The organism is Mesorhizobium sp. NFR06 (assembly GCF_900115245.1).
GTDB lineage: Bacteria > Pseudomonadota > Alphaproteobacteria > Rhizobiales > Rhizobiaceae > Mesorhizobium.
Genome location: NZ_FOVT01000009.1, coordinates 111,863 through 167,439, shown reverse-complemented (window position 1 = coordinate 167,439; position 55,577 = coordinate 111,863). Strand labels below are relative to the sequence as shown.

56 protein-coding genes, 2 pseudogenes and 1 riboswitch (2 of these 59 running past the window's edge) are annotated in these 55,577 nt (G+C 64.3%); of the genes and pseudogenes, 20 read left to right on the top strand and 38 right to left on the bottom strand.

Annotated elements, in window-relative coordinates; all coding sequences use genetic code 11:
- On the top strand, positions 1–761 hold the 3' portion of the coding sequence (locus F3H96_RS17740) for an EAL domain-containing protein (RefSeq protein WP_188131440.1). The gene continues 2,128 nt to the left of window position 1, outside the view; only the last 761 of its 2,889 coding nucleotides appear in the window; the start codon falls outside the window, past its left edge; the stop codon is at positions 759–761.
- Positions 762–872: 111 nt separating this feature from the next.
- Here the strand turns inward: F3H96_RS17740 and F3H96_RS17735 are convergent, their stop codons facing one another.
- A complete protein-coding gene (locus F3H96_RS17735; RefSeq protein ID WP_149803018.1) occupies positions 873–1,481 on the bottom strand; it encodes a YqgE/AlgH family protein in 609 nt (202 codons plus the stop codon).
- 126 nt (positions 1,482–1,607) lie between these two features.
- Between F3H96_RS17735 and F3H96_RS17730 the strand changes: the two genes are divergently transcribed.
- The 3 genes from F3H96_RS17730 to F3H96_RS17720 all read left to right on the top strand — a co-directional run bounded on the left by F3H96_RS17730 (position 1,608) and on the right by F3H96_RS17720 (position 3,456).
- The gene (locus F3H96_RS17730; protein WP_149803017.1) at positions 1,608–2,414 is read left to right on the top strand and encodes a protein-disulfide reductase DsbD domain-containing protein; all 807 of its coding nucleotides are present in this window, start codon (positions 1,608–1,610) and stop codon (positions 2,412–2,414) included.
- 83 nt (positions 2,415–2,497) lie between these two features.
- Positions 2,498–2,980, top strand: a complete 483-nt coding sequence (locus tag F3H96_RS17725) for a peroxiredoxin (protein ID WP_149803016.1) — start codon at positions 2,498–2,500, stop codon at positions 2,978–2,980.
- Positions 2,980–3,456 (top strand): DUF2938 domain-containing protein, encoded by a 477-nt coding sequence (locus tag F3H96_RS17720; RefSeq protein WP_149803015.1) that lies wholly within the window; start codon positions 2,980–2,982, stop codon positions 3,454–3,456. The genes F3H96_RS17725 and F3H96_RS17720 overlap by 1 nt, the downstream gene beginning before the upstream one ends.
- A gap of 21 nt (positions 3,457–3,477) precedes the next feature.
- Here F3H96_RS17720 and rnhA read toward each other — a convergent pair whose 3' ends face one another.
- From rnhA to coxB, 11 genes are all read right to left on the bottom strand, one after another.
- On the bottom strand, positions 3,478–4,011 hold the full coding sequence (gene rnhA, locus F3H96_RS17715; protein ID WP_149803014.1) for a ribonuclease HI: 534 nt from the start codon (positions 4,009–4,011) through the stop codon (positions 3,478–3,480).
- Positions 4,008–4,970, bottom strand: a complete 963-nt coding sequence (locus F3H96_RS17710; protein WP_149803013.1) for a homoserine kinase — start codon at positions 4,968–4,970, stop codon at positions 4,008–4,010. The genes rnhA and F3H96_RS17710 overlap by 4 nt, the downstream gene beginning before the upstream one ends.
- A 6-nt stretch (positions 4,971–4,976) precedes the next feature.
- Complete coding sequence (gene ispH, locus F3H96_RS17705; protein WP_149803012.1) at positions 4,977–5,981, bottom strand: 4-hydroxy-3-methylbut-2-enyl diphosphate reductase; 1,005 nt, start codon at positions 5,979–5,981, stop codon at positions 4,977–4,979.
- A 137-nt stretch (positions 5,982–6,118) separates the two neighbouring features.
- Positions 6,119–6,865 (bottom strand): SURF1 family protein, encoded by a 747-nt coding sequence (locus F3H96_RS17700; protein WP_188131445.1) that lies wholly within the window; start codon positions 6,863–6,865, stop codon positions 6,119–6,121.
- A 5-nt stretch (positions 6,866–6,870) separates the two neighbouring features.
- Positions 6,871–7,257 carry a DUF983 domain-containing protein gene (locus F3H96_RS17695; protein ID WP_149803011.1) on the bottom strand — a complete coding sequence of 129 codons (387 nt, stop codon included), beginning with the start codon at positions 7,255–7,257 and terminating at the stop codon, positions 6,871–6,873.
- Positions 7,258–7,341: 84 nt separating this feature from the next.
- On the bottom strand, positions 7,342–8,223 hold the full coding sequence (locus F3H96_RS17690; protein ID WP_149803010.1) for a cytochrome c oxidase subunit 3: 882 nt from the start codon (positions 8,221–8,223) through the stop codon (positions 7,342–7,344).
- Position 8,224: 1 nt separating this feature from the next.
- The gene (locus tag F3H96_RS17685) at positions 8,225–8,854 is read right to left on the bottom strand and encodes a cytochrome c oxidase assembly protein (RefSeq protein ID WP_149803009.1); all 630 of its coding nucleotides are present in this window, start codon (positions 8,852–8,854) and stop codon (positions 8,225–8,227) included.
- Positions 8,854–9,045, bottom strand: coding sequence for a hypothetical protein (locus tag F3H96_RS17680; RefSeq protein ID WP_149803008.1), 192 nt, complete (start codon positions 9,043–9,045; stop codon positions 8,854–8,856). The genes F3H96_RS17685 and F3H96_RS17680 overlap by 1 nt, the downstream gene beginning before the upstream one ends.
- Positions 9,042–9,986: a heme o synthase gene (locus tag F3H96_RS17675; protein WP_149803007.1), complete on the bottom strand. Its 945-nt coding sequence runs from the start codon at positions 9,984–9,986 to the stop codon at positions 9,042–9,044. Before F3H96_RS17675 ends, F3H96_RS17680 begins: the two co-directional genes overlap by 4 nt.
- Before the next feature lie 74 nt (positions 9,987–10,060).
- On the bottom strand, positions 10,061–11,710 hold the full coding sequence (ctaD, locus tag F3H96_RS17670) for a cytochrome c oxidase subunit I (protein WP_149803006.1): 1,650 nt from the start codon (positions 11,708–11,710) through the stop codon (positions 10,061–10,063).
- A 38-nt stretch (positions 11,711–11,748) separates the two neighbouring features.
- On the bottom strand, positions 11,749–12,633 hold the full coding sequence (gene coxB / locus F3H96_RS17665) for a cytochrome c oxidase subunit II (RefSeq protein WP_149803005.1): 885 nt from the start codon (positions 12,631–12,633) through the stop codon (positions 11,749–11,751).
- A 326-nt stretch (positions 12,634–12,959) separates the two neighbouring features.
- Here coxB and F3H96_RS17660 point away from each other — a divergent pair, with 326 nt between their 5' ends.
- From F3H96_RS17660 to F3H96_RS17635, 6 genes are all read left to right on the top strand, one after another.
- Positions 12,960–13,499: an invasion associated locus B family protein gene (locus tag F3H96_RS17660; RefSeq protein ID WP_149803004.1), complete on the top strand. Its 540-nt coding sequence runs from the start codon at positions 12,960–12,962 to the stop codon at positions 13,497–13,499.
- A gap of 78 nt (positions 13,500–13,577) precedes the next feature.
- Complete coding sequence (locus F3H96_RS17655; RefSeq protein ID WP_149803003.1) at positions 13,578–14,045, top strand: YbjN domain-containing protein; 468 nt, start codon at positions 13,578–13,580, stop codon at positions 14,043–14,045.
- Between the two features lie 98 nt (positions 14,046–14,143).
- The gene (tldD, locus tag F3H96_RS17650; protein ID WP_149803002.1) at positions 14,144–15,556 is read left to right on the top strand and encodes a metalloprotease TldD; all 1,413 of its coding nucleotides are present in this window, start codon (positions 14,144–14,146) and stop codon (positions 15,554–15,556) included.
- A 110-nt stretch (positions 15,557–15,666) separates the two neighbouring features.
- Positions 15,667–15,942, top strand: coding sequence for an AbrB/MazE/SpoVT family DNA-binding domain-containing protein (locus tag F3H96_RS17645; RefSeq protein WP_149803001.1), 276 nt, complete (start codon positions 15,667–15,669; stop codon positions 15,940–15,942).
- Positions 15,929–16,318, top strand: coding sequence for a type II toxin-antitoxin system VapC family toxin (locus F3H96_RS17640; RefSeq protein WP_149803078.1), 390 nt, complete (start codon positions 15,929–15,931; stop codon positions 16,316–16,318). Before F3H96_RS17645 ends, F3H96_RS17640 begins: the two co-directional genes overlap by 14 nt.
- 42 nt (positions 16,319–16,360) lie before the next feature.
- Entirely contained in the window at positions 16,361–17,098 is a 738-nt protein-coding gene (locus tag F3H96_RS17635; RefSeq protein WP_348530066.1) for a transglutaminase-like cysteine peptidase, read from the top strand.
- 132 nt (positions 17,099–17,230) lie between these two features.
- Here the strand turns inward: F3H96_RS17635 and F3H96_RS17630 are convergent, their stop codons facing one another.
- From F3H96_RS17630 to F3H96_RS17620, 3 genes are all read right to left on the bottom strand, one after another.
- Positions 17,231–19,945 (bottom strand): caspase family protein, encoded by a 2,715-nt coding sequence (locus F3H96_RS17630; RefSeq protein WP_149803000.1) that lies wholly within the window; start codon positions 19,943–19,945, stop codon positions 17,231–17,233.
- Between the two features lie 155 nt (positions 19,946–20,100).
- On the bottom strand, positions 20,101–21,342 hold the full coding sequence (locus F3H96_RS17625) for a class I SAM-dependent RNA methyltransferase (RefSeq protein WP_149802999.1): 1,242 nt from the start codon (positions 21,340–21,342) through the stop codon (positions 20,101–20,103).
- The gene (locus tag F3H96_RS17620; protein WP_149802998.1) at positions 21,339–22,112 is read right to left on the bottom strand and encodes a TlyA family RNA methyltransferase; all 774 of its coding nucleotides are present in this window, start codon (positions 22,110–22,112) and stop codon (positions 21,339–21,341) included. Before F3H96_RS17620 ends, F3H96_RS17625 begins: the two co-directional genes overlap by 4 nt.
- Positions 22,113–22,224: 112 nt before the next feature.
- Between F3H96_RS17620 and F3H96_RS17615 the strand changes: the two genes are divergently transcribed.
- Positions 22,225–22,626, top strand: a complete 402-nt coding sequence (locus F3H96_RS17615; RefSeq protein WP_149802997.1) for a GFA family protein — start codon at positions 22,225–22,227, stop codon at positions 22,624–22,626.
- Here the strand turns inward: F3H96_RS17615 and F3H96_RS17610 are convergent.
- The 6 genes from F3H96_RS17610 to F3H96_RS17585 form a co-directional block, all read right to left on the bottom strand.
- Entirely contained in the window at positions 22,623–22,910 is a 288-nt protein-coding gene (locus tag F3H96_RS17610) for a hypothetical protein (protein ID WP_149802996.1), read from the bottom strand. The genes F3H96_RS17615 and F3H96_RS17610 overlap by 4 nt on opposite strands.
- A 149-nt stretch (positions 22,911–23,059) precedes the next feature.
- Complete coding sequence (gene dxs / locus F3H96_RS17605) at positions 23,060–24,973, bottom strand: 1-deoxy-D-xylulose-5-phosphate synthase (protein ID WP_149802995.1); 1,914 nt, start codon at positions 24,971–24,973, stop codon at positions 23,060–23,062.
- Between the two features lie 169 nt (positions 24,974–25,142).
- Positions 25,143–26,063: a pirin family protein gene (locus F3H96_RS17600; RefSeq protein ID WP_149802994.1), complete on the bottom strand. Its 921-nt coding sequence runs from the start codon at positions 26,061–26,063 to the stop codon at positions 25,143–25,145.
- A gap of 9 nt (positions 26,064–26,072) precedes the next feature.
- The gene (locus F3H96_RS17595; protein ID WP_149802993.1) at positions 26,073–26,339 is read right to left on the bottom strand and encodes a DUF2277 family protein; all 267 of its coding nucleotides are present in this window, start codon (positions 26,337–26,339) and stop codon (positions 26,073–26,075) included.
- A gap of 75 nt (positions 26,340–26,414) precedes the next feature.
- Positions 26,415–26,666, bottom strand: coding sequence for an exodeoxyribonuclease VII small subunit (locus tag F3H96_RS17590; RefSeq protein ID WP_140681802.1), 252 nt, complete (start codon positions 26,664–26,666; stop codon positions 26,415–26,417).
- 3 nt (positions 26,667–26,669) lie between these two features.
- Complete coding sequence (locus F3H96_RS17585) at positions 26,670–27,596, bottom strand: histone deacetylase family protein (protein ID WP_149802992.1); 927 nt, start codon at positions 27,594–27,596, stop codon at positions 26,670–26,672.
- Between the two features lie 115 nt (positions 27,597–27,711).
- Positions 27,712–27,889: riboswitch (cobalamin riboswitch) on the top strand.
- A 42-nt stretch (positions 27,890–27,931) separates the two neighbouring features.
- On the opposite strand from F3H96_RS17585, the gene bluB reads away from it, so the two are divergent.
- Positions 27,932–28,660 (top strand): 5,6-dimethylbenzimidazole synthase, encoded by a 729-nt coding sequence (gene bluB / locus F3H96_RS17580; RefSeq protein WP_149802991.1) that lies wholly within the window; start codon positions 27,932–27,934, stop codon positions 28,658–28,660.
- Positions 28,661–28,685: 25 nt separating this feature from the next.
- Here the strand turns inward: bluB and F3H96_RS17575 are convergent.
- A pseudogene (locus F3H96_RS17575) lies at positions 28,686–29,670 on the bottom strand (hypothetical protein).
- 129 nt (positions 29,671–29,799) lie between these two features.
- On the bottom strand, positions 29,800–30,393 hold the full coding sequence (locus F3H96_RS17570) for a TetR/AcrR family transcriptional regulator (protein WP_149802990.1): 594 nt from the start codon (positions 30,391–30,393) through the stop codon (positions 29,800–29,802).
- Between the two features lie 121 nt (positions 30,394–30,514).
- Here F3H96_RS17570 and F3H96_RS17565 point away from each other — a divergent pair, with 121 nt between their 5' ends.
- Positions 30,515–31,735: an MFS transporter gene (locus F3H96_RS17565; RefSeq protein ID WP_149802989.1), complete on the top strand. Its 1,221-nt coding sequence runs from the start codon at positions 30,515–30,517 to the stop codon at positions 31,733–31,735.
- Positions 31,736–32,059: 324 nt separating this feature from the next.
- Here F3H96_RS17565 and ribB read toward each other — a convergent pair whose 3' ends face one another.
- Both ribB and aroC read right to left on the bottom strand, forming a co-directional pair.
- On the bottom strand, positions 32,060–33,160 hold the full coding sequence (gene ribB / locus F3H96_RS17560) for a 3,4-dihydroxy-2-butanone-4-phosphate synthase (protein WP_149802988.1): 1,101 nt from the start codon (positions 33,158–33,160) through the stop codon (positions 32,060–32,062).
- Positions 33,161–33,247: 87 nt separating this feature from the next.
- The gene (aroC, locus tag F3H96_RS17555) at positions 33,248–34,363 is read right to left on the bottom strand and encodes a chorismate synthase (RefSeq protein ID WP_149802987.1); all 1,116 of its coding nucleotides are present in this window, start codon (positions 34,361–34,363) and stop codon (positions 33,248–33,250) included.
- A 246-nt stretch (positions 34,364–34,609) separates the two neighbouring features.
- Here aroC and F3H96_RS17550 point away from each other — a divergent pair, with 246 nt between their 5' ends.
- Positions 34,610–34,873 (top strand): DUF1344 domain-containing protein, encoded by a 264-nt coding sequence (locus F3H96_RS17550; RefSeq protein ID WP_149802986.1) that lies wholly within the window; start codon positions 34,610–34,612, stop codon positions 34,871–34,873.
- A 150-nt stretch (positions 34,874–35,023) separates the two neighbouring features.
- On the opposite strand, the gene F3H96_RS17545 is transcribed toward F3H96_RS17550, so the two are convergent.
- The 4 genes from F3H96_RS17545 to F3H96_RS17530 all read right to left on the bottom strand — a co-directional run bounded on the left by F3H96_RS17545 (position 35,024) and on the right by F3H96_RS17530 (position 38,186).
- The gene (locus F3H96_RS17545; protein WP_149802985.1) at positions 35,024–35,611 is read right to left on the bottom strand and encodes a histidine phosphatase family protein; all 588 of its coding nucleotides are present in this window, start codon (positions 35,609–35,611) and stop codon (positions 35,024–35,026) included.
- A gap of 52 nt (positions 35,612–35,663) precedes the next feature.
- Positions 35,664–36,482 carry an enoyl-ACP reductase FabI gene (gene fabI / locus F3H96_RS17540; protein ID WP_149802984.1) on the bottom strand — a complete coding sequence of 273 codons (819 nt, stop codon included), beginning with the start codon at positions 36,480–36,482 and terminating at the stop codon, positions 35,664–35,666.
- A 108-nt stretch (positions 36,483–36,590) separates the two neighbouring features.
- Positions 36,591–37,517 (bottom strand): J domain-containing protein, encoded by a 927-nt coding sequence (locus F3H96_RS17535; protein WP_149802983.1) that lies wholly within the window; start codon positions 37,515–37,517, stop codon positions 36,591–36,593.
- Between the two features lie 204 nt (positions 37,518–37,721).
- Positions 37,722–38,186, bottom strand: a complete 465-nt coding sequence (locus F3H96_RS17530) for an RT0821/Lpp0805 family surface protein (protein WP_149802982.1) — start codon at positions 38,184–38,186, stop codon at positions 37,722–37,724.
- Positions 38,187–38,226: 40 nt separating this feature from the next.
- On the opposite strand from F3H96_RS17530, the gene pdxH reads away from it, so the two are divergent.
- Entirely contained in the window at positions 38,227–38,844 is a 618-nt protein-coding gene (gene pdxH, locus F3H96_RS17525; RefSeq protein WP_149802981.1) for a pyridoxamine 5'-phosphate oxidase, read from the top strand.
- A 21-nt stretch (positions 38,845–38,865) separates the two neighbouring features.
- On the opposite strand, the gene F3H96_RS17520 is transcribed toward pdxH, so the two are convergent.
- Both F3H96_RS17520 and F3H96_RS17515 read right to left on the bottom strand, forming a co-directional pair.
- A complete protein-coding gene (locus tag F3H96_RS17520; RefSeq protein WP_149802980.1) occupies positions 38,866–39,618 on the bottom strand; it encodes a crotonase/enoyl-CoA hydratase family protein in 753 nt (250 codons plus the stop codon).
- A 26-nt stretch (positions 39,619–39,644) separates the two neighbouring features.
- Entirely contained in the window at positions 39,645–41,414 is a 1,770-nt protein-coding gene (locus F3H96_RS17515; protein ID WP_149802979.1) for an acyl-CoA dehydrogenase family protein, read from the bottom strand.
- Positions 41,415–41,833: 419 nt separating this feature from the next.
- Here F3H96_RS17515 and F3H96_RS31140 point away from each other — a divergent pair.
- A pseudogene (locus tag F3H96_RS31140) lies at positions 41,834–42,063 on the top strand (hypothetical protein).
- A gap of 16 nt (positions 42,064–42,079) precedes the next feature.
- On the opposite strand, the gene F3H96_RS17505 reads toward F3H96_RS31140, so the two are convergent.
- From F3H96_RS17505 to F3H96_RS17480, 6 genes are all read right to left on the bottom strand, one after another.
- On the bottom strand, positions 42,080–43,687 hold the full coding sequence (locus tag F3H96_RS17505; RefSeq protein WP_149802978.1) for an FGGY-family carbohydrate kinase: 1,608 nt from the start codon (positions 43,685–43,687) through the stop codon (positions 42,080–42,082).
- Positions 43,688–43,798: 111 nt separating this feature from the next.
- Entirely contained in the window at positions 43,799–44,527 is a 729-nt protein-coding gene (locus F3H96_RS17500; RefSeq protein ID WP_149802977.1) for an SDR family oxidoreductase, read from the bottom strand.
- 22 nt (positions 44,528–44,549) lie between these two features.
- Positions 44,550–45,803 carry a sugar ABC transporter permease gene (locus F3H96_RS17495; protein WP_149802976.1) on the bottom strand — a complete coding sequence of 418 codons (1,254 nt, stop codon included), beginning with the start codon at positions 45,801–45,803 and terminating at the stop codon, positions 44,550–44,552.
- Positions 45,800–46,636: an ATP-binding cassette domain-containing protein gene (locus tag F3H96_RS17490; RefSeq protein WP_149802975.1), complete on the bottom strand. Its 837-nt coding sequence runs from the start codon at positions 46,634–46,636 to the stop codon at positions 45,800–45,802. The genes F3H96_RS17495 and F3H96_RS17490 overlap by 4 nt, the downstream gene beginning before the upstream one ends.
- Before the next feature lie 77 nt (positions 46,637–46,713).
- Complete coding sequence (locus F3H96_RS17485; protein WP_149802974.1) at positions 46,714–47,796, bottom strand: sugar ABC transporter substrate-binding protein; 1,083 nt, start codon at positions 47,794–47,796, stop codon at positions 46,714–46,716.
- 305 nt (positions 47,797–48,101) lie between these two features.
- Complete coding sequence (locus tag F3H96_RS17480) at positions 48,102–48,986, bottom strand: AraC family transcriptional regulator (protein ID WP_149803076.1); 885 nt, start codon at positions 48,984–48,986, stop codon at positions 48,102–48,104.
- A gap of 268 nt (positions 48,987–49,254) precedes the next feature.
- Between F3H96_RS17480 and F3H96_RS17475 the strand changes: the two genes are divergently transcribed.
- Positions 49,255–50,418 (top strand): glycoside hydrolase family 25 protein, encoded by a 1,164-nt coding sequence (locus F3H96_RS17475; protein WP_149802973.1) that lies wholly within the window; start codon positions 49,255–49,257, stop codon positions 50,416–50,418.
- Positions 50,419–50,565: 147 nt separating this feature from the next.
- Here the strand turns inward: F3H96_RS17475 and F3H96_RS17470 are convergent, their stop codons facing one another.
- Positions 50,566–51,408 (bottom strand): AraC family transcriptional regulator, encoded by an 843-nt coding sequence (locus F3H96_RS17470; RefSeq protein WP_149802972.1) that lies wholly within the window; start codon positions 51,406–51,408, stop codon positions 50,566–50,568.
- 243 nt (positions 51,409–51,651) lie between these two features.
- Here F3H96_RS17470 and F3H96_RS17465 point away from each other — a divergent pair, with 243 nt between their 5' ends.
- The 3 genes from F3H96_RS17465 to F3H96_RS17455 all read left to right on the top strand — a co-directional run.
- On the top strand, positions 51,652–53,118 hold the full coding sequence (locus F3H96_RS17465; protein WP_149802971.1) for an alpha-glucosidase/alpha-galactosidase: 1,467 nt from the start codon (positions 51,652–51,654) through the stop codon (positions 53,116–53,118).
- A gap of 104 nt (positions 53,119–53,222) precedes the next feature.
- A complete protein-coding gene (locus tag F3H96_RS17460) occupies positions 53,223–55,304 on the top strand; it encodes an ABC transporter substrate-binding protein (RefSeq protein ID WP_149802970.1) in 2,082 nt (693 codons plus the stop codon).
- 107 nt (positions 55,305–55,411) lie between these two features.
- A protein-coding gene (locus tag F3H96_RS17455) for an ABC transporter permease (RefSeq protein ID WP_149802969.1) crosses the window boundary here: on the top strand, positions 55,412–55,577 show its 5' end (the start). 842 nt of this gene lie beyond the right edge of the window; 166 of the gene's 1,008 nt are visible here — the first part of the coding sequence; it begins with the start codon at positions 55,412–55,414; the stop codon falls past the right edge of the window.

Genomic DNA, 55,577 nt, shown 5'->3' with positions numbered 1-55,577 from the left:
ACCTTCGCCGCGCCATCGAGCGGCGCGAATTCTCGCTTGCCTACCAGCCGATCGTGCGGCTGGAGGACGGCAGCGTCGCCGGTTTCGAGGCGCTGCTTCGGTGGGACCATCCGCGGCGCGGCATGATTCCGCCGGGAGACTTCATTCCGGTGGCCGAGAATTGCGGGCTGATCGTGCAGCTCGGCCTGTTCGCCATGCAGCAGGCGGCAGAGGACCTGGCGAGTTGGCAGAAGCAGATCGGCGACGCGCCGCTGTCGGTCTCGGTCAATCTGTCGAGCCGCCAGCTCATCCGCCGCGATCTGGTCAGCGACGTCCGCTCCGTTATCGCGCGCGCCAATCTGAAGCCGCGCTGCTTCCGGCTCGAGCTCACCGAATCCCTCGTCATGGACAATCCCGAGCAGACCGCGCATGTGCTGACCAAGCTGAAGCAGCTCGGCATCGGGCTATCGCTCGACGATTTCGGCACCGGCTATTCCTCGCTGTCCTATCTGACGCGCTTCCCCTTCGACACGATCAAGATCGACAAGAGCTTCGTCGACGACGCAACGCCGAAGCGCGCCGTGCTGCTCAAATCCATGGTCAACATGGCGCATGAGCTGGGGCTGTCCGTCGTCGCGGAAGGCATCTCGGACGAGAGCGACGCGCTGGAACTGCGCCAGATGGGCTGTGAATATGTGCAGAGCTTCATGTTCGGCGCGCCGATGCCGGGCGACCAGGTGCTGAAGACGCTGAAGGAGCAGTATCCGCTCACGCAGGCTTAATTGGCAGCTGTGTCCGAGCCTCTCAACCTCGTCATCCCAGGGCGAAGCAGGAGCGCAGCTCCCTGTTTGCGACCGGCCAACGCCACGGAATCAGAGCCTTGTGGCGGCCGCCTAAGCGTGCCCCGCAGCCGCGCTCAAATGGGCGAGGTCGATGCCGATCGAGGCCAGGATGCGATCGTATTTGCGCTCGATATCGGTGTCGAAGAGAAGCTCTGGCGTCGCCGGGCAGGTGAGCCAGCCGTTCTCGGCAATCTCGTTTTCGAGCTGGCCGGCGCCCCAGCCGGAATAGCCGAGCGCCATCAGCGCATGGCGCGGGCCGCGGCCGGTGGAGATGGCGCGCAATATGTCGACCGTAGCGGTCAGGCAGATATCATCGGAAACGCTGAGCGAAGATTCCACGCGATAGTCGCCGGAATGCAGGACGAAGCCGCGGCTGCGGTCGACCGGCCCGCCATTGCGCACGACGAAATCGCGCGTATGCGCCGGCAGGCGGATCGCTTCCTGTTCGTTCATGATGCCGAGTTGGACTAGCAAGTCCGGAAACAGCATCTGCTGCGTCTGGTTGATGATGAGGCCCATGGCGCCCTCGTCGCTGTGGGCGCAGATATAGATGACGGAGCGCGCGAAGCGGTCGTCCTTCATGCCAGGCATGGCAATCAGGAACTGGTCGTCGAGGAAACCGCGTCCGGCGGACGCCTTCTTGTGGCGCAGCAAGTCCATGGGGTAAGCGTAACGCGTTTCGGCAGCGCCGAAAAGATGGCGCCAGTCCCCGATGTAACGCAAATTTGATACCTCGAGCATCATGAAGTCATTGCGCGGCCAAGAACGGACGATCAAATCACCGCCATGCGATACGTGAAGATACTGGTTCTCGGCGTCGTTTTCGGGTGGGCTACGGGCTTGCCGGCCGAGGCGTCCTCCTCGATCTGGTACAAATCGGAAGGCGGCAAGGTTCGGCTGGTGACCACCGGCAAGCCCGACGAGGCCGGCAAGATTCACGGCGTGCTCGACATCATGTTGAAGCCTGGCTGGAAGACCTATTGGCGCGATCCGGGCGATACCGGTGTGCCGCCGCAACTCAACATATCGGGCAGCACCAATGTCGCCGACGCCAAGCTGTCCTTCCCGCCGCCGCAACGGCATGACGACGGCTACGGCAAATGGGCAGGCTACGATCGCCCGGTGTCGCTGCCGGTGACCTTCACCCTCTCGGCGCCCGACCAGCCGGCGACCATCGATGCCAACGTCTCCCTCGGCATTTGCGAGACGATCTGCATTCCGGTGCAGACCAGGCTCAGCGTCGATCCCGGTTCCGATCCCGACAACGCGACCGACGCGGCGCTGGTGAAAACCGCGCTTGCGACGCTGCCCTCCCCGGCCCGGTCCGATTTCGGTGTCAGCGTGGTGTCCGGCGATCACAAGACCCTTGTCGTCCAGGCGCAGTCGCCCGCCGATCCGGCGTCGGTCGACTTCTTCATCGACTGCGGGCGCGATTACATCTTCGGCGCGCCGGTGCGCAGCGAGAAGGATGGCAAGCTGCTCTTCACCGTGCCGATCCTCGACAGGCCGTCGGCGACGCCGACCGACGGCGGCCTCTACTACACGCTGACCAGCGCCGAGGGTTCGGTCGACGGGCTGCTGCCTTTCCCTTGATCCAGCTTTGGTGAAAGGTTGCTGAAGACCGCTCAGTCCGGTATCGCAGACGTCGATCCTTCCCATTTCCCAGCGAGGAACCCATGACCATTTCGGTCGGCGAGAAACTGCCCGCCTCGAGCTTCAAGACGATGACCGCCGACGGCGCAAAGCAGGTTACCGGCGAAGAGATTTTCGCCGGTAAGAAGGTAGTGCTGTTCGGCGTGCCCGGCGCCTTCACGCCGACCTGCAGCAACAACCACCTGCCCGGCTATCTGGAGAACCATGACGCCATCCTGGCGCGCGGCGTTGACACGATCGCCGTCGTTTCGGTCAATGACGTGCATGTCATGGGCGCCTGGGCGCGGTTCACCGGGGGTGAGGGCAAGATCCTCTACCTCGCCGACGGCAGCGGCGATTTCGCCAAGTCGGTCGGGCTCGACAACGATCTTTCGGCGACCGGCATGGGTCTGCGCTCGAAGCGCTTCTCGATGATAGTCGACGACGGCAAGGTCGTGGCGCTCAATGTCGAAACCAAGCCGGGTGTCGACGAGAGCGGCGCGGCAAAAATCCTCGAGCAGCTTTGATGCTCGACGCCGTCTGGCGCGCGGTGGCGATCGGCATCGGCGCCACGGTCTTCATGGATATCTGGGCGATCATCCTCAACAAGGCGTTCGGCCTGCCGCTACCCAACTGGGGCATGGTCGGACGCTGGGTCCGGCACCTGCCGGAGCGGGTCTTCCACGACGATATCGGCAAGGCCGCGCCCTATGCGCATGAAAAGGCGCTGGGCTGGGCCTTCCACTACCTGGTTGGTATCCTTTACGGCGTCATCCTGGTGGCGCTCGCGGGCGCGGGCTGGCTGGCGGCGCCGACATTCCTGCCGGCCTTAACCCTCGGCATCGTGACCGTCGGGGCCGGCTGGTTCCTGCTGGCGCCGGGCATGGGCGCCGGCTGGGCGGCATCCAAGCTCCCCAGCCCGATGAAAGTGCGCGCGCTCAACCTCGTCGCGCACACGGTGTTCGCCCTCGGCATGTTCTCGACGGCGCTGCTGATCCGCTGAGCGCGGGAAGCCGTCGGGCTTTCAATAGCTCTGGGTCGAACGTCTGGGCGCGGGTTTCTTTGCCGGAACACCTTCCTGCCTTGACGCGGCCGCAACCGGCGCAGGCCTTGCCAGTTTCGGCTTGAACGGCGCCATGCCTTGCCGCGCCAGTTCGTCGGCCCGCTCGTTCTCCGGGTGGCCGGCATGGCCTTTCACCCAGTGCCAGGTGACCTTGTGGCGCCGGTTGGCCTCGTCGAGCGCCTGCCAGAGCTCGCCGTTCTTCACCGGCTTCCTGTCGCCGGTCTTCCAGCCGTTCTTCTTCCAGCCATGGATCCATTTGGAGATGCCGTCCATGACGTATTTGCTGTCGGTGTAGAGATCGACCGCGCAAGGCTCCTTCAGCGCGTTGAGCGCGGTGATGGCAGCCAGCAGTTCCATGCGGTTGTTGGTGGTCTCGGCCTCGCCGCCGGACAGTTCCTTGGTGACGCCATTGTAGCGCAGCACGGCGCCCCAGCCGCCGGGCCCGGGATTGCCCGAGCAGGCGCCGTCGGTGAAGATCTCGATCTGTTTGTTCATATCAGCCCGTATTCGGATGGCGACTTGATCGCGCGGTGGAAGCGCATGCGGCGGATATATTCGGTCGGATCGCGCTTCATCACCAGCCCGCCATTGGGCATGGTCAACCAGTCGTAGAGCCTCGTCAGCATGAAGCGCAGCGCCGAGCCGCGCGCCAGCATCGGCAGTGCCGCCTTCTCGTCGCCTTCGAGCGGCCGCACCGACTGGTAGCCGGCAAGCAGCGCCGTGCCTTTGGTCAGGTTGAAGGAAAAATCCTTCTCGAAGCACCAGGCGTTGAGGCAGGTGGCGACATCATAGGCATAAAGGTCGTTACAGGCGAAATAGAAGTCGATCAGGCCCGACAGCTTCTCGCCGAGGAAGAAGACGTTGTCCGGGAACAGATCGGCATGGATGATGCCTTGCGGCAGGCCGGCCGGCCAGTCGCGCTCGAACTCCGCGAAGTCGGCGTCGACCTCGGCCGCCAGCCCCGGCTCGACCTCGTCGGCGCGATCGCGCGAGGCAGTCCAGAGCTTGCGCCAGCCATCGATGGCAAGGGCGTTCGGCCGTTTCATCGGGAAATCCCGGCCGGCCAGATGAAGGCTGGCGAGCGCCCTGCCGACTTCCGCGCAATGCGCGGCTGTCGGCCGCCTGAGCGAAAGCCCTTCCAGGAAGGTGATGATGACGGCGGGTCGCCCGGCGAGCGTGCCGATGACGGTGCCGTCATGCGCGGTGACCGGCAACGGGCAGGAAATGCCTTTGCGCGCCAGATGACCCATCAGGCCGAGAAAGAACGGCAGGTCGGCCTTGTCGACGCGCTTTTCATAGAGCGTCAGGATGTAGGAGCCGGTCGAGGCATGGACGAGGAAATTGGAATTCTCGGTGCCCTCGGCAATGCCCTTGTAGGACAGGAGCTCGCCGACCGGATAGGCTTTGAGGAACGCGGTCAGCTCGCCTTCGTTGACGTCGGTGTAGACGGCCATCTGGCTTCACGCCGCTCCATTGACGAAGGCCATGTCGGCCGCCGTCAGTTCGACATCGCGCAGCACCCGCATCACCGGAAAATCCTCCGTTTCCGTGGCCGTGATGGCCAGATCGATGGTGACGTCGAAACGCTGCCGGAACGCGTCGATGATCTCATCGACGATGATTTCCGGCGCCGAGGCGCCGGCCGACAGGCCGAGCGTCGAAATCCCGGCGATCTCATCCCACGGAATTTCGGCGGCGCGCTGCACGAGAAGCGACATCGCGGCGCCCGCACGCTCCGCCACTTCGACAAGCCGGCGCGAGTTGGACGAATTGGGCGCGCCGACGACGAGAAAGAGGTCGGCGCCTACGGCCGTTTCCTTGACCGCTTCCTGGCGGTTGGTGGTCGCGTAGCAGATCGATTCGGCGGCCGGCGCATGCAATTGCGGGAACCGCTCCTTGAGCGCCCTGATGATGCCGGCGGTGTCCTCGACCGACAATGTCGTCTGGGTGACGAAGCCGAGGGCCGAAGCGTCCTCCGGCACGAAGCGCGCCGCGTCGGCCTCGGTCTCGATCAGCGTCACGGCGCCTTCCGGCAGCTGCCCCATCGTGCCGATCACTTCCGGGTGCCCGGCATGGCCGATCAGCAGCACATGGCGACCAAGCCGTTGATGGCGCATCGCCTGCTTGTGCACCTTCGACACCAGCGGACAGGTGGCGTCGAGATAAAAGAGGTTGCGCGCCTGGGCATCGGCCGGCACCGATTTCGGCACGCCATGCGCGGAAAAGACGACGGGGCTCTGACGATGTTCCGGCGGAATCTCGGACAGTTCCTCGATGAAGACGGCGCCGAGGCTCTGCAGCCCCTCGACGACGTAACGGTTGTGCACGATCTCGTGGCGGACATAGACCGGCGCGCCGTATTTCTTCAGCGCCAGCACGACGATCTGGATGGCGCGGTCGACGCCGGCGCAGAAGCCGCGCGGCTGGCAGAGCCTGATCGTCAGCGGTGGCTTTTTCTCAATCATCCTGCGAGGCCGGTTCAGTCGATTCCCAAGAGCATGATGCCGAAAAGTGTGAAGCGGTTTCGGATGACATCATGCTCTATCTCTTTGATGCAGGCGAAATGAGGCGTGCACCCCTGCCCTGTCAAGAGCGGCCTGCCTCACGCTTCTTTCGCCGGTTGGCGGAGTCTGAGGATCAGCACGGCGGCGAGAGCTGCGGCCAGCCCGTACCAGGTGACGGCATATTGCAGGTGATTGTTCGGCAGATCGATGATGGTGACGCCGCCGACTGGCAGGCCGCCAGGGTTCGGCGTCTTGTCGGCATCGACGAAGAACGGCACCAGCACGGCTCCCGTCGGCAGGCCGGCGCTCGCCGCCATCACGTCGCGATCCTTCCAGTAGAAGATGTTCTTGGCGACGTCGTTGTCGGGAAGCATCATCGACGGCTTTCCCGGCAGCGGATTGCGGGCAAGCCCGGTCACCGTCACCTTGCCGGCAACCTCGCCCTGCCGGCGCTTGGCCGGATCCTTGAGGTCGTAGGGAACGAAGCCGCGGTTGACCAGCACGAAGCGGCCGTCATCGAGCCGCAGCGGCGTATAGACGTTGAAGCCGCTGTCGCCTTGCCAGGTGGAAAAGAAATGCCGCTCGCTCTGATGCAGGAAGGTGCCGGTCACCGTCACCGGCGTGTAATCGACATCGTGCCAAGCGGCGAATTGCCTCTCGACATCGGCCAGAGGCAGCGGTGCGGAATGGGTGCGCTTGTCGATGGTGGCGAGCAGGTCTTCCTTCCAGTGCAGGCGCTGGATCTGCCAGGTGCCGAGCCCGATCAGAATCATGAACAGGGCAAGGCCGAGGCCGAGCAGCAACGCCGCTCGCGTCCACGGGCGGCCGGCAGTCAAAGCGGTCATCCCGCTCATTGGTTGGAGTCCAGCCTGCCCTCAGAGGCCTTCTTCGAATACTGCAAGGTGATCAGCACGCCCTTGATCAGCCGCAGCGCCGTCAGGCAGAGCACCAGCGCCAGCGGTATCCACAAGATGAAATGCAGCCAAAGCGGGGGACTGAACGTCACTTCCATCCACAGTGCGAGGCCGACGACGACGAAGCCGATGATCAGGATGACGAACACCGCCGGTCCGTCGCCCGCATCGGCAAAGGAATAGTCGAGCCCGCAATTGTAGCAGCGTTTGCCGACGGTGAGGAAACCCGAGAACAGCTTACCTTCGCCGCAGCGCGGGCAGTGGCCATGCAAGCCGGCCGAGATCGGATCGATGGGTGGCCAGATCGCCTTGTCTTCACTCATTGCCGCACCCTAGACGCTTTCGTTCAAAAAGATAAGGCGGCCACGTCGCCGCAGCCGCCTTTTGGGATTCCGAAAGCCGTTGATTTAGTGGGCTTCGATCATCGCGCCGTTCGAGGCCCAGACATAGACCGCGCTGAACAGGAACAGCCAGACCACGTCGACGAAGTGCCAGTACCAGGCGGCCGCCTCGAAGCCGAAATGCTGCTTCGGGGTGAAGTCGCCGCGTATCGCGCGCACCAGGCAGACCAGCAGGAAGATGGTGCCGATGATGACATGGAAACCATGGAACCCGGTCGCCATGAAGAAGGTCGCGCCGTAGATGGAGTCCTTGAACGCGAACGGCGCGTGCATGTACTCGTAGGCCTGCACCATGGTGAACAGCATGCCGAGGCCGACGGTCAGGACAAGGCCGTTGATCAGGCCCTTGCGGTCGCCATGCAGCAGCGCGTGGTGTGCCCAGGTCACCGTCGTGCCCGACAGCAAAAGGATGATGGTGTTGTAGAGCGGCAGGTGGAAGGGGTCGAGGACCTCGATGCCCTTCGGCGGCCAGACGCCGCCGGTGAAGGCGGTGCGGGCGTATTGCGAGGCTTCGCCGGGGAACAGGCTGGCGTCGAAGAAAGCCCAGAACCAGGCGACGAAGAACATCACCTCGGAGGCGATGAACATGATCATGCCGTAGCGCAGGTGCAGCGACACGACGCGCGTGTGATGGCCCTCATGCGCTTCCTTGATGGTGTCCGACCACCAGGCGAACATCGTGTAGAGCACGATGATCAGGCCGATGAAGAACAGCCACGGGTTGGCGATGTTGTGGCCGAAGACCGGGAAGTTGCCGGCCTTCAGATACTGCATCAGGCACACACCGCCGACGGCGGTGATCAGCGCGCCGATCGAACCCAGGAAAGGCCAGGGGCTCGGGTTGACGAGATGGTAGTCGTGTTGTGGTTTTGCGTGCGCGTCTGCCATATCAACCCCCGAGGCTTGCTTCGGTATCTGGAACTTTGTTGGTGCCGCCGCCTGCGGCGGGCGTGGACGAGGCCACCGGCTGTTTCTTTTCGACCGGGAACATCGTGTAGGACAGAGTGATGGTCTTCAAGTCCTTGAGTTCCGGCACGTTGACGATGTCCGGATCGACATAGAACACGACCGGCATGTCCAGCGTCTCGCCCGGCTTCAGCGTGGTGTCGGTGAAGCAGAAGCACTCCACCTTGTTGAAATAGGCGCCGGCCATTTCCGGCTGCACGTTGAACGAGGCGCGGCCGGTGATGGGGCGGTCGAACATGTTGGTGGCGCTGTAATGCGCCTGCGTGGTCGCGCCGATCCTGATCGTCACCGAGCGCGCGACGGGCTCGAACCGCCACGGAATGCCGTTGGTGTTGGCATCGAAGCGGATGGTGATGTCGCGGTCGAGCACGCGGCCGGCATACAGCTTCTCGGCGCGCTGGGTGGTGCCGCCATAGCCGGTGATCTGGCAGAACATCTTGTAGAGCGGCACCGCCGCATAGGCCATGCCGACCATGCCGGTGAAGAAGGCAAGGCAGACGGCGGCGACGATGCCGTTACTCACCTTGCGGGGCTTGCTGGTCTCGCCGCTCATCAGCCGCTCCCCAACAGGCCCGAGCCGATCAGGCTGGCGCCATGGTGGCCGAAGCGCGCGATGGTGGCGACGTAGAAGATGATGACCAATGCCGCCAGCGCGACGCCGATGGCGATGGAGCGGCTGCGGCGCGCCTTCTTCTGGCGCTCCGTCAACGTGACCATCTCGAGGTTCTTGTCGGCCACGATCATATTCCCCCCATCATCAGGGCGCGCCCGACCACGCAGTCGACGAGATAGGTGGCGAAGATGGCAAAGAGATAGAGCAGCGAATAGCCGAACAGCGCCTTGGCCGGCTTCATCGCGCGATCTTCGTCACTCATGCCCAGCACCTTCCAGGCATACCAGACGAAGCCGGCGCCAAGCACCGCCGATACCACGCCGTAGCCGGCCGTGGTGTAGCCGAGCATCCAGGGCAGCACGCCGACCGGCGCCAGGATCAGCGCATAGGCGAAGATCTGCCGGCGCGTCGAGGCCGGGCCGGCGACGTTCGGCATCATCGGGATGCCGGCGCGGGCGTAGTCATCGGACTTGAACAGCGCCAGCGCCCAGAAATGCGGCGGGGTCCACAGGAAGATGATGAGGAACAGGATCACGCTTTCGAGGCTGACCGAGCCGGTCACGGCGGCCCAGCCGATCACCGGCGGGATGGCGCCAGCCGCGCCGCCAATGACTATGTTCTGCGGCGTCCGGCGCTTCAGCCACATCGTGTAGACGACGGCGTAGAAGAAGATGGTGAAGGCAAGCAGCGACGCCGACAGCCAGTTGACCAGCACGCCGAGCGTCATCACCGACAGCACCGACAGCACCAGGCCGAAGCTCAGCGCCTCGCCGGGCGCGACGCGGCCGGCCGGCACCGGGCGGCTCGACGTCCTTGTCATCACCGCGTCGATGTCGGCGTCGTACCACATGTTGAGGGCGCCCGAGGCGCCGGCGCCGATGGCGATCGCAAGGATGGCGATCATGGCCAGCAGCGGATTGATGGCGACTGGCGCCGCGACCAGGCCGACAAAGGCAGTGAACACGACCAGGGACATGACGCGCGGCTTGAGGAGGGCGAAGAAATCGCCAGCGGTCGCTTCCGACATGCGAAAGCCCGCGTCCTCAATCAATTTGTGGTCGGCAAGGGCCATGCGTACTTAAAGTCCATTGTTCCGTTGGCCAAGACCGCCGGGTAAACCGGCGGCCTCGTATGTCGGGATGCTGCCTACTTGATCTTCGGCAACTGCTCCCACTGGTGGAACGGCGGCGGCGAAGGCAACTGCCATTCGAGCGTCGTGGCGCCCTCGCCCCACGGATTGGCGCCGGCAACACGCTTCTTCTGGAAGGCCTCGAACACGCCATAGAGGAAGATCGCGACACCGACGGCCGCGATGTAGGAGCCGTAGGACGAGACCATGTTCCAGCCGGCGAACGCATCCGGATAGTCGACGGTACGGCGCGGCATGCCGGCGAGACCGAGGAAGTGCTGCGGGAAGAAGATCAGGTTGACGCCAACGAAGGTGACCCAGAAGTGGGTGTTGGCGATCACCGGCGAGTACATGTAGCCGGTCATCTTCGGGAACCAGTAGTACCAGCCGGCGAAGATCGCGAACACGGCGCCCAGCGACAGCACGTAATGGAAGTGAGCGATCACGAAATAGGTGTCGTGCAGCGAGCGGTCGAGGCCGGCATTGGCCAGCTGAACGCCGGTGACGCCACCGATGGTGAACAGGAAGATGAAGCCCAGCGCCCACAGCATCGGCGGCTTGAAGGAGATCGAGCCGCCCCACATGGTGGCGATCCAGGAGAAGATCTTCACGCCGGTCGGCACCGCGATGACCATGGTGGCGAACACGAAGTAACGCTGCGTGTCGAGCGACAGGCCGGTGGTGTACATGTGGTGCGCCCAGACGATGAAGCCGACGGCGCCGATCGCGACCATGGCGTAGGCCATGCCGAGATAACCGAACACCGGCTTCTTCGAGAAGGTCGAGACGATGTGGCTGACGATGCCGAAGCCCGGCAGGATCAGGATGTACACCTCGGGATGACCGAAGAACCAGAACAGATGCTGGAACAGGATCGGGTCGCCGCCATTGTCCGACACGAAGAAGGACGTGCCGAAATTGCGGTCGGTGAGCAGCATGGTGATGGCGCCCGCCAGGACCGGCAGCGAGAGCAGGAGCAGGAAGGCGGTGATCAGCACCGCCCAGGCAAACAGCGGCATCTTGTGCAGCGTCATGCCGGGAGCGCGCATGTTGAAGATGGTGGTGATGAAGTTGATGGCGCCGAGGATCGAAGACGCGCCGGCGATGTGGATCGACAGGATCGCCAGGTCCATCGCGGGGCCCGGCTGGCCTGACGTCGAGAGCGGCGGATAGATCGTCCAGCCGCCGCCGACGCCGAAGGCGCCGGGCGCGCTCGGCACGAACATCGAGGACAAGAGCAGGATGAAGGCCGGCGGCAGCAGCCAGAAGGAGATGTTGTTCATGCGCGGGAAGGCCATGTCCGGCGCGCCGATCATGATCGGCACCATCCAGTTGGCGAAGCCGCCGATGAGCGCGGGCATGACCATGAAGAAGATCATGATCAGGCCGTGCGCGGCGCCGAAGGCGTTGTACATGCTCTTGCCGCCGTCGATGGCGGCGTCGCCCTGCATGCCGTAGACCATCTGCGCCAGGCCGCTGAATATCTGAATGCCCGGCTCCTGCAGTTCCATGCGGATTGCGACCGAGAGAGCGCCGCCGACGATGCCGGCGATGATCGCGAAGATCAGGTAGAGCGTGCCGATGTCCTTGTGATTGGTCGAGTAGACCCAGCGGACCCAGCCGTGCGGCCTGTGGTCGTCGTGATCGTGAGCTGCAGCCTCTGCCATGTTCCGCTCCGTTCCCTAAATCTTGCTAACCCGCGGCATCAGTTGCCGGCGGCCGCTACCTTGTTGGTACCATCGATCTCGGCCATCAGCGCCTTGTTGGCGGCGGGCACGTCGGTCTTGGCCGTCGCCAGCCAGGTCTTGAATTGCTCGTCGGAGACGACGCGAACCGCGATCGGCATGAAGGCGTGGTCCTTGCCGCAGAGCTGCGAGCACTGGCCATAGTAGAGGCCTTCCTTCTCCGCCTTGAACCAGGTTTCGTTGGTGCGGCCGGGCACGGCGTCCATCTTGATGCCGAAGGACGGGACGGCGAAGGAGTGGATGACGTCGGTGGCGGTGATCAGCACGCGGGTCATGGTGTTGACCGGCACGACCAGCTCGTTGTCGACCGCGAGCAGGCGCGGATAGAGGCTGCGATCTTCCTTGCCGGACTTGGCGCGGTCGGCATCCTGCAGAACCGCAGAGTTGAAGGAGAAGCTCTTGTCGACCTGGTACTCGTAATCCCAGTTCCACTGGTTGCCGGTCGCCTTGACGGTGAGCTTGGCCTCTTCCGGCGGCGTGTACTGCGCGGTGAGCAACTGGAAGGAGGGAATGGCGATGAGCAAGAGCACGATCACCGGCCCGACCGTCCAGATCACCTCGATCAGCGTGTTGTGGCTGGTCCTCGACGGCACCGGGTTGACGCTTGCGCGAAAGCGCAGGATGCAAGCCAGCAGAAGCACCAGCACGAGGATGGTGATCGGGACGATGAACCACATGGTGTAGTTCCCGAACCTCTCGATCTGCCGCATCATGTCGGTTGCCGGCGCCTGGAAGGTCATCTCCCATTCCCGCGGCTGGTCGGCACGGGCCACCGCGCTGGAGAAGAGCACGGCCGAAGCGACCGTACCTGCCAAGAATTCAGCGCTTGCCAGGAATTTCCTCATCGCCCTCTCGTCTCCACTTCCCGCGATCTGGTCGCACCAATAACGGAGGATGCCGGGATTGGGAATCCCGGTCTGTCCCTAGCAGGTTCAAACCATACTCTATTTCCCTCCGCAAGAAAGGAGCGGAGGAAACCGTGCGGCATTTTTGCGCGCAAGCCGACGGCCTTGTTCGGCCACCGCCATGCTATATGCGCAGCGGTCGCAATTCGGGCGAATTTGCTTTGGAAAAGCATGTAATTGCCGGTATCGGGGCGGGCCGGCGGCGGTCTCGTCCTTTACTTGGCCTTGGGGCGGCTTAAAGTGCCGTGATTCGCAATGGAGCCCTCATGACTTCCTGGCTTTCGAGAACCTTGGCGAAGGTCGTCTTTTCCGTCGCCTTGCTCGGCATTGGCCTGACCGCCGGGGCCAGCGCCGCGCCGACCAACGCCACGCCGCCGAGCGGCACGGTGAAGTCGACGCATGGCGCATGGTCGATCATCTGCGACACGCCGGCCGGAGCCACCTCCGAACAATGCGTGATGATGCAGAACGTCGTCGCCGAGGATCGTCCTGAAATGGGGCTTTCGGTCGTCGTGCTGCGCACCGCCGACAACAAGGCCGAGATCCTGCGCGTGCTGGCGCCGCTTGGCGTGCTGCTGCCAAATGGCCTTGGCCTCAACGTCGACGGCAAGGATATCGGCCGCGCCTATTTCGTGCGCTGCTTCCAGGACGGCTGCTATGCCGAGGTGATCCTCGAAAAGCCGCTGCTCGATACGCTGAAGAGCGGCACGTCGGCCACCTTCATCGTCTTCCAGACGCCGGAAGAAGGCATCGGCATTCCCGTCGACCTCAAGGGCTTTGCGGAAGGCTTCGCCGCCCTACCTTGATCTTGCCGACCATGCGCTGCCGCCATTCCCGACGCTGAGGTCGGCTGGCAAATTCGCGTTTGGCGGCCAGGAGATTCAATGCGCGCGTCGTCAACCGTTTTCATCACCGGTCTGGCGTTGGCTGGCGCGGTTTCGGCCGCCCGGGCCGAGGATGCCGAAATCCTCCAGATGCCCGACGCCGCGGCGATCCTCGATATCGCCAAAGGCTTCGGCTCGGCAAGGATGGGCAAGGACGACAATGGCGATCCGATGATTTCCGGGCGGATCGAGGGCGTCAAATATGTGATCTATTTCTATGGCTGCGAAAACCACGCGAACTGCAAGTCGCTGCAATTCTCGACAGGTTACACCGACCCGCTCAGCGCCGAACAAGCCAACGCCTGGAACAAGAAATACCGCTGGGTGAAGGCCTATTCCGGCGACGGCTCGACTTTCAAGATGGATGTCAGCTTTGCCGGCGGCATCACCAGGGCCAATCTCGAGGAGCAGTTTTCCAACTGGGAGGCGATGGCCGGCAATATCAAGGACTTCATCAACGACCAGTGACGGCGGCAATCACTGGCTTTGGTCCTGTTGGCGATTGTTTCACGTCGGCTTCGCGCTTACATCGGTGCGAACGATTTGTTTCCACGAATGGATTTGCAATGAACAGCCTGATCGGCCAATTCGACATTTCCGACGATCGCGTCAAAGAGATCGTCGCCGATACCATCAAAGGCGCCGACGACGGCGAGCTGTTCCTCGAATACAGCGAGAGCGAAGCGCTGATGTTCGACAATGGCCGGCTGAAGACGGCCAATTTCAACACCGACCAGGGGTTTGGCTTGCGCGCCGTGGCCGGCGAGGCCAGCGGCTATGCGCATTCCAGCGATCTCTCCGAAGCCTCGCTGCGGCGCGCGGCCGATGCCGTCTCGACGGTCAAGAGCGGTTATTCCGGCCTGCTCGCCGGGGCGCCCGCCCGCACCAACCGCCACCTCTATGGCGACGAAAATCCGATCCCCTCGCCCTCCTTCGAGGCCAAGGCGAAGCTTTTGCAGGAGATCGACGGCTGGCTGCGCGCGAAGGATCCGCGCGTGCGCCAGGTCACGGCCTCGCTCGCCGCCTCCTGGCAGCATGTCGAGATCGTGCGTGGCGACGGCCAGATCGTGCGCGACATCCGCCCGCTGGTCAGGATCAATGTCTCGGTCGTGGTCGGCAGCGGCGACCGGCAGGAGAGCGGCTCCTACGGAATGGGCGGGCGCAAGAGCTTTGGCGCGTTCGTCAGCGAGGAAAGCTGGAAGCACGCGGCAGGCGAGGCGCTGAGACAGGCGCTGGTCAATCTCGAAGCCGTCCCCGCGCCCGCCGGCACGTTCGACATCGTGCTGTCCAGCGGCTGGCCGGGCGTGATGCTGCACGAGGCGGTCGGCCACGGGTTGGAGGGCGACTTCAACCGCAAGAAGACATCGGCCTTCGCCGGCCTGATGGGCCAACAAGTGGCGGCGAAGGGCGTCACCGTGGTCGATGACGGCACCATCCCGGAGCGGCGCGGCTCGCTTACCGTCGACGACGAAGGAACGCCTTCGGCGCGCAACGTGCTGATCGAGGACGGCATACTGGTCGGCTATATGCAGGATCGCCAGAACGCCCGGCTGATGGGCATGAAGGCGACCGGCAACGGCCGGCGCGAGGGCTATGCGCACCAGCCGATGCCGCGCATGACCAACACCTACATGACCTCGGGCGACATGCAGCCGGAAGAGATCATCGCCTCGGTCAAGAACGGCATCTACGCCGTTTCCTTCGGCGGCGGCCAGGTCGACATCACTTCGGGCAAATTCGTGTTCGGCTGCACCGAGGCCTACATGATCGAGAACGGCAAGGTGACGCAGCCGATCAAGGGGGCGATGCTGATCGGCAACGGACCGGACGCCATGCACCGGATCGCTATGGTCGGCAACGACATGAAGCTCGACAACGGCATCGGCATGTGCGGCAAGGCCGGACAGGGCGTGCCGGTCGGCGTCGGCCAGCCGCATCTGAGGATGAACCAGATGACAGTGGGCGGCACGAGGGTTTGAGGCGTCAGGGACGTTCCGATACGGTTGAGACCGCCCCACACGGCTCGGCTTGAATTCGAGCCTTCCCTGGACTATCTTACCTTTGTCTTACACTGCTGCGGTAGCGCACAATGGCCAGTTCCGAAAAACTCATAACGATCGTCTCGACCAAGGGGCAGGTGGTCCTGCCCAGCGCGATCCGGAAACGGAGGGATTGGGGTGCCGGCACTCGCCTGCAAGTCGAAGACACACCCGACGGGGTGCTTTTGAAGCCAGCGCCGGCATTTGCCCCGACACGGCCGGAAGACGTGTTTGGCGTCCTACCGCATAGTGGCAAGCCGAAAACGCTGGACGAGATGGATGCGGGTGTCCTTGCTGAAGCGCGACGGCGCCATGCTCGCGATTGATACCAACCTTGTCGTCAGGTACCTGACGAATGACCATCCCGAGCAGTCCGAGCAAGCTCGGCAGCTGGTCAATGGCCAGCCCGTGTTCGTCGCCGTCACCGTGATCCTGGAGGCCGAGTGGGTGCTGCGTAGCGCCTATGGCTACGACCGGGGCGCAATCGTCAGGGCGTTGCGGATATTTGGCGGGCTCCCCACCGTTGAGGTGGAAGACGCAGCAATGGTCTCTTCCGCGCTCGATCTGGCCGACGCAGGGATGGATTTTGCGGACGCGCTGCATCTCGGGAAGTCTGCGCATTGCTCGGGATTTGCAACCTTCGATCGCAAACTCATCAGGGCTGCTCGAGCGGCGGGGCATGGCGCCGTGCAAGAGGTGTAGCAGCAGCCAGGCGCGAACACGATCGTGTTAGCAAATTATTAATTGTTCAATTGCGCGCGCCGCCGTTTCCGCATTAGCTTGACCAACAGTCTTCTCGTTGCGGTGGTGTTGGCAGTGCTGCGTTCCCCTGGAGTCCTGACCTCTTCCTTTCTCCTCGGCCTCGTTTCGTTGGTTGGCGCGACGTCGCTATCTGCCGGCCCGGCGGCGGCGCAGTCGACTTTGTTCAAGCGGCCGTCGACGCAACCTTCAGCCGATGTCTTACACTCCGCCTCGGTTGGAGGGCGCACCAGCGTCCCCTATGGCTGGCTCGATTTCTGCCACCGCCGGCCGAAAGAGTGCAAGGTGCCCGCCCTGCCGGCCGCGAACGTCAAGTTGACTGCGCAGAACCTGCGCACGCTCAAGCGGGTCAACCAAAAGGCAAACCGCTCCATCAAGCCCGTCAGCAACTACGAGCACTGGGGCACGATGATGGACCACTGGGACTATCCCGTGGACGGCAAGGGCGATTGCAAGATCTACGCGCTCTACAAGCGCAAGCTTCTCCAGGAGGCGGGATTTCCCCGGCAGGCGCTGCTGATGACGGTGGTACGCGACCTGAACGACGAGGGCCACACCATCCTCACGGTGAAGACCGACAAGGGCGATCTCGTGCTCGACAATCTGGTCGATGAAATCAGACCCTGGAACGCGACCGGCTATTATTTCCTGAAACGCCAGTCGCAGCAGAACCCGAACATCTGGGTGTCGATCAACCAGCGCGGCGGCAAGCCGAGAACCTGACGGACGCCGCTAGGCTCGTAGGCTGGGCGGCGGTCGGCCTTTGACGGGCTGGCGCACCACCGACCGGCGACCTCCTCCTTGAAAGTGACCGGCCGGAAATTCCGGCCTGAGTAGCTACCCGGCCGCGACAGCCTATTGCTGGCAGGCCGGTTCGCCCTCCTGCCCGCAAGACGGCTTCTTCCTGGGGTGCTGCTGCGGCTGCGGCTGCTCCTGCGGGAGACGCCGCTCCTGTATCTGCGGCCTCGGCTGCGCACGGAACTCAGGCCTCTGCTCCGATCTCTGCGGCCGCAGTACTTGCTCGTTAGGCCTTTCCTGCCTGAACTGGCGCTGCGCATTCTCGTTCGGTCTGTTGATCTTGAAGTTGCGCTGGACGTTGACTTCCGGGCCGGCGGAGCCTTCATCGCTATTCTGCAGCCGGCGGAATTTCCTGCTCCTGTCGATCCTGTTGGCCGGGCCCTGGTTCTCGTCGGAGAATACGTCCGGATTGTTCCTCCTGAGCCGCTTCTGCATGCTCGGCCCGTTGTCGGCCGGCTCACCATTGACGGTGGGCAGCCTGCGGAACTTCCTGCCCTTGCCGCTCTCCCTGGCCGCGCTCTGATTTTCGTCGGAGAACACCTCCGGATTATTCTTCCTGAGACGCCGCTGCACGCTCGGCCGGTTGTCGGCCGGCTCACCGTTGACGGCAGGCAGCTTGCGGAACCTCCTGCCCTTTTCGTTTGCGCCAGCCGAGCCCTGATCGCCAGGTTCGACAACGGACCGGCCGGTGGACAAATCCTTGCGTGTCAGCTTCCTCGGTTTGCGGTTGTCCTGGCCGGACAGCGCGTTCGGGTTGTTCTTGCCGAACCTCTCCTGCGCGCTCGGCTGGTTCTCGGCCGCCATGCCGTTGACGGTGGGCAGCTTGCGCAACTTCTTGCCCTTTTGCTGACCCGTGCCCTGCTCTTCGGTCCCAGCGGCACCGGCATTTCCCGTCGCTTCCTGGTTGCCGCCCACAATGCCTTGCTTGTCGAGCTGCTTCCTAGGCTTGTTGCCTTGCAAATTCTGGCCGTCAAGCGTCGGCTTGCCTTTGACGAGCGGCAGCCTCGTGCCGTCCGCTCCAGGCAGGGCGTGGTCGCGCGACAGCTTGCCGGTCGCGGACCGGGTCTCCGACTGCGGAGTCGCGGCGCCAGGCTGCTGGCCCTGGATAACACGCTGACCAGGCTTCGGCGGCAAGCCGCTCTGTTGCTGACTGAATGGGGCCTGACGAGATATGGCCGCCCTCTTCTGCAGCAGCGGCGGCAGCGCGACTTTGGCCGCCAGCGCATCCGCGCGGGCACCAGCGGCGCCTCCGGTCGTCGTCTGGCCTGTGCTGCGGTCAACCTGAACACCGGCGCTTGGCTGCACGGCCTGATTGATGGTCTCGTTTTTGATCGTCGTGTTGATGTTGTTGATGACGGTCGTGTTGTGGATGTTTTTGAAGATAATGTCGTTCGGCGGCGGCACGATGTGGCGTGGCGGATTGATGAACACGGGTATCGGCACGAAGACCGGCGTCGGCAGGACGAAGACATCGACCGGCGGCGGCGGTGGCTCAAGCACGATGAATTCCGGCGGTGGAGGCGGCAGGAAGATCACCGCGATCGGCGGCGGCGGTTCGAAATCGAAATCGGGATCGTCGAAATAGAGCACCGGACGGTCGATATAGACGATCTCCTCCGGCGGTGGCGGCGGCACGTCATAGATGATCACGGTGAAGTTCTGCGGCGGCTCGAGCTCGGCGTCGAAATGCTCCAGCCGGCGGCGCGCATCCCAGGCATGCGGACCATGCGGATAGCGTTCGAGATACGACCAATAGGCTTCCGGCGTGTCCTCCTGCCAGGTCTCGCGCCAGGTGATCGCTTCGCGTCGCGCGGCGATGATGGCGCGCACGCGCTTGGCCATCGGATCGTGCGGATAGGCGACGAGGAAATCCTCGTAGCCGCGCATCGTGTCGCGATCGAGGGCCGCGACATAGGCGTCATGGGCGTCGAAATCGCGGATTTCCCTGGTCCGGCCGGCCTGGGATTCCGCTTCGGAAACCTTCGGCGCCGGCGCGTCCGGCGCACGCTCGAAGAAGACGAAGGGCGCGGTGATCCTTGAAGCGCTCCACGGCAGTTCTCCGCCTTGGGTGACTTCACTGACGCGCAGCCGCGTACGGTCGAAAACGTCTTGCAGCGGCAGACCGCCTTCGCGCATCATCTCGGCAAGCGCCTGAGCGTACGCGCCGTACGGGCCTTTGCCCTCGGGTGCGACCGTTCCGGGAGCGGCGTTGAAGGCAATCAGCATGTTCGGATCCGGATCGACCAATGCCAGGCCACCGGCAAGCGGTTCTTTCATCCGCGGAAAAGCATTCGGGCGCGCCGCGTCGAGCACGATGATGTTGACCTTCGCCGGCTGCCCGGCCAGCGATCTGGTGACATCGGACATCCGCATTGCCTGAAGCGGCACGTCGTTTGGATTGGCAATCTGAGCATCGACCGGCAGGAAGTAGTTCTCGCCCTCGAACTGCACGCCCTGGCCGGCGAGATAGACGAAGACGACGGCGTCCGGACCGGCGGCCGACACTTTGGCCATGAAATCCCGGAACGCGCCGCGCAGCGAATCCTGATCCACGTCGCGCGCGCCGACCACGTCAAAACCGGCTGCCTGCAATGTCTGTCCGATCAGGCCGGCGTCATTGGCCGCCGTCGCGAGTTCGCCGGTCTTGTAGGCGCCGTTGCCGATCACGAAAGCCAGCCGTTTCTCGCCCTGCGCAAGCGCCCCGGTCGTGGAACTGACCGCGAGAAAGGTCAGAACGACCATCAGGCCGAGGAACTTGAGAAGCGTTAGCATCGCAATCTGCTACCCATGCAAAGCAGTAAACGCCCGACAAGTCGAAACGTTTCCCGGTCTATCTAAATAAGGTCCGGCAAAAAGGCGGCTTTAGGGCGCGATTTCGTCGAAAGAACAGAGGCTTCAGTAATTTCGACGGAGTCCTCGGCCGTGGACTATCGGCGCCGTCTCGGCTTCTCCAGCAACGCCACGGCCTCGACATGCGGCGACCACAGGAACTGGTCGATCGGGGTGACGCTCTTCAGCGTGTAGCCGCCGTCGAGAAGAATGCGCAGGTCCCGCGCAAGAGTCACTGGATTGCACGACACGGCGGCGACCAGCGGCACGTCGGAGCGGGCGATCTGCTTCGATTGATCATCGGCGCCGGCGCGCGGCGGATCGAAGACCAGGCCGTCGAAAGCGTTCAATTCCTTGAAGGTCAGCGGGCGGCGGAAAAGGTCGCGGCGTTCGTTGGTCACGCGTTTCAGGCCGCTGGCGAAGCGGAAGGCGCGGTCGAGCGCGGCGAGTGCCGCGGCATCGCCTTCGACGGCATGAACCTCGGATTTTGCGCCAAGTCGCAGCGCGAAGCTGCCGCAACCGGCAAACAGATCCGCGACCTTTTTCGCCCGCGACAGATGCTGGCCGACCAGGCTCGCCATCGTCTGCTCGGCGGCTTCCGTAGCCTGCAGGAAGGCGCCGGGCGGCAGGGCGACTGGGACCGATCCGAACTGCACCACAGGCTTCTTCGGCTCGACGATGATCTCGCCATCGACGGAAAGCCTCGCCAACCCCTGCGCGATGACGAAATTCGACGCAATGCGGCGCTGGTTGTCGCCAAGCTTGCCGCCATCCTGCACGGCGACGTCCAGGCCTGATGCAGTGACGGTAACTGTCATGTGAAACGCCTTTGGCGTCGCGCAGACCAATCCGGCCAGGGCGCGCAGAGGATCGAGCGCCGACACGATCGCCGGCTGCGAGATCGGGCATTCCTCGATCGGGATGATTTCGGACGAAAGCGCGCGCACGAAGCCGAGCAGCATGCCGGCTTCGGCGCGCCTGGCGCTGAACGTGACGCGACGGCGGCTGTGCGGCGCGCAAGGCACCAGCGCGTCGATCTCGCAAGCGATGCCCTTGGCCTTCAGCGCCTGCGCAACCTTCCCGCGCTTCCACTGCCGGTAGGCCTCGGCTTCGAAATGCTGGAGCGCGCAGCCGCCGCATTCGGTGAAATGGCGGCAGACCGGATCGATCCTGAGCGGCGAGGCTTCCAGCACCGACGTCAGTGTGGCGCGGTCCTTCTGCCGCGCGGCGGTGACCGTTTCGCCCGGCAGCGTGAACGGGATGAAAACTTCCTCGCCCTCGGCATTGGCAATGCCGTCGCCCTGCGAGCCCAGCCTTGCGATCGTGAAACGTGTGCTCATCGCGATCCCGCGTCCTTTATGGCGGCGAGCAGGAACTCGCGATTGCCGTCGCCACCTTCGATCGGCGACGGATGCAGCCCCAGCACGCGCCAGCCTGGAGCGCCGGCGAGCCAGTCACGCAGCTTCTGCGCGATGCGCTCGGCATCGGCCGGATCTTTGAGCAGGCCGCCCTTGCCGATCGCCTCGCGGCCAGCCTCGAATTGCGGCTTGACCAGAAGAATTGCGTTGGCGCCGTTGCCCGCCAGTTGCAGGGCGGGCGGCAGCGCCAGCTTCAGGGAGATGAAGCTGACGTCGCAAACCAGGAAATCGGGCACGCGGCCGCCGAGATCGGCCGACGTCAAATCGCGGGCGTTCAGCCCCTCGATCGCCGTCACACGCGGGTCACCGGCAATGTCGGGACGCATCTGGCCGTGCCCGACATCGATCGCGGTGACGTGCGCTGCGCCGCGCTTCAGCAGCACCTGGGTGAAGCCGCCGGTCGAGGCGCCGATATCGAGCGCCTCGCTGCCGGCAGGGTCCAAGCCGAAACGGTCGAGGCCGGCGATCAGCTTCAGCGCCGCGCGCGACACATAGGCCTGGGCCGGATCGTCGATTGCGATCAGGCAATCCGGCGCGACGGGCTGGCCGGGCTTGCGGGCAACGGTGCCGTCCACGGTGACCGTGCCGCGCTCGATCGCGTCGCGGGCACGCGAGCGGCTGGCGAACAGGCCGCGCCCGACGAGCAGTTCGTCGAGCCGCTGGCGCCGGCTGGCTGGCAAAGCGGAATTCATCGGCCTTCATTGGCGAAAGCCGGGCGCGAAGGCAAGGACATAGACCGCCTTGCCGACCAGCGCAGCCCTCCGGCACTATGCCGGGGTGAAGCGCCGACCAGGGAGGAGGACGATGTTGAAGGGAACCTGCCATTGCGGCGCCGCCCACTGGACGCTGGAAGGCGATCCCGGTGGAATCACCGCCTGCAATTGCACGCTTTGCCGCCGCTACGGTGCGCTATGGGCTTATGATTATGTCGACGAGCGCATACGCGTTGCCGGGCCCATCGGCTCCTACACGCGTGCCGGCAAGGACGATCCATCGCTCGAGATTCTGTTTTGCCCGACCTGTGCTTGCGTTCTGGCCTGGCGCGGTCTGCGTTCCGGCAAGAGCGGCCGCATACGCATCGCCGTCAACGTCAGGCTGGCCCCACCGGAGGAAGTCGCCGACCTGCCGATCGATCATTTCGACGGGCTCGACAGTTTTGACGACCTGCCGCGCGACGGCCGCTGCGTGCGCGATATGTGGTTTTAGAAAACGGTTCGCGAGACGCGGCGCTCGACGGCCGGCGCCAAGCCATTGTTGCCGGAAGCTTCCTTGCGCGGTGCCTCGACCGGCGTCGGCGCGGCTGATGTCGCTTCCGGCACTACGACGAGTTGAGGAACCTGCTTGTAGGAGAAGCCGCCGCGGATGTTGCCCATCTTGCCGGCGACGATGTCCAGCACCGCCTTCTCAAGATTGCGGTCGTAACGAGTTTCGGCTCCCGCCGGCGCGGCCATGGCAACCAGGAAGGCCATGCCGCAAAGGAACGACTTCATTGTTCTTGTCCCTGCCTAGGACCAAGGTCTTAGCAGAGCGCCGTTGAAAATCGGCCAAGAGACAGGGTAAGCAAACCGCCAAACGGAAGCGTTAACAAAAGGTTACAGCCGGAAGCCGGCAAACCGATTCAGTGCGTTAAGGCTTTGATTCAGGCGCGCTGCGCCTGCACGCCGCGGCCGAGCGCCGCGAAGACCGTGCGCACGATGCCGGCCGAATCCAGGCCGGCGTCGGCATACATCTTCTCCGGCTTGGCATGGTCGGTGAACACATCGGGCAGCACCAGCGGGCGAACCTTGAGGCCGCTTTCCAGCAGACCTTCATGGGCGAGGAAGTGCAGCACCTGGCTGGCGAAGCCACCGATGGCGCCCTCCTCCACCGTCACCAGAACTTCGTGCGAGCGAGCAAGCCGCCGGGCGAGATCCTGGTCGAGCGGCTTGGCGAAGCGGGCGTCGGCAACGGTGGTCGAAAGGCCAGCCGCGCCGAGTTCCTCGGCAGCAAGCAGGCAATCCTGCAGCCGCGTGCCGAAGGAAAGCAGCGCGACCTTGGTGCCCTCCTTCAGGATGCGGCCCTTGCCGATTTCGAGCAGCGCGCCGCGCTCCGGCATGTCGACGCCGACGCCATTGCCGCGCGGATAGCGGAAAGCGATCGGGCCTTCATCATATGAGGCAGCGGTGCGCACCATGTGACGCAGTTCCGCCTCGTCCGCCGCGGCCATGACGACGAAGCCCGGCAGCGAAGCCAGGAAAGTCGTGTCGAAAGCGCCGCAATGGGTGGCGCCGTCAGCGCCCACGAAGCCGGCACGGTCGATCGGGAAACGCACCGGCAGTTTCTGGATCGCCACGTCGTGGACGACCTGGTCGTAAGCGCGCTGCAGGAAGGTGGAATAGATGGCGGCGAACGGCTTGTAGCCTTCGGTAGCCAGCCCGGCGGCAAAGGTCACCGCGTGCTGCTCGGCAATGCCGACATCGAAGGTTCGCTTCGGAAACACCTCGCCGAACAGGTCCAGGCCGGTGCCGCTCGGCATGGCGGCGGTGATGGCGACGATGCGGTCGTCCTCGCGCGCCTCCTGGATCAGGCTCTCGGCGAACACCTTGGTGTAGGCGGGCGCATTGGCCGGTGCCTTGGCCTGCGCGCCGGTGATGACGTCGAACTTGTTGACGCCGTGATATTTGTCGGCCGCGGCCTCGGCTGGCGCGTAGCCCTTGCCCTTCTGGGTCACGACATGGATCAGCACCGGGCCGTCGCCATTGTCGCGGACATTCTTCAGGACGGGAATGAGGTGCTCCAGATTGTGTCCGTCGATCGGGCCGATGTGGTAGAAGCCGAGTTCCTCGAACAAGGTGCCGCCGGTGACGTAGCCGCGCGCATGCTCGACCGCGCGGGTGATGGCACGGTCGGCGCGCTTGCCGAGATAGGAGGTCAGCTTCTTGCCGAATTCGCGCAGGCCGAGATAGGCCTTGCCGGAGGCGAGCCGCGCCAGATAGGCGCTCATCGCGCCGGTCGGCGGCGCGATCGACATGTCATTGTCATTGAGGATGACGATCAACCGGGCGTCGAGCGCGCCGGCATTGTTCAGCGCCTCGAAAGCCATGCCGGCCGACATCGCGCCGTCGCCGATGACGGAGATGACGTTGTTGCGGCCGCCCGCAAGGTCGCGCCCCATGGCCATGCCGAGCCCGGCCGAAATCGACGTCGAGGAGTGCGCGGCGCCGAACGGGTCGTATTCGCTCTCGGCGCGCCGGGTGAAGCCGGAGAGACCGCCTTCCTGGCGCAGCGTGCGGATGCGGTCGCGGCGGCCGGTCAGGATCTTGTGCGGATAGGCCTGGTGGCCGACATCCCAGATCAGCCGGTCTTGCGGCGTGTTGAAGACGTAGTGCAGCGCGACCGTCAGCTCGACGACGCCAAGGCCGGCGCCGAGATGGCCGCCGGTCTGCGATACGGCGTCGATGAGTTCGGCGCGCAGTTCAGCGGCAAGCCGCGGCAGCGCGCTCTCATCAAGCTTCCGCAAATCCGCCGGAATGCGGACCTTGTCGAGGAGCGGCGTCACGGGCTTTTGGTTCACTCAGGCGCGACCTGCTGAAATCCGTTGAACAGGGCGCTAGCAGTGAATTGCGCCATAATCATGCGCGGGCATAGGCCGGCTCGAGGTGAATGTAAATGCGCGTCAGTGACGCGCATTTTTTCGCCGCCCGCCATTTTGCAGGCCGGCCTCACCTGAATATCGGCGCGCCTTAGCCTTCCGGCAGCGGAATGAACTCCTCCTCATCGCCGGGAACGATATCGAAGCGGCCCGTCTTCCATTCCTGCTTGGCCTGCTCGATGCGCTCTTTCGAGGATGAAACGAAATTCCACCAGATGTAGCGCTTGGAGCCAAGCGAGGCGCCGCCGAACAGCATGAAATGCGCGCCGCGTTCGGACGAGACGACGATCTCCTCACCTGGCTTGAACACCAGAAGCCGCTCCGCCGGGAAAACATCGCCGGCGATCGAGATCTCGCCTTCCAGCGTGTAGATGGCGCGTTCCTCGGCATCGGCGGGAATTTTCACGCTGGCGCCTGCCGCCAGGCGCAAATCGGCATAAAGCGTGTCCGAAGCGGTCGCCACGGGCGAGCGCAGGCCCGACAACGCGCCGATGACGACGCGGCCGCTGACGCCTTCGGCATCGATCTCGGGCAGGCGGGCCACCGAGGTGTTTTCGAACACCGGGGCAATCTCCTCCTTGCCGTCCGGCAGCGCCAGCCAGGTCTGCAGGCCGGAGACCGACATCGGCGCGCCGCGCAGCTCCTGTGGCGTGCGCTCGGAATGAACGATACCGCGTCCGGCGGTCATCAAATTCACGTCGCCCGGCGCGATCACCATTTCGGTGCCGAGCGAGTCGCGGTGCCTGATCTTGCCGTCGAACAGATAGGTGACGGTGGACAGGCCGATATGCGGATGCGGGCGCACGTCGAGCGCGTGGCCGGCACGCAGGATCGCCGGGCCCATGCGGTCGAAGAAGATGAACGGTCCGACCAGCCTTCGCTTCGCCGTCGGCAGGGCGCGCCGCACCTCGAAGCCGCCAATGTCCTTGGCGTTGGGAATGACCATCAATTCGATCTGATCGCAAGCGAAGGCATCGCCGGGTTCAGGATCGTTTCCCGGAAAGAAGCTCATGACTGTCCCTCAGGCGAAACGAAGCGCCGACCTGGCCTTGGCCTTGGCCGCCTCTTCCTCGCGATTGCGCGGTTCCTGGTTGGTTTCGAGCGCGTCAATCAATTCGCGCGCAGCGGCCGCGATTGCTTCCACGGCGTGGTAGAAAGCATGTTCGTTGCGCTTCGAAGGTTTCGTCGAGCCACTCAGCTTGCGCACGAACTGAAGTGCTGCATCATGCACCTCGTCATTGGTCGCCGGCGGTTCAAAATTGGCCAAGGTCTTGATGTTGCGGCACATGGCTTGAACTCCTTACCTGCTTTCCCTTTTCCTGCCCGGTCTGAGATCATGCACCGAGGTGCATTGATATTCAGGTCAGTCGGCGTCCAGCGGCTCCGTTCCTACCGGCTTGCCGTCGCGCGACAGCCTGATCTTCTCGACTTTGTCCTCGGCTGCCTTGAGCAGTCGGTCGCAATGGGCCTTCAGCGCCTCGCCGCGCTCATAGATCTTGATCGACTGGTCGAGCGGGACGTCGCCGCGCTCCAGATCATCGACGATCTTCTCCAGCGCGTCGAGCGCTTGTTCGAAGCTCATCGCCTTGACGTCCTCATTGCCTTCAACAGCCATAATTCATCCCTTCATCAGCCGCCCGACATGGGCGGCGACTGAAAATGCCAGTCCCTGCAGATCGTAGCCGCCTTCCAGCAGGCTGACGAGCCGGTTGCCGCTGTGGCGGCCGGCGCGTTCCATCAGTTGGCCGGTCGCCCAGTCGAAATCGTCCTCGGTCAGGTTGATCTCGGCGAGCGGATCGCGATGGTGCGCGTCGAACCCGGCTGAAATGATGATCAGGTCGGGCGCGAACGCATCGATGGACGGCAGCACGCGCGACAGGAAGGCGTCGCGGAACAGGTCGCTGCCGGTCCGCGGCGCCAGCGGCGCATTGACGATGTTGCCGGCGCCGGTTTCACTCTTTGCGCCGGTGCCCGGATAAAGCGGCATCTGATGCGTCGAGCAGTAGAGCACCGACGGATCGTCCCAGAAGATGTCCTGCGTGCCGTTGCCGTGGTGGACGTCCCAGTCGACGATGGCGACGCGGTCGGCCTGGTGCTTCTTCTGCGCGTAGCGGGCGGCAATCGCCGCCGTGTTGAACAGGCAGAAACCCATCGCCGTGGTCTTTTCGGCATGGTGGCCGGGCGGGCGGGCGGCGACGAAGGCGTTGGCGGCACGGCCTTCGAAGACGTCGTCTATCGCCGCATTGGCGCCGCCGATCGCGGTGATCGCGGCCTGCCAGCTCTTCGGGCTGGCGCTGGTATCGGCATCGATCGAGACGATGCCGGTCTCCGGGATGGCGGCGCGCACGCGCTCGACGAAGGTCTCGGGGTGCGCGTAAAGGATCGTCGCCTCGTCGCCTTCCGGCGCCTTGACGCGGTCGAGCGCCGAAAACGCCTCATCATCCAGCACGCGTTCGATGGCGCGCAAACGGTCGGGCCGCTCCGGGTGGCCGGGCGGCGTGATGTGTTCCAGGAAGATCGGGTGCGTGTAGAGACGGGTGGCCATGGCGCCTAATCTAGGCACCCGCGGCGTGGATGACCATGTTTGCGAGCCGAATGGCTGGGGAAAATTGCGTCAGCCTGTGTCGCCCGCGCCATTGGCGAGGGCCAAGCTTCGCGGTAAGGTCACATCGCTGCCTGGTGCCCGCGCCGCGGGAGAATCGGGAACACGGTTGAACTCCGTGGCGTGCCCAACGCTGTGAGGGGGACCGCGCCGGCAAAGCCACTGTCGATGACGGGAAGGCGCCGGATGCGGGAGGATCCCGAGCCAGAAGACCGGCCCGGCAGACATGGTTTCCCGCTTGGTCAGGCGGGTGACTGCTTGTCGCAAGGGGAAAAGCGATGACGGCACCAGCGATCGCCGCGAGCGGCGACGATTTTGACCTATCGGCGCGCGACGCCGTTTACCGGGCGATGTTCACCAGGCGCGACGTGCGCAGCCATTTCATCCCGGACGATCTCGATGACAGTGTGCTGGCGCGCTTGCTCACCGCCGCTCACCACGCGCCGTCGGTCGGCTACATGCAGCCGTGGAATTTCATCGTCATCCGCGACGCCGAGCGACGCAGGCAGGTGCGCGACCTGTTTCTGGCCGCGCGCGAGCGAGAACTGCCGGCGATCGAGACGGAACGGCAGGCGCTCTACAAGAAGCTGAAACTCGAAGGCATCTGCGAAAGCGCGCTCAATCTCTGCATCACCTGCGACCGGCAGCGGTCAAAGGACTCGCCGCTGGGGCGCTGGCACAATCCGGAAATGGACCTCTACAGCACCGTCTGCGCGGTGCAGAATTTCTGGCTGGCGGCCCGGGCGGAGGGCGTCGGCGTCGGCTGGGTCAGCATCATCGAGGCGCAAGCGCTCAAGCAGCTTCTCTCGATCCCGGAGCATGTCACGCCGATCGCCTATCTGTGCGTCGGCCGCGTCTCGGCTTTCGCGCCCAAGCCGGACCTCGAAGCGCATGGCTGGGGCAAGCGCCTGCCGCTGCCCGAGCTGGTGATGAGCGAGACTTTCCGCGGCGCCGGCGAGGCGCCGCTGAAATCGGCGATAGCAAGGCTCGTCGACCCGCAACCTTGATCGGGGCCTCTTCAGGCGCTGCCAATCAAGCGGCGCGGGGCGTATCCCAGCGCGAGCCGCTGCCAAGGGAGCCGAGTGCCTTGTCGCGCAACTCCCTGAACTTGGACGAGGTCTCGGCGAGCCGGCGGTCCCAGTCGGGGTTGGGGACCTGGCCCTCGATGGCTTCGAAATAGACCTGCATCAGCGAAGCGATAGCGAAGGGCTCGATGAAGGCGGCCTTGAAGGCCCAGGCAAAGACGATGGCCAGCACGAAGGCCCAGCCGGCAAGCTCACCCGGCATCACCCACAGGATGGCAGCCGCGGGGGCCAGCATCAAAAGGAAGATGACGAAGGATACGCCCCACATGATCACCGCCAGCCAGACGGCGTTCTTGACCATGTGCTTGCCATTCTGCGCGTAAAGCACGACGCCTTGCCGCGCCGTCTCGAAGGGCGAGTTCGAATTGATGCGGATGTTGTAGCCGAGGATGATCTCGTCGACATAAGTCAGCGACAGCCGGATCACCGTGTTGACGAAGCTGACCAGGCCGCTCAAGCCCGGAATGGGGCAGGAAGGCCGCAATGCCGCCGATCAGGCCGGTGATGGCGCGGATGGCGCCCTTGACCAGCTGGTCGACGACGAAAAGGATATTGGCCTCGGCGAAGCGCTGGGTAACCACTTCCTTGGCATAGGCGATCTGGTTCTGCCCGTCGGGCACGTCGTGGCCGTCGATCAGATGCACCATGACGGCGATATGGCCGGCCTTGAGCACATAGAGGATGTATTCGCGGATCCAGTAGACGGCGATCGAGACGACGCCGAAACCGACCACACCGCCCCACAGCGCAAAGGACGTCGGGCCATCGGGATCGGTCGATATGTGACCAACGCCATAACCGACGCTGGCGCCCGTACCGGTCGCCATGATGTAGGCGATCGTGATGCCGAAATAGACCATCATGCGAAAGACGATGAACGGCCATGTCCGCATCATGATCGACACCGACCTGGCGATGCTGAAGTCCCACATGCCCCGACTCTCCACCCTTCAAGAGTTGGCGCGAGAGGATGCGCTTGCGCCGGGGAAAGTCAATTGCGGCCACGGCGCGCGACGCCCAAAACCGGTGCACAAGCCCGACCGGCGCCCCGACTACATGCCTCAGGCCTTGTTGAGCAGGCCTTCAAGCAGTTGCTTGAACGCCGTGATCGCCTTCTTCGACGTCGCTTCCGGGTCCGTCGAATTGGCGATGCGCTGCGCGGCCTGGCTGCTGGCGCCATTGATCAGCCGTGCGGCCGTCTCGGGGTCGAGGCCGGGAACGACAACCCCTTCTTCCTGCAGCCTCGTCAGATGGTCGCTCATCGAGGCGATGCAGGCATTGGCGTTCGGCCATTGCGCCGGGTCGCCGAGCACGGCCGGACCGTCGCGGAACATGATGCGCTGGATCTCCGGCTCCAGCGCCATCTCGATATAGGTGGTGCATTCGTCGACGAAATGCTGCCAGCGGGTCGGCGCTTTCGCAGCCACCTCGTTCACCCGCACCGCCATTTCAGCGTCGATCTCGGCGATCACCGCCTGCAGCAGCCCCTTCTTGTCGCCGAAATGATGGTAGAGCGCGCCGCGTGTGAGACCGGCCGAGGCAGTGAAATCGTCCATCGAGGCGTCGGCATAGCCGATCGTGCCGAAGGCATGGCGGGCGGCCGCGATCAGCTTGGCGCGTGTCTCGGCGATCATCTCCTTGCGCGGTCTGTGCATTACGTCTGGCCCTATTAACATACGTCCCGTATGCCAATTGACATACGCAGCGTATGAACTATCTGACGTCCATACGCCGCGTATGTAGTTGCGGCTTACCGCCTTGTCGAGGAGCAGGATCATGCGAAACCCCTATTCGGACATCTTTCGGGCTCCCGGCACGAAAGGCTTTGCCGCTGCCGCCTTCATGGCGCGGCTGCCCATCGCCATGGCGCCGATCGGCATCGTGGCGATGCTGTCGCAGACGCATGGCGAATACTGGCTGGCCGGCGCGGTCTCCGCGACCTATGCGCTGGTCAACGCCTTCCTGTCGCCGCAAGTGTCGCGGCTGGTGGACCGGCACGGCCAGACAGCCGTGGCCACACCGATGACGATCGTCTCCGTGCTTTCCTTCGCAACGCTGATCGCGGCAGCCAACCAGCACTGGCCGGTCTGGACCTTGTTCGGATCGGCGCTGCTCGCCGCCGCCATGCCCAGCGTCCCGGCGCTGGTCAGGGCGCGCTGGACCGAGATCTTTCGCGACCGACCCGAGCTCAACACGGCCTTCGCCTTCGAATCGGCCGCGGACGAATTGGTCTATGTCGCCGGCGCCTCGCTGTCGGTGGGCTTGAGCGCCGCGCTGTTTCCAGAAGCCGGCATGGTGGTTAGCACGTTGCTGCTGGCGCTTGCCTCGGCGGCATTCCTGCTGCAGCGCTCATCCGAGCCGCCTGTCCGCCCGGCCGAGCATGGCGCGGCCGGTTCGGCGATCCGCCTGCGGCCGGTCCAGATCATCACCTTCGCGCTGGTCTTCGTCGGCGCGACCTTCGCCACCACGGAAGTCACCACTGTCGCCATCACCAAGGAGCTCGGCCAGTCCGAGGCCGCCAGCCTCGTCATCGGCGTCTATGCGCTGGGATCCTTCGTGCTCGGCATCATCGTCGGCGCGCTCAGCCTGAAGGCGCCGCTGCAACGGCAACTGGCGGTCGCGGTCAGCGTGATCGCGCTCACCACCCTGCCGCTGCTCTTCGCCGATACGGTGCCGACGCTGGCGCTCGCGGTCTTTGTCAGCGGCGTCGCGATCTCGCCGACCTTCATCACCGCCTTCGGCCTGATCGAACGCCACGTGCCGCCGGCAATGCTGACCGAAGGCGTCACCTGGGTGACAACCGGCATCGGCATCGGCATGGCGCTGGGCTCTTTTGCCGCCGGCTGGATGGTCGACAATTTCGGTCCGCAGAACGGGTTCTGGGTGTCGGTGGCGGCCGGCGCGATCGCCCTGGCCACGGTGCTTGCCGGGCAATGCCGGCTGGCGACGGACGATTGCGACGTGGACAGGGGCGCAGCGGTAATGCCCGCTGAGTGACGGTACGAACGTGCCGCCATCCGATGATCATTGCAGAGGTCGGAAGCTGGCCGTGGCCTCCGGGACTTCGTCATCCACGGGCGGAGCGACGCGAAGCGGAGCGCAGACCCGAGGATCCATTCCGTTACTTTAGCCGTAGAGCACAGCGGAGCAGAATTCTGCACCGTTGCAAGGCGTCAAGGTCACGGAATGGATCCTCGGGTCTGCGCGCGTCGCTACGCTCCTTGCTCCGCCCGTGGATGACGACTTCGCAGAGGCTTCGGCCAATCGCCTGTGCAGGCAAACCGTCCGCAGCACCGTTCCTAGGGCTCAGCCCTCGTAGACCTAAAGAATCTCAGTCCTGGCGATGTGGATGCCAAAGCCTTCGAGGCCGACATAGTGGCGCTCGCGCGAGGCGATCAGGTTGATAGAGGAAATGCCGAGATCCCTGAGGATCTGCGCGCCGAGCCCGATCTCGCGCCATTCGTTCTCGCGGCGGCGGGCTTCCTCGTGGTCCTCGCGGTCGCCGCTCTGCGGCCGCTTGCGCTCCTGGTGGGCGACGCCGACCGAGCCCTCGCGCAGATAGACGATGACGCCGCGCCTGCGCTCGCCCATCGCCTTCATGATGCCGTCGAGCCGATGGCTGGTGCCGAAAACATCGGTGACGACATCCTCCGAATGCAGGCGCACCGGCACCTCCTCGCCGTCGCGGATATCGCCGAAGACGACGGCGACATGGTGCATGGAATCCCAGGGCAGCGTGTAGGTGAAGACCTGCGCCTTGCCGCCGGGCGTGTCTATATCGGAGCAGGCGACGCGCTCGACCAGCGTTTCCTTGCGCTGGCGGTAGGCGATGAGATCGGCGACCGAAACCTGCTTGAGGCCATGTTCTTCGGCGAAGGCCTGCACTTGCGGCCCGCGCTTGACGGTGCCGTCATCGTTGACCAGCTCTGAAATGACGCCGACCGGCGGCAAGCCGGCAAGCTTGCAGAGATCGACCGCGGCTTCGGTATGGCCGGAGCGCATCAAGACGCCGCCTTCGCGCGCGATCAGCGGGAAGACGTGGCCGGGACGCACGAAATCCGACGGCCCAACATTGCCGTTGGCAAGGTTGCGCACCGTGAGCGTGCGATCGTCGGCGGAAATGCCGGTCGTGGTGCCGTGCTTGAAATCGACGCTGACCGTGAAGGCCGTGGTGTGCGCGGAATCGTTGTCCGCCACCATCGGCGCAAGGTTCAGGCGCCTGGCGTCTTCGCGCAGCATCGGCGTGCAGACGATGCCGGAGGTGTTGCGGACGATGAAGGCCATCTTTTCCGGCGTGCAATGGACGGCGGCGACGATCAGGTCGCCCTCGTTCTCGCGCCCGTCATCGTCCATCACGACGACGATCTCGCCGCGCTCGAAGGCGCGGATCGCTTCGACGATCTTCTTCTGGTCGTAAGACATGGAACGCTCGCTTCGCTCGCAGGGAATAGGAATTAGGCAACAGGCAGTAGGCAGTAGGGAAGAGAAAAGGTCTGGCTCGCCTACTGCCTATTCCCTGCCGTCTACTGCCTTCCCTGTCTGTCCTCTGTGCCGCAGATAATGATCGGCGATCGCGCAGGCAACCATGGCCTCGCCGATCGGCACGGCGCGGATGCCGACGCAGGGATCGTGGCGGCCCTTGGTCATCACCTCGACATCCTTGCCGTCCTTGTCGATCGACTGGCGCGGCGTCAGGATCGACGAGGTCGGCTTGACGGCGAAGCGCGCGACGATCGCCTGCCCTGTCGAGATGCCGCCCAGGATGCCGCCGGCATTGTTGGACAAGAACACGGGCTTGCCGTCGTTGCCCATGCGCATCTCGTCGGCGTTCTGTTCGCCGGTGATGCGGGCGGCCTCGAAACCGTTGCCGATCTCGACGCCCTTGACGGCGTTGATCGACATCAGGCCGGCAGCGATGTCCTGGTCCAGCTTGGCGTAGATCGGCGCGCCGAGCCCCGCCGGAACGCCCTCGGCGACGATCTCGATCACCGCGCCGACAGAGGAGCCGGCCTTGCGGATGCCGTCGAGATAGGCGGCGAACACCGGGACGGAAGCCGGATCGGGGGTGAAGAACGGGTTGTCGGCATCGCCGACGAAATTCCAGTTCCAGTTGGCGCGATCGATGGATTTCTCGCCCATCGAGACCAGCGCGCCGCGCACCGTCATGCCCGGCACCACCTTGCGGGCGAGCGCGCCGGCCGCGACCCGTGCCGCCGTCTCGCGCGCCGAGGAGCGGCCACCGCCGCGATGGTCGCGCAGGCCGTATTTGACCTCATAGGTGTAGTCGGCATGGCCCGGGCGGTACTGGCGGGCGATCTCGCCATAGTCCTTGGAGCGCTGGTCGACATTCTCGATCAGCATCGAGACAGGCGTGCCGGTGGTGATCATCGTCTCGCCGTCCTCGTCGAGGATGAAGCCGGACAGTATCTTGACCTCGTCCGGTTCGCGGCGCTGGGTGACGAAACGCGACTGTCCGGGCCGGCGCCGATCGAGCTCGGCCTGGATGTCCTCGCGCTTGAAGCGGATGCCGGGCGGGCAGCCGTCGACGACGCAGCCGAGCGCGGCGCCATGGCTCTCACCCCAGGTGGTGACGCGGAACAGGTGGCCGAAGGTGTTGTGAGACATGACAATGCGCCCTGCCCGGCGGCGGAGCCGGCAATCCAAAGTGCTGCAGCGTCCTTGCGCCTCCAAAGGACGCGCGGCGCTTCACGCTGCCTTCTATTGGCGTTTTCCACAGTGGTCAAACGGCTGCATCAAACTGTGATCCAGCGGATTTAGTTTTGACACATTCGGTTGGTTTCTGCTCTCTTCCCATCCGCCGTTGAGGACCCCGCCGCTGACCAGCCGGCGCAATGACAAAAGAGGACGACGATGCGTACCCTGATTGGCGCGGCTTGCGCCATGTTGTTGATTTCCACCGCCGCCGCGTTCGCCGGCCAGACCGAAGGCCTGATCAAGAAGGTCGACAAGGACACGCTGACGCTGACGCTGGACGACGGAAAGTCCTACAAGCTCAACGCCGAGACCGATCTCGACGCGCTGAAGCCCGGCATGGACATCGTGATCGCCTACGACGTGACCAATGGCGAGAACGTCGTGACCGACATGCAACTGCCGGACAGCGACGCGGATTAAGCCGCGCCGCGAGGTCGTGACGGCCTCGGAGGGTGGTACAGGACGACCTCGGAGAGTAGCCGGAACGCCGAATGCTTCGTCATCCCAGGGCGAAGCGAGGAGCGCTGCGGCGCGCGCAGACCCCGGGATAACGACGCTGAGGCATCTGCCTCATAGCCATTCCAGGCTGCGGCCCTCCAGCCGCAGCAGGCGATCCTGCTGGATCTCGAGGCTTGCCGCCTCCTGCTTCGACACCCCTTCCACAATCCGGAACAGGCAGCGCATGACGCCGCCATGGGTGACGCAGACCGTCCGCCGGTCGAGCGCCTCGAACCACGGTCTGATGCGTTCGAGCAGCATCTCGTAGCTTTCCGCGCCTTCGCCGGGCGGCTGAAAATCCCATTTCGCGGCGCGACGCCCGCGCGTCGACCCGGGGAGCCGCGCCTCGAGCTCCCGAAAAGTAAAACCCTGCCAGTCGCCGAAGCTCATTTCGACCAGACGCGGATCGGTGCGGTATGCGGAAGGATCGAGCCCCATCGCGGCGCGCATCAGTTCCATCGTCTCGCGCGTGCGCCGCATCGGGCTGGCGACGAAGTCGAAATCCTCGCCCTTGCCGATCAACGCGGCCAGCCGACGGCCGTTGCGCCTCGCCTGCTCGCGACCAAATGCGTTGATGTCCGTGTCGGCCTGGCCCTGCAGGCGGCGCTCAACATTCCACTCTGTCTGGCCATGGCGCACGATGTAGACGAGCGGATACATCAGGTCTTCCGAGGTCGGGCCAGGGCCTGGGACAGGGATCGAGGAGAGAAGGCTATTCCTTGACGGTCGAGATATCCGGGGCGTCGACCGCTTTCATGCCGACGACATGGTAGCCGGAATCGACGTGATGCACCTCGCCGGTCACGCCGCGCGACAGATCCGACAGGAAATAGACGCCGGAATCGCCGACCTCTTCCTGGGTGACGGTCTGCTTCAGCGGCGCGTTGTACTCGTTCCACTTCAGGATGTAGCGGAAGTCGCCGATGCCGGAGGCGGCAAGCGTCTTGATCGGGCCGGCCGAGATGGCGTTGACGCGGATCTTCTTGGCGCCGAGGTCGACGGCGAGATAGCGCACGCTCGCTTCGAGCGCCGCCTTGGCGACGCCCATGACGTTATAGTGCGGCATGACTTTTTCGGCGCCGTAATAGGTCAGCGTCAGCAGCGAGCCGCCATCCGTCATCAGCGGCTCGGCGCGCTTGGCGATGGTGGTGAAGGAAAACACCGAGATGTCCATGGTGCGCAGGAAATTGTCGCGCGTCGTCTCGACATAGCGGCCGGTCAGTTCGTCCTTGTCGGAGAAGGCGATGGCATGGACCAAAAAGTCGAGCTTGCCCCAGTGGCTGGCGATATCGGCAAAGACGGCGTCGAGGCTTTCCGGATCGGTCACGTCGCAATGGCCCGCGACATGCGCGTTTAGTTCGGCCGCCAACGGCTCGACACGCTTCTTGAAGGCCTCGCCCTGGTAGGTCAGCGCGATTTCGGCGCCGTGATCGGCGCAAGCCTTGGCGATGCCGAAAGCGATCGACCGATTGTTGGCGACGCCCAGGATGAGGCCTCGCTTACCGGCCATCAGGCCCTGTCCACCCGCCATGTGCAAGCTCTCCGCAAGAATATCCGCTGTGTGGAGAGCCCTATCGCACAGGCGCAGGACCCCTTCAAGCGCCCAAAAGACACTGTAACAGGAACAAAATTCCCGCAATCAGCCTTTTTGGCGGCGCATCAGGGCCTCGAGCTCGGCATCGCCGCCTTCCGGCAGCATCAGCCGCACATGGGCATAGAGATCGCCATGGCCGCCGGCTTTTTCAGGCAGGCCCCTGCCCTTGAGCCGCAGCACCTTGTCCGAGTTTGACCATGCGGGAACGTTGACCGCGAGCTTGCCGGTCGGCGTCTCGACCGCCACCTTGGCGCCGAGCACGGCGTCGGCCAGATCGACCGGCAGATCGACATGCAGATCGCGCCCCTCGATGCGGTAGCGCGAATGGCGGCGGATGTGGATCTTGACCAGCGCGTCGCCCGGCTGGCCAGGGCCCTGCTCGCCCTGGCCCTTCAGACGGATCGTCTGGCCGTCCTCGACATAGGCCGGCAGCTTGACCGCAACCTTGCGGCCGTCGGGGAACATCGCCGTCACCTTCTCGGCAGTCGCGGCTTCCTCGACGCTGATGTCCAGCGTGACGTTGAGGTCGGCCGCCTGGGCCGGCTGGCGGCGGTCGGCGCGGCCCGCGCCCCGCACGCCGGAAAAGGCATCGCCGAAGATCTGGCTGAAGATGTCGCTGTTGCCGTCGAACGGATCGCCGCCCGGACGGCCGGTGCGGAATTCGAAATGGGCGCCGCCCGGGCCCTGCTGGCGCCGGAAGCCGGCGAACGGGTCGCCGCCGGCAGCACCTTCAAAACCCTGGAATTTCGGCTTGCCCTCGGCATCGATCTCGCCGCGATCGTAAGCGGCGCGCGTCTTTTCGTCGCCGACGATCTCGTAGGCCTGATTGGCGGCGGCAAAGCGGTCCTTCGCCTTCGGATCATTCGGATTCTGGTCAGGATGATACTTCTTTGCGAGCTTGCGATAAGCCGATTTTATGTCCTTGGCCGATGCGTTCTTGGCAACGCCCAGCACCTCATAGGGGTCGCGCATGCTTCCTGCCTGCAAGAGAGAGTGATTTCACGGTTGCCCCCTATATGCGCTCGCATAGGAAGAAATTCCAGTGGTGCAAGAGGGATTGGCGGCTTAAAGGTTCGGCGCGCTGAAAGGCATTTGCACGACGCGCTTTCAAGTCTCTGCTTTGTGCATGTCGTTACCCCAAAACCGCTGCGCACTTTTGGGCGACAGGCAGTGGGATCACAGCGCCTTGAATTCCTGCATGCGCCAGCCGCCGGCCTCGGCAAGACACAACTCGCCCTTGAAGAGGGCCACGCCGTCGAAGCTCTCGCGCGTGGCGCTGAAGCGACGGCAGGTCAGCCCGCCATCTTTCAGTTCGACCATCTCGGTGATCGCGCCGCGCGACCCGGTGCCCGCATTGGCCCATGGCACCGCCTGACCTCCGAGCTCCCTGATGTCGGCGGAAGAAACGGCGTTGCCGATGGTGGTCTGGTCGGAATCCTCGTCGGCTACCGCCGGGGCAGCGGGCGATGACGGCGCGCTGGAGGTGACGATCGAGCGGTCGACCTCGGCCTTTTCCAGGCTGAAGCCTCCTGCGCCGCAGGCGGCAAGCGGGAGCGTCAATGTCACGAGCACGACCTTGACGCTGGCCGAAGCGATAACGCCCCATTGCCCGCTGTCAAAAGCTTGCGCGATACGCGACAATCGGCGAACTCCTCCCGCAATGTTAAAAATTTGGAAAACTATGAACGAAACCGAGTTAACAAGCAGTGACTTCACCGAGGCGGCGGAGCCTTTCAGGCTCTTTGCCGCATGGCTGGAGAACGCCACCAAGAGCGAGCCTAACGACCCCAACGGCGTGGCGCTGGCAACCGTCGACGCCGACGGCATGCCGGATGTGCGGATGGTGCTGCTCAAGGGGTTCGACGAAAAGGGATTTGTCTTCTACACGAATTTCGAGAGCGCCAAGGGCCGCGAAATTCTTGGCAGCATGAAGGCGGCCATGTGTTTCCACTGGAAATCGCTGCGCCGCCAGGTGCGCGTGCGTGGGCCGGTGGAGATCGTCAGCGATGCCGAGGCCGACGCCTACTACGCGACGCGGCCGCGCGGCAGCCGCATCGGCGCCTGGGCCTCGAAGCAGTCGCGGCCCCTGGAAAGTCGCTTCGCGCTGGAGAAAGCGGTGGCCGAGTACACGGCGCGCTACGCCATCGGCGACATCCCGCGGCCAAAACACTGGTCGGGCTTTCGCATCATCCCGCAGACGATCGAGTTCTGGCACGATCGTCCGTTCCGCCTGCATGACCGCATCCTGTTTTCCCGCAATGCCAGAGGCGGTTGGGACAAGACCAGGCTCTATCCTTGAAAGAACCGAAGGCGGAGAGCCTCAGCCTTTCTTGCGCGTCATGAAGGCGGTGAGCGCCGCGCGCGCCTCGTCGGATTTCAGCCGCTCGCGGAAATGCTCGCTTTCCACCTTGATGCGGGCAATCAGCGCTTCGCGCGGCTCGCGCATCAGGTCGCGCGCGATCTTCAGCGCCTGCGGCGGCTTGGCCGCGATCTCGTTGGCCGCGGCCAGCACCGCGCCCTCCAGCGCGTCTTCCTCAACCACATCGTAAATCAGGCCGGCCGCCTTGGCGCGCTCGGCGGAAAAGGCCTCGCCGAGGCCCAGCAGCGCGAAGGCGCCCTGCCGTCCCAGGATCTGCGGCGCAATCAGGCTGGAGCCGGCCTCCGGCACAAGGCCGAGGTCGACGAAGGGCGTGCGGAAAAGCGTGCGCGGCGTGGCGAAGGTCAGGTCGCAATGCAGGTTGAGCGTGGTGCCGATGCCGACCGCGATGCCGTCGACGCCCGACACCATCGGCTTCTCCGTCTTGGCCAGCGCCATCAGGAAATCCCAGACCTCGCTGCCGCCCTCGCCGCCGGTGGCGATGACGAGAAAGTCGGCAAGGTCATTGCCGGACGAAAAGGCGCCGGGCACGCCGAGGAAAACATGGACCCGAACCGCCGGATCGGTATCGCCTTCGGCGAGCGCCGCCGACATTTTCGCATACATGGCGCGCGTCAGCGCGTTCTTCTTGTCGGGACGGTTCATGCGGATGATCTGCACGGCGTCCCGGCGCTCGATGAGGATATGGTCGGTCAAGGTCTGTTCCTTCGAGTATCGGACGTTCAGGCTGAAATCAGCGCCTTGCCGGCGGCGGCGAGGCTTTCGGCGCCATCCATGACGCGCTCTTTCAGGGCGCGCGTCTCGCCAAGCAGGTTTTCGGCAAAGAAACGGCAGAGCGCGATGCGGCCACGGTCCGCCAGCCCGCCCTGCGCCAGATAGGCGCCGCCGGCGGTGAGCGAGATCAGCCGCAGATACGGCGTCGCGCCGGCCATAGCGGCGTCGGCCGTGCCGTCGGCCAGCAGCTTCTGCAGGAAGCGCGTCGCCTCGTCGAGATCGGCAAGCGCGCGGTCGAGATTGTCGGCGGCGCGGCCGAAGTCTTCGATGTTGGAGGTGCGCACCGCATCGGCAACCGCCTTGAGTTCGCCGATATAGCGATGCACATGCTCGCCGCCGCCGAGCGGCAATTTGCGCGACACGAGGTCGATCGCCTGGATACCGTTGGTGCCTTCGTAGATCGGGGCGATACGCGCGTCGCGATAAAGGGCGGCAGCGCCGGTCTCCTCGATGAAGCCCATGCCGCCATGCACCTGCAGCCCAAGCGAAGCGACCTCGACGCCGATGTCGGTCGAGAAGGCTTTCGCCAACGGCGTCAGCAGATTGGCGCGGTCGCGCCAATTGGCGACGGCCTCGCCCTCGGCGACACGCGCGCGGTCGATGGCGTGCGCGCAGGAATAGCTGATCGAGCGGGCGACCTGCGTCAGCGCCCGCATGGTCAAGAGATTGCGCTGCACGTCCGGGTGATGGACGATCGGCGCCATGCCGGAGCCGGCATAGTCGGACGCCCTGCCCTGGCGGCGCTCGTTGGCATAGGCGATCGCCTTTTGCGTTGCGGCCTCGGCGACGGCCACGCCCTGCATACCGACGGCAAGGCGGGCGTTGTTCATCATCGTGAACATGCAGGCCAGGCCCTTGTTTTCCTCGCCGATCAGCCAGCCGATGGCGCCGGGCGTCGCGCCTTGAAAACCGTCACCGTAGATCATGGTGCAGGTCGGCGAGGCATGGATGCCGAGCTTGTGCTCGAGGCCCGAACAGAAGACGTCGTTGCGCGCGCCGAGCGAGCCGTCGTCGTTGACGAAAAACTTCGGCACCAGGAACAGCGAGATGCCGCGCGTGCCGGCCGGCGCATCGGGCAGCCGCGCCAGCACCAGATGCACGATGTTGTCGGTGAAATCGTGCTCGCCATAGGTGATGAAGATCTTCTGGCCGAAGATGCGGTAGGTGCCGTCGCCGACACGTTCGGCGCGGGTGCGCAGGGCTGCGAGGTCCGAGCCCGCCTGCGGCTCGGTCAGGTTCATCGTGCCCATCCACTCGCCGGAGACGAGCTTGGCCAGATATTTTTCCTTCAGCGCCGCGGAAGCGTGTTTGTCCAGCGCCTCGACCGCGCCCATGGTCAGCGTCGGCCCGATGCCGAAGGCCATGGCGGCGGAATTCCACATTTCCAGCGCGGCGACGCCGAGCATGGTCGGCAAGCCCTGGCCGCCGAATTCCTCTGGCCCGGACAGCGCGTTCCAGCCGCCTTCGATCCAGCGCCGGTAAAGGTCTTTCCAGCCGGGCGGCGTGGCGACGGCCGCATCCTTCAGCACCGCGCCATGCTCGTCGCCGATCTTGTAGAGTGGAGCGACCTCCTCGCTGGCGAAACGACCGGCCTCGGCAAGGATCGCGTCGACGAGGTCCTCGCCGAGATCGCCGAAGATGCCGGCATCCAGCGCCGGCTTCAGCCCGGCCACCTGCTTCAGCGTGAAGGCGATGTCCTCGACCGGTGCGCGATACATTTCTGCTGCTCCTCCTCCGTTCCAGCCAATCGTATTACATGGCCGAAGCGAAACCATCCGTCGATCTCGCACCTTCTTTTTACGTAAACGTCAAATTTTGTCACGCGGATTTTGCATAAACGTAGTCATCCACGGGCGAAGCGGGAGCGCAGCGGACGCGCAGACCCGAGGAACCATTCCGTGACCTTGGCCGCGGAGTGCGGCGGAGCAGAATTCTGGACCGTTGCAACGCTTTGAAGTCACGGAATGGATCCTCGGGTCTGCGCGCGTCGCTACGCTCCTTGCTCCGCCCGTGGATGACGAACCCGCGAAGGCTTTGACCGATTTTCAAGGCCCGCAATTGCGCTTCAAATTTGCGGTGAGGAATTACATCCCGCTATAATCTGCCGGCGCAGATCACAGACAGACCGGAACACCCCATGCTTGCTGGACCCGACGCCCATCGTTGCATCGAATGCGGGCTGCCCTACCGGGCGCCGGGCTTCAGCTACTATCACGGCATGCTCGAGGAAGGCCCCGCCTACTGGACCGATCGCGGCAAATTGTGTTCACCGCAATGCCCGCTCGCGCATCACACGGCGCCGAAGGCACGCTGCCGCAGGAGCAGGCGCCCGATCCGCCCAAGGTGCAGTCGCTGCTCCGGCGCTGACGCCTTTGCCGATACGTCAGCGTATGCTGCGACCCACCGCCTGCAGCGCCAGGAAGGCTTCGTAACGCTTGTCATGCCACGCCCGCATGGCGCCAGTAGCCGGGCTGAAAACATCACCGAGGCGGGACATGGCAGGCATGGCGCTCGACAGGTCGGGATAGCGGCCGGATGCCACCGCTCCGAGCATCGCGGCGCCCAGCAGCACCGGTTCGGGCGATTGCGAGGCGGCGACCGGCAAGCCGACGGCGTCGGCAAGCAGTTGGCGCACCAGCGACGACTGCCCGGCGCCGCCGCTGATGACGATTGTGTCGACGGCAAGACCGGACGATCCCATCGCCGCCACGATCTGACGCACGCCATAGCCCAGGCCGCAAAGCCCGGCCACGTAAAGGCCGACAAGACTTTCGCCGGAACGGTCGGTGCCCAGCCCGGCGATCAGGCCGCGGGCATCCGGATCCGCGAACGGCGAACGATTGCCGAGGAACTCGGGCACGACATGGATGCTTCCCGCAAGGCCGGCCGCCGCCGAAAGGTCGGGCGAACCTGCCATGGCGGCCGCGGCGAGCCAATCGGCAAGCGATTTGCCTTCCGCCGTGGCGCGCGCGGAAGCCTCGGCTGCGGCCGGGTGGAAACGCACAAGAAGGTCGATGGCCGCCCCGGCCGCCGACTGACCGCCCTCGCTCAGCCAGAACCCAGGCACCATGGCGGAATAATAGGGTCCCCACACGCCAGGCACGAAGGCCGGACCTTCGCTGCTCGCCATGGTGCAGGCCGACGTGCCCAGCACATAGGCCATGCGCGACGAGATGGTGCCGCTATCGCCGGCGGCACCCACCGTCCCGACGCCGCCGGCATGGGCATCGATCAGCCCGGCAGCGACGACCGTGCCTGCAACCAGTCCCAATTCAGCCGCGGCCGCCTCGGTCAGGCCGGCGCCCACCGCCGTGCCCGGGTCGACCACTTCGGTGCCTATGCGGGCAAAATGCTCGTCGGCAAGCTCGCCAAGCCCAATGGCATGGAAATAGCTCTCGTCCCAGCGCCGCTCATGGCCGAGATAGGTCCACTTGCAGGCCAGGGTGCAAACCGAGCGGGCCAGGCTGCCGGTGGCGCGCCAGGTCAGGTAGTCGGCCAGGTCGAAGAAATGCGCCGCCCTGGCAAAGGTCTCGGGCAGGTTCTCCTTCAGCCATAGCAGTTTCGGCGTTTCCATTTCCGGTGAGATGACGCCGCCGACATAGTCGAGGACCGGATGCCGGCCGGCGTTGATGCGCCTGGTCTGGTCGAGGGCGCGATGATCCATCCAGACGATGATGTTTCTGTCGCTGTCCCCCGAACGGCCCACCGGCAGAGCCTCGCCATCGTCGGCGACCACCACCAGGGAACAGGTCGCGTCAAAGCCGATGCCGCCGATCTTGCCGGGCTCCACGCCTGATTTTGCAACCGCCTCGCGCACGCTCGCGCATACCGCCTGCCAGATGTCTCGGCTGGACTGCTCCGCAATCTCGCCGGGCTCGATGAAGAGAGCGATGTCGCGCTTGGCTGAAGCCAGGAGTTGTCCTCGCTCGTCGAAGACGCCGGCGCGCGCGCTACCGGTGCCGACATCGATGCCGATGAAGTGGGAAGGCATGGGGAGACCTCAAAAGTGGGGCAGTAGGCAGTAGGCAGTAGGCGATGGTCATTCGTGAATGATGGCCCGCAAGTGACTTTTCCCCATTCCCTACTGCCTACTGCCTAATCACTACAGATCGTTGCTCTGCGGCAGGATGACCAGGTCGCGAATGGTGACGTTTCGCGGCCGCGTGAGCATGAACAAAACAGCGTCCGCGACCTCGGTGGGCTGCATCAGGCCACCGGCCGCCAGCTCGTCCTCGAGCTTCTGCTTCGGCCAATCGCTGATCAGCGCCGTCACCACCGGCCCCGGTGCCACGGCGCCGACGCGCAGACCGTGCTTGGCCACCTGCCTGCGCAGCGTATGGACGAACGCCTGTATGGCATGTTTCGAGGCCGTGTAGACCGGCTCCCAGACCACAGGGACGAGGCCGGCGATGGAACTGGTGACGATGATGTCGCCGGTCTTGCGCTCGACCATGTGCGGCAAGACCGCATGCACCGAGCGGAAGACCGAGTTGATGTTGAGGTTCAGCATGCGGTCCCAGGCGTCCGGATCGCCGTTGAGGATCTCGCCGCCCACATAGGAGCCGGCATTGGCGTGAAAGATGTCGAGTTGGCCGGCCTTTTCGAGGATCCCAGGCATCATCGTCGCCACGCTTGCGGGGCTGGTGAGGTCGACCACCAGCGGAATCGCGCCTTCGCCGAGTTCGGCGACGATCTCCTTCAGCTTGTCCTGCGCCCTGTCGACCAGCACCACCCGAGCGCCGGCGGCAAGCATCGCCCTGGCGCATTCGAGACCGATACCCGATGCCGCACCGGTGACCGCGGCGACTTTTCCCGAAAGATTCTGAGCCATGTTACCCTTCCGTTTGAACTGTTCAGGCGCGGCCGTGCGAAGCACGGGATCGGCGCGCCAGGGAATCGACGATCACGGCGATTGCCAACACGGCACCGGTGATCATGTAACGAAGCGACGAGGACAGATCGAGCAGCGTCAGGCCGCTGGCGATCGACTGGATGACGATGATACCGAGCAGCGCGGAATAGGCGCTGCCGCGGCCGCCGAACAGGCTGGTGCCGCCGATGACCGCGGCCGCGATCGCGTTCAGGTTGACGTCGCCGGTGCCGGCCTGCTGGCTGGCGGAAGCGAGCCGCGCGGCCGCGAGCACGCCACCGAGCGCGGCGAAGGTGGAGCATAGCGCAAAGGCGCTGAGGTAGATGGCGCGCACCTTGATGCCGGCGCGCCGCGCCGCCTCCCGGTTGCCGCCAACGGCGGTCATCGAACGCCCCCATTTGGTTCTGGTCAGGGCGTAATTCATCGCCGCGGCGAGGCCGACGAACAGGCCGAACATCCATGGGATGCCGCGCGACTGGTTGAGGTAGGCGACGATCAGCTCGAGGCCGACGGTTATGGCGGCGACGCGTAAGATGAGTCCGGTGGCCGAGGGGGTCGACAGGTTGGCCGCGCGGCGGCGCGCGAAGGTGCGAAGCCCGCTGACCAGCATCGCCAGGCCGGGGATCGCGGCCAGGGTGTGCGAGACCCATTTCGGCATCACCATCAGCTGGCCGAAATCCACCAGGGCGGAGCCATAGGGCAGATTGATCGACCCGGTGGAGCCGAGGATATAGAGCTGCATGCCCAGCACCGCGAGCAGGCCGGCGAGCGTCGAGACGAAGCTCGGCATGCCCAGCCGGTTGAACAGCAGGGCGTAGAGCGAGCCGATCAGCGCGCCGAAGGCCAGCGCGGCGACGATGGCGAGCGCGACCGGCCATCCCTGGTTGACCCAGAGCGTGCCGACGATCGCCGATGCGAACCCGCTGACGGAGCCGACGGAGAGGTCGATCTCGCCCACCATCAGCACGCAAACGATGCCGAGCGCGATGACACCGACCGTCGAACAATCGAACAGAAGATTGACCAGATTGCTGCTCGAAACGAACACGGGATTGAGACTGGTGAACACAGTCCAGATGACCACGAGGCCGACGACGACCGGCAGCGAGCCGAGATCGCCGCTGCGCACGCGATCGAGAAAGGAGCGAACCGCTCCGCCGAGACCTGTCTGGTGCTTCACCCGCACGTCGGCGCGGTCGAGCGCCATTGGGGCGGAGGTGCCTTGCTCTGGTGTCATTGGCGCTGCTCCTTCGCCTGCCCGCTGTCGGCGCTGTCGCGGTGCGCCCGCAGCCGCTCCGCGCGACGCGACACCGCATTGTTGGACGCGCCGGTGATGGCGCTCACCAGATCCTGGTTCGAAGCGTCGGGGTCGAAGACGCCGTTGTTGCGCCCCAGCCGCAGCACCACGATGCGGTCGGCGACCGCACGGACATCCTCCATGTTGTGGCTGATCATCACGACGCCGAGGCCGCGCGCGCGGACGCGGTCGATAAGATTGAGCACCTCCGCCGTCTGGGCGACGCCGAGCGCGGCGGTCGGCTCGTCGAGGAGGATGAGTTTCGGCTCGAGCAGCAACGAGCGCGCGATGGCGACCGTCTGGCGTTGGCCGCCGGACAGCGAGGCGACCGCCTCGCGCACGCTCGGGATACGCGCCGACAATTCGTTGAGCAGCGTCCAGGCCCGCATCTCCATCGCCACCTCGTCCAGCCGAAGCGGGCTGAGCTCGTTGCCGAGGAATATGTTGGCGACCACGTCGAGATTTTCGCACAGCGCAAGATCCTGGAACACCGTGGCGATGCCCAGCGTCAGCGCCGCCCGCGGGTCGGGCAGCGTGACCTCGCTGCCGCGAAAATTGATCGTCCCCGAGCTCGGCTGGTGCACGCCGGCAAGAATCTTGACCAACGTCGACTTTCCGGCGCCGTTGTCGCCGACCAACGCGACGACCTCGCCGGCGTGGACGTCGAAGTCGATATCGGTCAGCGCCGAAACGGCGCCGAAATGCTTCGATATGCCGCGCAGGCTGAGCACCAGCTCGCCGACGGAAACCGACGTTTCGGGACTCTCACTCATGCACTGACCTTTCGTGACGATCGGGTTTCCTGGACATCCGGCCGCCTATCGGGGCGGCCGGATGCCATGGGACCTGATCAGTTTGTGATGCCGAGCTTCTTGCAGCCCTCGACATAGCGATCGACGCAGAGCTCGGCGGCCGTGTTGATCTTTTTGTCGATGATCTCGGCCTTGAGGTTCTCCTGCGTCACCACCGCCGGGGTGAAGAGCTGCGAGGGCGTGTCGTAAAGGGTCATCTCGGCCTTGGGCGCCTCGCCGGACAAGAGCTTGATGGCAACGTTGGCCGCGGCGGCCGCGACGATCTCGCTCGGTTTGGAGATGGTGTTGTACTGGTCACCGGCGATGATCAGCTGCAAGGCCGCGATCGTCGCATCGTTGCCGGTCACCGGGGGAACCGGATCCACGCCGGCCGCCTTGAAGGCTGCGATCGCGCCGCCGCCGGTGCCGTCATTGGCGGCGACGACGCCGAGGATCTTGGTCCCAAAGCGCGTGATCTGACCGCTGGCCCATTGCTGGGCCTTCGGCGGCGCCCATTCCGGCGTATCGAACTCGGCAAGGATCGGATAGCCGCTGTTGTCGAGGCCCTCGTGGATGCCCTTCTTGATCAGCCCGGCGGCAGCGTCGGTCGGCGAGCCGTTGATCTGCAGCAGACCGCCACCGGCCGGGTCCACCTTCAGGGCCTTGAGGTGCTCGATCAGCGAGTCGGCGATGGCCTTGCCGATGCCCTCGTTGTTGAAGGACACGTAGAAATCGGCGGGCGCCGTGGGGATGGGCCGGTCATAGGCGATCACCTTGACGCCCTGGCTCTGCGCGAGCTTGACCAGCGAGGCGGCGGCGGTCGAATCGACCGGATCGAGCACGATGGCCTTGGCGCCCTGCGAGATCACCGAATTGAACTGCTGCTGCTGGCGCGCGGCATCGGCGTCGGCGTTCTGGTAGATCACCTTGCAGCCCGGGCAAAGCTTCTTCATCTCGGCGACGAAGCCGGGATAGTCGTGCTGCTCGTAGCGGGTCGATGCCTGGTCGGGCATCAGGAAGGCAACCGTAGCGTCGGTAACCGTGTCGGCGTATGCCGCCGTGCTGCCAAGCAGCGAGACGGCGAAAACGGCCGCGATCGTCGATTTCAAGGCAAACGGCGATTTCCATGCATATCTGGTCATTCGAATGTCTCCGTTTCGAGAAATGGTTTCACGAGGACCTGCGCGGTGCACGCGCCAGGCCTTGACTGCATGTCGAACTGTTGAAAGGAGTATGATCAGCAGCGGCCGAGGATCGATCGACCCCAGTAAGCCAACGCAAGCATCCTCCTGAACGTGCTGGATTTCAGAACAAACGATCTCCAGCACAGGGTGCCCGGCACCCCGCGTCTTTCCTTCCCTGAATGTCTCTTTGTTTGACGACGCAATTCCGGACGGAAAATCTTTTCAGACTGGAATTGCTTTAGGCTCCTCCCGTTACCTCCCTGTTAGGCGGCGATCTCCGCGTTGACGTTCTGCGCCAGCAAGGCCCTGAAGCGCGAAGGCGACATGCCTTTCTGCGCCAGGAACTGACGATTGAAATTCGAGATGTTGTTGTAGCCGGCCGCGTAGCAGATTTCGGTGATCGACATCTGGCCTTCGCTCATCAACAGCTGGCAGGCGAGGTTGATGCGCAGGCGGTTGACATACTGCACCAGCGCCATTCCCGTGTGCCGGCGGAAGCTGCGCGAGAAGGCGCTCGGGCTGCGCCCGGCGATCTCGGCCAAGGTGCCTTCGCTGAAGGGCTCGGTCAGGTGGCAGTTGATGTAAGCGAGCGCCTGGTTGATGCCGGCCGACATGAAGCCGGAGGGGTCGGGAAGATAGCCGGCGCTGGCCAGGGTGCGGACATCGCCGGCGCGGCTCAAGATATCGAGCACGGCCATGAACAGCGACAGGCGGCGCACGCCTTGCGCCTCGACCAGTTCCGCCAGCAAGGGCGCCGCGAGATCAGCCGTCGCCAGCGAGAACAGCGCGCCGCGGCGGCTGGTCTCGAGAATGCCGGCACAGGCGGCAAGTTCGGGCAGCGCGGCGGTAGCGTCGGCAATGAATTCTTCGGAGAACTGGACGACACGGCCGCGCAGCGGCACGGTCTCGCCAGGCGGCACGTCGCTGACCCAGTTGTGCGGCAGGTTGGGGCCTGTGAGCACCAAATTGCCCGGCTCGAACTCGCCGATGAAGTCGCCGACGAAATAGCGACCGTTGGTGGCGACGACCAGATGCAGCTCGTATTCGGGATGGAAATGCCAGCGCACGGTGCGGAAAGGATAGCCGTGGGCCCAGGCCTTGAACGACTCACCCTGTCTGATCTGGACGACTTCCAGGTCCGGATTCATCTTCATTTTCCTCCCCGCGCGGGTCCGGTCTTGTGACCGGTTGCTGCGCTTCGTCCGGCAGACCCCGTGTATTCCCACTGGCCGCCGTGATTGAAAGCTTAGGCGGCAATTGAAACGCCTGCCACCACGGCTTGTCCACCCGACCGATACTTTTTTGACGTTTTGGCGCGGACGGAAACCGCCGACGGCATAAACGATCCTTGGCTGCGAAGCACTTCCTTAACCATAGCGGTTCAGGATCGTTCCCTGGTCAGCGGGGACACCCTGATTGAAAAAGCCGGCGCGCCCTCTTCGCCGCCTGGCGCTTCTCGCGGTGGCGGTTGCGCTGGGCACGGCGGCAAAGGCCTCGGATTTCTCCGAGCCGTGGAAGAATGCCGACCGCCCGCTGGTGATCGACGCCTATGAATACAACTCGATCGACTGGCAGCAGCTCGTCACCGACAAGCGCATCGCCGGCTTCATCAACAAGGCGTCCGACGGGCTGCCGCCGCCCTATTTCTGCTTCGGCGCCGAGGCCGACGTCAAACTCTGCAAGACGCAATGGAAACGCTACGCGGTGACGCGCGAGCTGTTCCAGACGCGCAAGGTGGTGGCCAAGGCGCTCGGCCTGAAATGGGGCGCCTATCACCTCGCGCGGCCCGGCAACCCGGTCGAGCAGGCCAACAATTTCATCGATTTCGCGGAACCGGCGCCGGATGAGCTGCTTGCGCTCGACATCGAAGGCATCGATCCCACGCAATGGATGTCGCTGGAGGACGCCGAGGAATTCGTGCGCCAGGTGCACCGCCGCCTCGGCCGCTTCCCGGTGCTCTACGCCAACGGCAAGACCGCCCAGTACATTGCCGACAACCGTTACCAGTACCGCCTGCTGTCGCGGCTGCCGCTCTGGTATGCGCGCTACAAGCCGGACATCGACGTGCATTTCCCGATGGGCAATTGGCAGGGCTATGCGCTGTGGCAGTTCTCCGCGCAGGCCAATTGCGGCCGCTTCAGATGTCCCTATCGGGTGCCGGGCACGCCCAACGACATCGACGTCAGTGTCGCGCCGATGAGCGCCGATGAACTGCGCCGGCAATGGGCCTTCGGCGGGCTGCTGGACGTGCCGGCCGACTACCTCGCCTCGATCCCGGTGCCGATTTCGCGTCAGGCCGCGTTGGCCGGCAAAGTCACCATCACCTACGCCGATGTGGCGACGCCGCCGACCTTCGAGGAAATGGCCGCCGTGCTCGGCGCGCGCTGGGACAAGTTCCGCGACGGGTTCCGCATGCCGGTGGTGAAGACGGTGCCGCAGCGGCCAGGTTTCGGCATCGCGCAATATGTCGCCTGGAAACGCAGCGGACAGCGCACGCCGGAGCAGATCGATGCGGCCTTTGCCGCGGTGGCCGATCCGGTCAGCACCGCCTCGACGGCGCTCGATCGACCCCGCCACTGATCATTCCAAATCAACTGTCGTAAGGGCACGTTTTCGGAACTCGCTGCTGCGAGTCATATGAAGGTGTTTTCGAGAACCTGAGCGGAGCGTACATTGAGCAGGTGAGCACCTTCAGACGGCCGCGGAAATACAGTTCCAAACGAGCTCTCAGCGATGGCTGCCCAGGCTGGCGTACATGCCGGTGGTGCGAAACTGCGTCGGGTTGATGCCGTAGCAGCGGCGAAACACCTTTGAGAAGTAGTTCGGGTCCTCGAAACCGCACAGCACCGCGACCTCCTTCACCGGGAGAAAATCCGCCCTGGTCAGAAGCTTCGCCGCGCGCTGCAGGCGTTGTTGCAGGACGAACTCGGCTGGCGGCAACCCTTCGCTCTCGGCAAAGCAGCGCGAAAAATGCGCGCGACTGAGGCCGCTGATCTGGACGAGCTCGTCCACCGGCAGCGGCTTGTCGAGATTGGCGTTGATGTGGTCGATGACAGGTTGCATGGCGCTCTGCTTTTCAGCGAAGGCGTGCGAACCGAAGACATCGTCATAGAGCGCCATCGCCGCCTCGTAGGCGATCGCCGACGCGGCGCCCGGCGAGCCGGCTCCCTTGATAAGCCGCAGGCTGCAATCGGCGAGATGGTCGATGGTCGCCGGCTGCAGCCGGAAGACAGGCCCGGAGACGCTGAGGATGGACTTGTGGACGCGCAGCGCTTCCTCGCCATTCATCGATATCCAGAAATATTCCCAGCGGTCGCCCGGCGCCAACCAGTAGCGGTGGTTGTGCGGCACCAACACCAGAAGCGTGTCGTTGGCCTGCAGGCGATAGTTGCGGTTTTCGTAGCGCAGCTGACCGATGCCGCTGATCGTGTGCTGGAGCACTGTGAATGGGGTCTGGCCGCGCTTCCGGCCGTCCCAGTCGTAGGTTTCGTGCTGGCGCACCTCATAGCCGGTGCTGGTCGGCATGGCGTGCAGGCGTTGGCGACCGCGCGGCAGCGAAATCGTGCGCATCAATTGTCCGTTAGCGATCAGGTCCCGCAGCACAAAATTACCCTCGAAAGCATAATCCTTCTCTGGCCGAGCGCGCGAATAAGCGCATAATCAGGCCCTCAAGAACGGGAATGACCCGCGGTCGAGGAGCGGGCGGGAGGAAAAAAGCCGGATTTCCGGCTTTGAGCGGTGCGTGCGCCATGGCGCGTGGCCGTATCCTCCCTTGCTGCTCCTTGCCTAGCATTCGATTGGATCGAGGTGAAGGTGAGCTTCAAAATCGCTATTATCGGCGCCGGCAGCGTCGGATTCACCAAGAAGCTGTTCACCGACATTCTGTGCGTACCGGAATTCAAGGACATCGAATTCGCGCTGACCGACGTCAGCGAGCACAATCTGGGCATGATCAAGGCGATCCTCGACCGGATCGTCGAGGCCAACAATCTGCCGACCAGGGTGACGGCGACGACCGACCGCCGCAAGGCGCTGGAGGGCGCGCGCTATATCATCAGCTGCGTGCGCGTCGGCGGCCTCGAAGCCTATGCCGACGACATCCGCATTCCGCTGAAATATGGCATCGACCAGTGCGTCGGCGATACGATCTGCGCCGGCGGCATCCTCTACGGTCAGCGCAACATTCCGGTGATTCTCGACTTCTGCAGGGATATCCGCGAGGTCGCCGACGCCGGCGCCAAGTTCCTCAACTATGCCAATCCGATGGCGATGAATACCTGGGCGGCGATCGAATATGGCAAGGTCGACACTGTCGGGCTCTGCCACGGCGTCCAGCATGGCGCCGAGCAGATCGCAGAAGTGCTGGGCGCCAAGTCGGCCAAGGAGCTCGACTATGTCTGCTCCGGCATCAATCACCAGACCTGGTTCATCGACTTGCGGCTGAACGGCCGGCCGATCGGCAAGGATGAGCTCATTGCCGCCTTCGAGGCGCATCCGGTCTTTTCGAAGCAGGAAAAGCTGCGCATCGACGTGCTGAAGCGCTTCGGCGTCTATTCGACCGAAAGCAACGGCCACCTGTCGGAATACCTGCCCTGGTACCGCAAGCGTCCCGACGAGATCGCGCGCTGGATCGACATGTCCGACTGGATCCACGGCGAAACCGGCGGCTATCTGCGCTACTCGACCGAAACCCGCAATTGGTTCGAGACCGAATATCCGCAGTTCCTCGAAGCCGCGTCGAAGCCGATCGATCCGGCCAGGCGCTCCAACGAGCATGCCAGCCACATATTGGAGGCGCTGGAGACCAACCGCGTCTATCGCGGCCACTTCAACGTCAAGAATGAAGGCGTGATCACCAACCTGCCGCAGGACGCCATCATCGAGTCGCCCGGTTTCGTCGACCGGTTCGGCATCAACATGGCGGCCGGCATCACGCTGCCGGAGGCGTGCGCGGCAACCTGCATGTCCTCGATCAACGTTCAGCGCATGTCGGTGCATGCAGCGATCGCCGGCGACATCGACCTTTTGAAACTCGCCGTGCTGCACGACCCGCTGGTCGGAGCCGTGTCCACGCCGGAAGAGGTCTGGCAGATGGTGGACGAGATGGTCGTCGCCCAGGCCGCATGGCTGCCGCAATACGCCCAGGCCGTTCCGGCGGCAAAAGAGCGGCTTTCGAAATCGAAGATCAAGACCCGGGATTGGGCGGGCGCCGCGCGGCGAAGCGTGCGCTCGATCGAGGAATTGCGCGCCGAAAAGGCGACGCTGAAACAGGTGGGCTGAGATCCGCTGGCAGGCAGACGGGTGTGCAGGAGGCAGCCCGTCAAATCAGCCGTCCAGAACAAGAGGCGGACAGCAACAAACGTCCAAACAACTGGGAGGAGACTATGAGGACCTTGCACAGAATTGGCATTGCCGCCGGGCTGATGCTCAGCGTTTCAACTGTGGCATTTGCGGCGCTGGCTTCCGAGCCGACGGTGCCGCCGGAGCCGGCTGCGTTCCCGGCCGAAGGCAAGATCAAATATGTGGCGCGCGACTCCATCCTGGAGTTCAAGGCGCTGCCGCAATATCACGAGCCCGACTGGGTCACCGAAAAATATGTCAAGACCGGCAAGCTGCCGCCGGTCAAGGACAGGTTGCCGAAGGAGCCGCTGGTCTTCAAGACCGGCAACATGCCCGACGGCATCGGCGTCTATGGCGACACGATGCGCCATGTCATCGGCGGCCGGCCGGAAGGCTGGAACTACGGCGCCGGCCAGACGCAAGGCTGGGGCGGCATCGACATCGGCCTGTCCGAATGCCTGACACGCACGGCGCCGCTGTTCCAGGTCGAGGCCAAGGACACCGAGCCGCTGCCCAACCTCGCCAAGAGCTGGGACTGGTCGAGCGACGGCCACAAGCTGACCATGCATCTGGTCGAAGGCGCCAAATGGTCGGACGGCGCGCCCTTCAACGCCGACGACGTCATGTTCTACTGGGACGATGAGGTGGTCGATCCGAACGTCTCGCCGCTCAACGGCGCGACGCCGGAAACCTTCGGCGTTGGCACCACGCTGAAGAAGATCGACGACTACACCGTCGAGTGGACCTTCAAGGAGGCGTTCCCGAGGCAGTATCTCTATGCGATGGCGTACGGCACTTTCTGCCCCGGCCCGTCGCACATATTGAAGCCGCAGCATCCGAAATACTCGAAGAACACCTACGACCAGTTCAAGAACGCCTTCCCGCCGGAATTCATGAACATGCCGGTGATGGGCGCCTGGGTGCCGGTCGAATACCGGCCGGACGACATCATCGTCATGCGCCGCAACCCCTATTATTGGAAGGTCGACGAGAAGGGCAACCAGCTGCCTTACCTCAACGAGCTGCACTACAAGCTCTCGACCTGGGCCGACCGTGACGTGCAGGCGGTGGCCGGCTCCGGCGACTTCTCCAACCTCGAGCAGCCGGAAAATTTCGTCGCCTCGCTGAAGCGCGCGGCCGACCCGAATGCGCCGGCCAGGCTCGCCTTCGGCCCGCGCCTCATCGGCTACAATCTGCGGCTGAACTTTTCCGCCAATGGCTGGGGAAATCCGGACGAGCGCGGCCAGGCGATCCGCGAATTGAACCGCAACGAGGACTTCCGCAAGGCCGTGACCATGGCGCTCGACCGCAAGGCGCTGGGCGACTCGCTGGTCAAGGGTCCGTTCACCGCCATCTATCCGGGCGGCTTCTCGTCCGGCACCAGCTTCTACGACCGCAAGTCGACGGTCTACTATCCCTTCGATCTCGAAGGCGCCAAGGCCGAACTCGCCAAGGCCGGGCTCAAGGACACCGACGGCGACGGCTTCGTGAATTTCCCGGCCGGCACCGCCGGCGGCAAGAACGTCGAGATCGTGATGCTGGTCAACAACGACTACACGACCGACAAGAGCCTTGCCGAAGGCGTCGTCGCGCAGATGGAGAAACTGGGCTTGCGGGTCGTGCTCAACGGTCTCAACGGCACCCAGCGCGATGCCACGCAATATTCCGGCCGCTTCGACTGGCTGATCCGGCGCAACGAGCAGGAGCTGACGTCCGTCGTGCAGAACACCGTGCAACTCGCGCCCGTCGGCCCCAAAACCAGTTGGGATCACCGAGCGCCCGAAAGCGGTGTGGTCGACCTGATGCCTTTCGAAAAGGACCTTGTCGACATCGTCAGCAAGTTCGTCTCTTCGTCAGACAATGACGAGCGTGCCAGCCTGATGAAGAAATTCCAGAAGATCTCGACCGAACACGTCTACAACATCGGCTTGACGGAATATCCCGGTGCGTTGATCGTCAACAAGCGCTTCTCCAACGTCCCGCAGGGCACGCCGATCTTCATGTTCAACTGGGCCGAGGATTCGATCATCCGCGAACGGGTTTTCGTCGCGGCCGACAAACAGGCGAAATATGAATTGTTCCCCGAAGAGCTTCCCGGCAAGCCCGGAGACAAGGGCCCGATGTAAGGTTGACCTCCCCTGACGAGAGACGTCCGGCCGCGCCGCGGCGCGGCCGGACAAGCAATCCGGCAAACGAACCGAATGTTACCGGCGAGAAAGGAAGCAGACCGTCAATGTTGCGATTCCTGTCCATGCGCATAGCGTCGGCGCTTCCCGTCCTCGCCATTTTGAGCCTGGTCACCTTCGCCATCATCCAGGCGCCGCCGGGCGACTATGCAGACTACATCCGCTCGCAGCTGATCAACCAGGGCGGCGCCTCGTTCGCCCAAGCCGACGCGC

Coding starts and splice junctions, on each gene's coding strand:
- rnhA (WP_149803014.1), bottom strand. CDS start 4,011: ATGAACAAACAGATCGAGATCTTCACCGACGGCGCCTGCTCGGGCAAT.
- F3H96_RS17600 (WP_149802994.1), bottom strand. CDS start 26,063: ATGAGCTTCTTTCCGGGAAACGATCCTGAACCCGGCGATGCCTTCGCT.
- F3H96_RS17735 (WP_149803018.1), bottom strand. CDS start 1,481: ATGGACTTGCTGCGCCACAAGAAGGCGTCCGCCGGACGCGGTTTCCTC.
- F3H96_RS17655 (WP_149803003.1), top strand. CDS start 13,578: ATGCGCGCGTCGTCAACCGTTTTCATCACCGGTCTGGCGTTGGCTGGC.
- F3H96_RS17615 (WP_149802997.1), top strand. CDS start 22,225: ATGTTGAAGGGAACCTGCCATTGCGGCGCCGCCCACTGGACGCTGGAA.
- F3H96_RS17485 (WP_149802974.1), bottom strand. CDS start 47,796: ATGACCAGATATGCATGGAAATCGCCGTTTGCCTTGAAATCGACGATC.
- F3H96_RS17720 (WP_149803015.1), top strand. CDS start 2,980: ATGCTCGACGCCGTCTGGCGCGCGGTGGCGATCGGCATCGGCGCCACG.
- F3H96_RS17595 (WP_149802993.1), bottom strand. CDS start 26,339: ATGTGCCGCAACATCAAGACCTTGGCCAATTTTGAACCGCCGGCGACC.
- F3H96_RS17460 (WP_149802970.1), top strand. CDS start 53,223: ATGAGGACCTTGCACAGAATTGGCATTGCCGCCGGGCTGATGCTCAGC.
- F3H96_RS17620 (WP_149802998.1), bottom strand. CDS start 22,112: ATGAATTCCGCTTTGCCAGCCAGCCGGCGCCAGCGGCTCGACGAACTG.
- pdxH (WP_149802981.1), top strand. CDS start 38,227: ATGAACGAAACCGAGTTAACAAGCAGTGACTTCACCGAGGCGGCGGAG.
- F3H96_RS17625 (WP_149802999.1), bottom strand. CDS start 21,342: ATGAGCACACGTTTCACGATCGCAAGGCTGGGCTCGCAGGGCGACGGC.
- F3H96_RS17565 (WP_149802989.1), top strand. CDS start 30,515: ATGCGAAACCCCTATTCGGACATCTTTCGGGCTCCCGGCACGAAAGGC.
- F3H96_RS17630 (WP_149803000.1), bottom strand. CDS start 19,945: ATGCTAACGCTTCTCAAGTTCCTCGGCCTGATGGTCGTTCTGACCTTT.
- F3H96_RS17690 (WP_149803010.1), bottom strand. CDS start 8,223: ATGGCAGACGCGCACGCAAAACCACAACACGACTACCATCTCGTCAAC.
- aroC (WP_149802987.1), bottom strand. CDS start 34,363: ATGTCTCACAACACCTTCGGCCACCTGTTCCGCGTCACCACCTGGGGT.
- F3H96_RS17685 (WP_149803009.1), bottom strand. CDS start 8,854: ATGAGCGGCGAGACCAGCAAGCCCCGCAAGGTGAGTAACGGCATCGTC.
- F3H96_RS17610 (WP_149802996.1), bottom strand. CDS start 22,910: ATGAAGTCGTTCCTTTGCGGCATGGCCTTCCTGGTTGCCATGGCCGCG.
- ispH (WP_149803012.1), bottom strand. CDS start 5,981: ATGATTGAGAAAAAGCCACCGCTGACGATCAGGCTCTGCCAGCCGCGC.
- F3H96_RS17730 (WP_149803017.1), top strand. CDS start 1,608: ATGCGATACGTGAAGATACTGGTTCTCGGCGTCGTTTTCGGGTGGGCT.
- F3H96_RS17515 (WP_149802979.1), bottom strand. CDS start 41,414: ATGTATCGCGCACCGGTCGAGGACATCGCCTTCACGCTGAAGCAGGTG.
- F3H96_RS17480 (WP_149803076.1), bottom strand. CDS start 48,986: ATGAATCCGGACCTGGAAGTCGTCCAGATCAGACAGGGTGAGTCGTTC.
- coxB (WP_149803005.1), bottom strand. CDS start 12,633: ATGAGGAAATTCCTGGCAAGCGCTGAATTCTTGGCAGGTACGGTCGCT.
- F3H96_RS17550 (WP_149802986.1), top strand. CDS start 34,610: ATGCGTACCCTGATTGGCGCGGCTTGCGCCATGTTGTTGATTTCCACC.
- F3H96_RS17710 (WP_149803013.1), bottom strand. CDS start 4,970: ATGGCCGTCTACACCGACGTCAACGAAGGCGAGCTGACCGCGTTCCTC.
- F3H96_RS17545 (WP_149802985.1), bottom strand. CDS start 35,611: ATGTATCCGCTCGTCTACATCGTGCGCCATGGCCAGACAGAGTGGAAT.
- F3H96_RS17675 (WP_149803007.1), bottom strand. CDS start 9,986: ATGGCCCTTGCCGACCACAAATTGATTGAGGACGCGGGCTTTCGCATG.
- F3H96_RS17680 (WP_149803008.1), bottom strand. CDS start 9,045: ATGATCGTGGCCGACAAGAACCTCGAGATGGTCACGTTGACGGAGCGC.
- bluB (WP_149802991.1), top strand. CDS start 27,932: ATGACGGCACCAGCGATCGCCGCGAGCGGCGACGATTTTGACCTATCG.
- fabI (WP_149802984.1), bottom strand. CDS start 36,482: ATGGCGGGTGGACAGGGCCTGATGGCCGGTAAGCGAGGCCTCATCCTG.
- F3H96_RS17535 (WP_149802983.1), bottom strand. CDS start 37,517: ATGCGCGACCCCTATGAGGTGCTGGGCGTTGCCAAGAACGCATCGGCC.
- F3H96_RS17590 (WP_140681802.1), bottom strand. CDS start 26,666: ATGGCTGTTGAAGGCAATGAGGACGTCAAGGCGATGAGCTTCGAACAA.
- F3H96_RS17570 (WP_149802990.1), bottom strand. CDS start 30,393: ATGCACAGACCGCGCAAGGAGATGATCGCCGAGACACGCGCCAAGCTG.
- ribB (WP_149802988.1), bottom strand. CDS start 33,160: ATGTCTTACGACCAGAAGAAGATCGTCGAAGCGATCCGCGCCTTCGAG.
- F3H96_RS17660 (WP_149803004.1), top strand. CDS start 12,960: ATGACTTCCTGGCTTTCGAGAACCTTGGCGAAGGTCGTCTTTTCCGTC.
- F3H96_RS17700 (WP_188131445.1), bottom strand. CDS start 6,865: ATGACCGCTTTGACTGCCGGCCGCCCGTGGACGCGAGCGGCGTTGCTG.
- F3H96_RS17645 (WP_149803001.1), top strand. CDS start 15,667: ATGGCCAGTTCCGAAAAACTCATAACGATCGTCTCGACCAAGGGGCAG.
- F3H96_RS17490 (WP_149802975.1), bottom strand. CDS start 46,636: ATGAGTGAGAGTCCCGAAACGTCGGTTTCCGTCGGCGAGCTGGTGCTC.
- F3H96_RS17640 (WP_149803078.1), top strand. CDS start 15,929: ATGCTCGCGATTGATACCAACCTTGTCGTCAGGTACCTGACGAATGAC.
- F3H96_RS17585 (WP_149802992.1), bottom strand. CDS start 27,596: ATGGCCACCCGTCTCTACACGCACCCGATCTTCCTGGAACACATCACG.
- F3H96_RS17470 (WP_149802972.1), bottom strand. CDS start 51,408: ATGCGCACGATTTCGCTGCCGCGCGGTCGCCAACGCCTGCACGCCATG.
- F3H96_RS17500 (WP_149802977.1), bottom strand. CDS start 44,527: ATGGCTCAGAATCTTTCGGGAAAAGTCGCCGCGGTCACCGGTGCGGCA.
- tldD (WP_149803002.1), top strand. CDS start 14,144: ATGAACAGCCTGATCGGCCAATTCGACATTTCCGACGATCGCGTCAAA.
- F3H96_RS17495 (WP_149802976.1), bottom strand. CDS start 45,803: ATGACACCAGAGCAAGGCACCTCCGCCCCAATGGCGCTCGACCGCGCC.
- F3H96_RS17725 (WP_149803016.1), top strand. CDS start 2,498: ATGACCATTTCGGTCGGCGAGAAACTGCCCGCCTCGAGCTTCAAGACG.
- F3H96_RS17695 (WP_149803011.1), bottom strand. CDS start 7,257: ATGAGTGAAGACAAGGCGATCTGGCCACCCATCGATCCGATCTCGGCC.
- F3H96_RS17505 (WP_149802978.1), bottom strand. CDS start 43,687: ATGCCTTCCCACTTCATCGGCATCGATGTCGGCACCGGTAGCGCGCGC.
- ctaD (WP_149803006.1), bottom strand. CDS start 11,710: ATGGCAGAGGCTGCAGCTCACGATCACGACGACCACAGGCCGCACGGC.